This is a genomic window from Actinoplanes utahensis, from assembly GCF_016862455.1.
Lineage (GTDB): Bacteria > Actinomycetota > Actinomycetes > Mycobacteriales > Micromonosporaceae > Actinoplanes > Actinoplanes utahensis.
This window is the reverse complement of the sequence record NZ_BOMZ01000026.1, coordinates 169280-225382: the sequence shown is the minus strand read 5'-3', so window position 1 is coordinate 225382 and position 56103 is coordinate 169280. Positions and strand designations below refer to the sequence as shown.

Below are 56103 nucleotides of genomic sequence, written 5' to 3'. Positions count from 1 at the left end.
AGCAGCCACCACGGCTCGCGGTGACCCGGGGCGAGTGGCAGCGCCGCCCCCTCGGCATCCACCAGGAGACCGTCGGCGGTGGGGACGACGGCGGAGAGGAGCATGGGCGCGTCGAACCGCCAGGGCTCGGCGGAGAGGAGCCGGGACCACTCGGCGAGAGCCGCGCGGATCGTGCCCGCGCCGTCCGGCGAGCCGAACGGCGCGGCCGCGGAGGCGCGCTCGGCGACGAGCGCCCGCAGCGGCGCCGCACCCGGATGGAAGCAGAGGTCGCCGCGGAACTCGGTGCCCGGCACGAGGTCGGCGGGCAGCGGCTGGCCGGGCGCCGCGAACGACAGCACCAGCGCGAACCGGCCGCCCGAGCTGCCGCGCAGCCAGGTGCGCCGGCTGGTCAGCGTGCCGTCGTCGGCGTCCACCTGGCCGAGGACCTGCCATCGGTCGGTCACCTGGGGACCGGCCAGGACCTCCTCGGTCGGCATCGGGAAGCCGATGCGGGAACGGACGGTGGCGGCGAGCGCCGGATCCAGGGTGTCGAGCCGGGCATGACCGGCGACGAGCAGTCGCAGCAGGGCCAGCTCGCCGAGGAGCCGGTCGGCCCAGTGCGGCCCGACCCCGGCGATGCCGCCGAGCCGCCGCACGGCACCGGCGGCGGCGGGGGCCTGCGCGTCGACGAGCCGGGCCGCCATCGTCTCGAACGTCCGCGGCCCGGACCGGCCCGCCGCGGCCAGCCCCTGCTCGATCTGGTCGTCGAGCCATCGGCGCAGCTCGGCCATGCCGCCGGCGACCCGCTCGGTGCGGCCCTGCGCGCGTTTCGCCGCGGCCACCGGATCGGGCGGCGACGTCCTCGCCCTGGCGCGCGTGGCCTGGGCCGTCTGCCACTCGATGACATGGGCCGGGGCGGGGGAGTCGCCGACGCCGGCCGACGACCAGGCCAGCAGCAGGCCGATCGCGTGCTTGCAGGGGATCTTGCGGCTGGGGCAGGAGCACCTGAACGCCGGGCCGGCCAGGTCGACCGCCACTCGATAGCCCCGGCAGAGTCCCCACAGGACGTCGCCGGCCAGACCGGTGTCGGAGAACTGGCCGGTGACACCGCGCGCGGCGCGCAGCGAGGCGGGATCGGGCGCGAGCGCCTCGACCTGGGCGGTGGACCATCTCTCAACGGGCACGCACCGACCCTAGGCCCGGGGTACGACGTTTTTCCGCCCCCGCGGACGGCACACTGGAGAGATGCGGGTGATCGTGTTCGGGGCGACCGGGATGGTCGGTCAGGGTGTGCTGCGGGAGTGCCTGATCGCCCCGGATGTGACAGGTGTCCTGGTGGTGACGCGCACACCGACCGGCGTGCGGCACCCGAGACTGCGCGAGGTCACTCTCGCCGATTTCGCCGACCTCACGCCGATCGAGGGGGAGCTGACCGGTTACGACGCCTGTTTCTACTGTCTGGGCGTCTCATCGGTGGGGATGGACGAGGCCGCTTACACCAGGGTCTCCTACGACTATCCGATGGCGGCCGCCCATGCCCTCGCCCGGATCGACCCGGAGATGACGTTCGTCTACGTCTCCGGCGAGGGCACCGACGCGGACAGCCGGCTGATGTGGTCGCGCGTCAAGGCCCGGACCGAGCGGGAGGTCATGGAGCTGTTCCGCAACGGGTTCGCGTTCCGTCCCGGTTTCATCCAGCCGATGCACGGCGTCCGCTCGAAGACCGGCTGGTACAACGCCGTCTACACCGCGATCGCGCCGCTCGTCCCGGTGCTCCGCAGGATCGCGCCACGGTACGTCACCACCACCGACGCGGTCGGGCGGGCCATGCTGCGGGCGGCCCGCGGCGGTTTCGAGAGCCGGGTGGTGACCACGGCGGACATGCGCTGACTGTCCCCCGACGACGGCGCCGAAGGCGAGAGCCATGCCGGCCAGCTGCACCGGCGTCAGCGACTGGCCCAGCGCCGCCCAGCCGACCAGGGTGGCGGTCAGTGGAGCGAGCAGGTTGAGCAGCGAGACCCGGGTCGCGGGCAGCATCTCCAGCCCGCGGAACCAGAGCGTGTAGGCCAGCGCCGTGCCGATCAGCGACAGGTAGGCGTACCCCGCGAGGTTTGCCCCGGACAGCGGCGGAGGCGGGCCCTCCGCCAGGAGGGCGACCGGGACCAGCAGCGATCCGCCCGCCGTGAGCTGCCAGCCGGTGACGGTGAGCATCGAGACGCCGGGGCGGCCCCAGCGTTTGGTGAGGACCAGGCCGACGGCCATGGACGCGGCTCCGGCCAGGCCGGCGGCGATGCCGGCGGGGTCGAGGCGGGCGGCGGCGGTCAGCACGGCGAGGGCGACGCCCAGGGCGCCGATCAGACCCGCCAGCACGGTACGCGAGGAGACGCGCTCACCCAGCCACAGCACGCTGAGCCCGGCCACCAGCAACGGCTGCACCGCCCCGAGCACCGCCGCCATCCCGCCGGGCAGCCGGTAGGCGGTCACGAAGAGCAGCGGGAAGAAGATCCCGATGTTGAGCGCCCCGAGCACCGCGGACCGCCACCACCAGGATCCACGGGGCAGTTCGCGGGTGAGCGCGAGCAGCACCAGCCCGGCCGGCAGCGCCCGCAGCATGCCGCTGAGCAGTGGCCGGCCGGGGGGCAGGAACTCGGTGGTGACCGCGTACGTCGTCCCCCACAGCACGGGTGTCGCCGCCGTGATCAGCACAAGCCGCATCGCACCCACATCCCTCGACATCAAGTATCTCGACGTAAAGATAAACTTTGTCGAGAAGCTCGTCATCAAGAAAATGGGGAATGTGACCGACGCTATCGACCGGATCCTCGGCCAGTGGGCCCGCGAACGCCCCGACCTCGACACCGAGGCCATGGGGGTCTTCGGCCGGATCTTCCGCCTCGCCAAGCTGGCCGGCGACGCCACCGAGCGGGCCTACGCCGCCCACGGCATCGGCCGGGCCGAGTTCGACGTGCTCGCCGCGCTGCGCCGGGCCGGCGAGCCGTTCCAGCTCTCGCCCGGCGCGCTGGCCGCGTCCATGATGCTCAGCACCGGCGGCACCACCGCCCGCCTGGATCGCCTGGAGAAGGCCGGTCTCGTCGCCCGCTCACCCGATCCCAACGACCGCCGCGGCATCCTGGTCCGCCTCACCCCGCACGGCCACACCATCGCCGACCGGGCCGTGGCCGCGGGCCTCGCCGAGCAGCAGCGGCTTCTCGCCACGCTCACCCCGGAGCAGGCCGGCCAGCTGACCGGCCTGCTCCGGACCCTGCTGAACGGGCTTTAGGCGCCTCGCTCCCGCGGGGTCCACCACACGGCGCCTAGGACAGCGGGCGCGGGGGCGTGCCGTCGCCGAACGGCCGGCCGCCCAGCTCCTCGCGCCCATGCGGGGTCAGCCAGCCGCGGGGATCCGGGCCGAGCGGCACGATCCCGCTCGGGTTGATGTCGCGGTGCACCTCGTAGTAGTGCCGCTTGATGTGGTCGAAGTCGATCGTGTCCCCGAAGCCGGGCGTCTGGAAGAGGTCCCGCGCGTACGCCCACAGCACCGGCATCTCGGTCAGTTTGCTCCGGTTGCACTTGAAGTGGCCGTGGTAGACGGCGTCGAACCGGGCCAGCGTCGTGAACAGCCGGACGTCCGCCTCGGTGATCGTGTCGCCGACCAGATAGCGCTGCCGCTCCAGCCGGGCCGACAGCTGGTCGAGACGCTCGAACAACCGCGCGTACGCCTTCTCGTAGGCCTCCTGCGTGCCCGCGAACCCGGCCCGATAGACTCCGTTGTTCACATCCCGGAAGACGACCTCGTTCACCTCGTCGATCTCCTCCCGCAGATGGGCGGGATAGAGACGGGGTGCTCCCGGCCGGTGCAGCGACGTCCACTCCAGCGACAGGTCGATGGTGATCTGCGCGAAGTCGTTGGTGACCACCTCCCCGGTCGGCACGTCCACGATCGCGGGAACGGTGATCCCCTTGTCGTAGTCGGGGTACCGCGCGAGGAACGCCTCCTGGAGCCGCTCGATGCCGAGGACCGGATCCCGTCCGCCCGGATCCAGGTCGAACGTCCAGCTCCGCTCGTCGTGTGTCGGCCCGGCCACGCCCATCGAGAGGGCGTTCTCCAGTCCGAGCAGCCGCCGCACGATGATCGCCCGGTTCGCCCAGGGGCACGCGCGGCTCACGACGAGCCGGTAACGCCCGGGCTCCACCGGGAAACCGTCCCGCCCGTCCGCGGTGATCCGGGTTCCGATATAGCGCTGATCACGGGTGAACTCGCCCGTCGGATTCACATAGGCCATGTGATGACACGTTCCCGGCCCGGACGGCGGCACACCCCTTCCCGGGTACGCCGTGCGCCGCGAAGCCCGGCCGGCCGCCCCCGTGGCGGCCGGCCGTCGCATCGGGCGGGCGAGGCATCCCCCCGTGTGCGATGCCTCGCCCGGCGCCTTTATAGCACGGCGGGAAAGCGCTTCCCGTCCGATTTTGGGAGCGTGCCCAGAAGTGATCGGACGCTGGTCAGCCGCGTATGCCGGCCCCTGTCGCACAACGGAGTGCGACACGTACCCGTCACCCGGTCGGGTCGCCGGCCGGCCGGTGGCCCGACCGGGTCATCGCCGGCGCGGCGGCCGGACCCGGCTCACTGCAGAAAGCCGCCGAACGGCGACAGCAACAGTTTGCCGAGGCCGGTGGCGGTGTTGTCGAGCCGTCGCCGTTCCTTGTCGAGCGCGGCCATGTCATGGCGCAGCGCCCAGATCCGCTGCGCGTTGCGCCAGGCGACGTTGCGGGTGTACTCCACCATCTCGCCCTGCCACCAGTCGTCCAGGTCGCCGTTCATCGTGTCGATGAGCAGCTGCCAGCGATCCAGGTAGCCGCGCCGCAGGCCCGGGATCTCCTCGGCGAAGATGTCGTTGACCTGCAGATAGTCGTGGTGCTGATCGCTACCGTCGACGGGATCGCTGCCCAGGTGGTCGAACGTGGTGACCAGGGCGAACGGCAGGTCGAAGTTGATGTGCGCGTTGACTCCGGCCACGGCCGACGGCAGCGGGCGCGCGTCGGGGCCGGGAATCCGGGTGAACAGGCCGGCCCACACTCCCGGACAGGCCGGGCTGGCCTCGGTCCAGTAGCGCAGCGCGTCGAAGTAGCGGGCCGCGAACTCGACGTCGAGTCGTGCGAGGAACGCGGGATCCTTGAACTTGCCGGCGTAGAGACGGTCGAGCACGTTCTCCGTGATGGTCAGGTACAGCTTGTTGAAGTCGGCCAGCGGATTGCCGTGCAGCAGCGGTGGGATGCGGCACAGGACTTCCTGGAGTCTCGTCAGCTGGTCGACAACTCCGGGCACGTCGTCGGGGTGCCGTTGCAGGATATCGGACATCTCCTGCTGAACGGGGCCCCAGGTGGGCTGGGTCATCGGATCCTCCGTGGGTGATGCAAAGGCAGCGGAGGGCCCCCAGCACCGCCCGGCGAAGCAGGTCGCCGGGCGGTGCTCCCCCGTGGCGACCACATTTCCACGGGTGTCCGGTGAGGGGATCGGTAGAACGACGTATTCCGCATACGTATGTCACGCTCGGATAACGATTGCCTGGTCAGGCGGCTGTCAGATAGACCCGGCTGGCTTGGACGCGGCTGCGTACCTGCAGCTTGTCGAAGATATGCCCGAGATGTACGCCGACCGTGCGCTCGCTGATGAACAGCAACTCACCGATCTCCCGGTTGGTCAAGCCCTCGGCCACGGCGGCGAGCACCTCCCGCTCCCGCCCGGTCAGGGTGGACAACTCGTCGGCGGCCCGCTCCGGACCGGCGGGCAGGCTCTGCGCGTCCTCGCCGAGCGTCACCCGGTACCGCTGGGCCACGGCGATGATCTCGTCGGCCAGCGGGCGGGCCCCCATCGCGGTGGCGGTCTCGTACGCCGCACGCAGGCCCTTGATCGCCGCCGTCCGCCGGACCCGGCGATGCAGGGCGGCCTCGGCGTGCCGGAGCCGGGAGTACGCCGCGGGGTACGGCTGCTGGCGCCGGTCCCAGATCGCGGCCGCCCGCGCCCACGGCTCGGGATCGTGCCGGTCCTCGACCCGGCTGATCTCGGCGGTGCACAGGTCGAGATAGCCGTCGACCACCGCGCGGACCGCCGGTGGCGCGTCCACCGTGCCCTTGACCAGGCGATCCATCACCGACCGGAGGCGGCGCATGGCGCCCGGGTCAGCCGGATGCCCGGCCGCGTGCGCGTACGCCTCCGCCCGCAGCCCGTGCCAGGCCAGCACGCCCAACAGAACCAGATCGTCGGAACGGGTCTCGGTGACCGCACGCTGCACCGCCGCGCGGGCGTCGGCGTGCTCGCCCTGCCAGATCGCCAGCCCGGCCCGCAGCGTCAGCATCGGCAGCACGTGCCGGGCGCCGCCACCGGCCAGCAGGGTCGCCACACCGTCCAGATCCCGGCGGGCGTTGGCGAACTCACCGAAGTTCACCAGCAGCTGGAGGCGGCCGAGCAGCAGCTCCACCGCGTCGGCGCCGGACGGGCGGTTGCTCATCGCGGTCTCGATGACCGTGTACGCCTCCGTCCACTGGCCGATCCGGAACAGCCCCTTCGCGGCGATCGCCAGCAGCCGGGTCTGGTAGGTGCGCCCGGCGCCGCGGTCGGCGAGCCGCTCGGCGCCCCGCCGGGCCACCAGGATGCCCTCCTCGATGCTGTTCAGCGGGCCGGTCAGCAGCTCGGCCAGATGCAGGTAGGCCACACCCAGGTCGTCCGGGTGCCCGGACCGCTCGGCGATCTCCACGGCGTGCCGGATGACGGCGAGACCGGCGTCCGGGTCCTCGCGGAAGGCGGCGCTGAAGCCCAGCGCGGCGCTCGCCCGGACCAGGTCGGTGGTCGCCCCGTTGACGGCGGCCAGCTCCAGGGCCTCCCGCGCGTGCTGGTTGGCGTCCGCGTACCGGCCCAGGTGTAGCAGCAGCTCGGCCAGGTAGGCGGCGGCCGAGGCGCGCCGGCGCGGGGTGCAGTCCGGCGCCTCCAGAGCGCGCTGGTACTCGATCTCGGCGGTCGCCGACCGGCCCGCCGCCGCCAGGTACCGGGCACGGCGCAGGTGCAGGTCGGAGCGGCCCGGCGCGTCCGGGCGGCCGGCCAGTTCCTCGAGGCGGGCCAGGGCCAGCAGGTTCTCGCCGCAGTGGTGTGCCGACTCGGCGGCGTTGCCCAGCAGATCGGTGCGGCGGGGATCGGTCTCGGCGGACAGGTGCAGCGCGATCGTCCAGTAGCGGTGCGCCTCGGCGAACCCGTACATCCGTTCGGCGGCGTGGGCCGCGGCCACCACCGGGGCCAGCGCCCGGTCCGGCTCGCCGGCCCGCTGCCAGTGGTGGGCCAGCCGGGCGTTGTCCGGCTCGCCCTCGAACGCCTCCAGGGCCTCGGCGTACCGCCGGTGCAGGGAGGCGGCCTCGGCCGGCAGCACCTCCTGTTCGAGCACCTCGGCCACCAGCCGGTGCCGCAGCTTGTAACCGTCGCCGTCGCTGGCCACGAACCGGTGCGTGACCGCAGCCCGGATCGCCTCGATCAGCTGATCCTCCGGCAGCGGCACCACCCGGGCCAGCACCGAGTGGTGGATCGGCTCGACCCCGGCGGCGATCGCGTGCACCACGGTGTGCGCGTTCGGCGGCAGCTCGTCCACCCGGGACAGGAAGATCTCGCGCAGCGTGTCGGACAGCTCGATCCGGCCGTCGCGCAGATCGCGGGCCAGCTCCTCGGCGATGAACGGGTTGCCGCCGCTGCGCTTGTAGACCCGGTCGGCGTCCTCGGACGCCACCGTGCCGCCGACGATCGCGCCGACCAGCTCGTGGGTCTGCTCCTGGCTGAGCGGGGCCAGATCGACGACCCGGACCGACCGCAGGCGGCGCAACTCGGCCAGCACCCGGCGCAGCGGGTGGGTGCCGTGCAGCGCCTCCGCGCGGATCGCGGCGAGCACCGACACCCGCACGTCACCGAGGCCGGCGAGCAGGTAGAGCAGCAGCTGGCGGGTGCTCCGGTCGGCCCACTGCAGATCGTCGAGCACGAGCAGCAGCCGCTGGTCGCCGGCGATCGCGCGCAGATCCCGCGACACCCGTTCGAGCAGGGCGCCGGCGTCGTCGGCGGGCGTGGCCGGGCCGCTGTCCTCGCGCCGGCGCAGCGCCTGCAGCACCGGGTGCAACGGCGAGGCGTCACCGATGTCCAGGCAGGTGCCGAAGAGGACGGCGAAGCCGTGCGTCCTCATCGCGGCGGTCGTCTCACGCAGCAGCCGGCTCTTGCCGACGCCGCTCTCCCCGGTCACGAACACGGCGGCGGTCCCGCCCGGTCCGACGTCACGCAGGTAGGACTGAACATCGGCCAGCGTGCCGGTACGCCCGACAAGCGGCCCTTCGTCCCCCAGGCTGGCCATGTCCGGCAGCCTAATCCGTATCCGCCTATCACTATGTCGTCGGTTCGGACTGTTCTGCGTCACAAAAACGACGGAATTCGATGCTGTCAGAGATACGTCGTTCTGCGGATCCGCCGGTTGTCGCGGGCTGGCACCGTACTCCCGGTCAACGCAGAGATCTGGGGGAGCGTGAGACATGACCACCGTCACCAATGCCGTTCAGGAGCGGCGTCAGACCGTGACCGTGCTGTTCATCGACATCGTCGGCTTCACCTCGCTGGTGGACCGGCTGGACTGTGCGGACGTGCGCGCGCTGCAGCGGGACTACTTCTCGGCGGTCGCCGGGGTGGTCCGCGAGTGCGGCGGCATCGTCGAGAAGTACGTCGGCGACGCGGTGATGGCGGTCTTCGGGGCCGCGGAGGGCGGATTCGGGCCGGGGGCGGCCGCATCCGCGGTGTGGGCGGGCCTGTCGGTCCAGGAGACGTTGAGGGGGCGACTCCTGGCCGGCAGGTTCCCCGTCCGGACCCGTGTCGGTCTGGCCACCGGGGAGGTGATCGTCGACCCGCTCGCGGCGTTCGACGGTGGATACGGGATGATCAGTGGCAGCGTGGTGAGCACGGCGGCACGTCTACAGGCGTACGCGCCGCACGACACCGTGGTGGTCTGCTCGGCCACCCGGGACGTGACCGACGAGCTCATCGCCTACCAGGAGCTGCCACCGGTGTCCGTTCCGGGTAAGCCTTACCCGCTGGACCTCTTCCGAGCCCTTCAGCCGCAGGCAGCACCGCTGGCCATCGTGTCGTAGGCCACATTTTACGGTGGTTCATCCCGATTTTGGCCACGGTGTGGTCTAGACCTGCCTCGCCTGGGGCAGAAGTGTCGGAGGGTCCGGGTAGGCTCGCGCCGTCCTTGACCACCATGGCCGATCGGGAGTGCCGCCTCGTGACCGCGCAACCAGAGACCTTGTACGGGGCCGACGACCTCACGCACCTCGAAGGGCTGGACGCTGTCCGGAAACGCCCGGGCATGTACATCGGCTCCACCGACAGCCGGGGCATCAACCACCTGGCCAACGAGATCATCGACAACTGCACCGACGAGGGTGTCGCCGGGCACGCCACCCGCATCGCGGTGACCCTGCACAGCGACGGCTCGGTCCAGGTCGACGACGACGGCCGGGGCATCCCGGTCGACGTGCACGCCAAGTCCGGTCTGAGCGGCGTCGAGCTGGTGCTGACCCGGCTGCACGCCGGCGGCAAGTTCGGCGGCTCCGGCTACAAGACCTCCGGTGGTCTGCACGGCGTCGGAGCCTCCGCCGTCAACGCCCTGTCGCACCGCTTCGACGTCACCGTCAAGCGGGACGGCAAGGTTCACGAGATCTCGTTCCAGCGCGGCGTCCCCGGCGTCTTCGACGGCCCCGGGCCGGAGGCCGCGTTCACCCGCCAGGCCGGTCTGCGGGTGGTCCGCCGGATGAAACGGGGCGAGCTCAGCGGCACCTCGATCCGGTACTGGTACGACGCCCGCTACTTCGAGACCGGCGCCCGGCTCGACGTCGACAACGTCCGCACCAAGCTGCGCAACACCGCGTTCCTGGTCCCCGGCGTGCAATATTCGCTGTTCGACGCCACCGCCGAAGAGCCCGCCACCGAGACGTTCCACTATCCCAACGGCCTGGCCGACATGGTGGAGTTCCTGACCCCGGCCGCCGACAAGCCGGTGTCCGGCATGCTGCTGGTCACCGGCGAGGGCACCTACAAGGAGAACGCCGCCGACGCCAACGGCGTCATGCAGTCGAACGTCGTGCGCACCGCCCAGATCGAGGTCGCCTTCCGCTGGGGCACCGGCTACGAGCGCACCGTCGAGTGCTTCACCAACACCATCCGCAACATGCACGGCGGCACCCACCGCAAGGGCTTCGAACGCGCCCTCGTGCGAGCGCTCACCGAGGCCATCCGCAACGCCCGCGGCCTGCTCAAGCCCAAGGAGGAGCCGCCCGTCCTGGACGACTTCCTGGAGGGCATGACCGCCGTCATCCACGTCCGGGTCCCGGAGCCGCAGTTCACCTCCCAGACCAAGGACGAGCTGTCCACCGCGGGTGTCGCCCGGGTCATGCAGAGCCTGGTCGAGGCGTACCTGAAGGAGTGGATCGACGGCCGTCGCACCAAGACCGAGGCCCGCACCGTCCTGCAGAAGGTGGTCGACGCCGCCCGCGTCCGCCTCACCCAGAAGCAGCAGAAGGACGCCGCCCGCCGCAAGACCGCCCTCGAGGGCGCGTCGATGCCGGCGAAACTGGTCGACTGCCGGGCCATCGGTATCGACCGCTCCGAGTTGTTCATCGTCGAGGGCGACTCGGCGCTCGGTACCGCCCGGATGGCCCGCTCCTCGGAGTACCAGGCGCTCCTGCCGATCCGCGGCAAGATCCTCAACGTGCAGAAGGCGAGCCTGCAGCAGGTTCTGGACAACGCCGAGTGCTCGGCGATCGTCCAGGTCCTCGGCGCCGGCTCCGGCCGCACCTTCGACATCGGCCAGATGCGGTACGGCCGGGTCATGATCATGGCGGACGCCGACGTCGACGGCTCGCACATCCGGACCCTGCTGATCACCCTCTTCGCCAAGTACATGCGGCCGGTCATCGAGAACGGGCGGCTCTTCGCCGCGATGCCGCCGCTGCACAAGGTGGTCATCAAGGGCCGCAACTCCGAGACCCTCTACACCTACACCCAGCAGGAGATGGAGAGCACCGTCTCCCGGCTCGAACGCGGCGGCAGGCAGGTGCAGAAACCGGTGCCACGGTTCAAGGGCCTCGGCGAGATGGACGCCGACGAACTATGGGACACCACGATGAACCCGGCCGAGCGCACCGTCCGGCGGATCACCATCGAGGACGCCGAGCGCGCTGAGGCGACCCTCGAACTGCTGATGGGTGAGCGGGTCGAGCCCCGGAAGAACTGGTTGATCGAGGCCGCGGGCCGGATCGACCAAGAGACCATCGACGCCTGAGAGGGTCGCTGACAATGGCACGCCGCAAAACCGAGAAACGTGTCGACCTTTCCGCGTTCGACCAGGCCGGCGCCCGGGTCATCGACAACCCGCTGGTCACCGAGGTGGAGGACTCCTACCTGGAGTACGCGTACTCGGTCATCCACTCCCGGGCCCTCCCGGACGCCCGGGACGGCCTGAAACCGGTGCACCGCCGGATCCTCTGGTCGATGTCCGAGCAGGGCCAGCGCCCCGACCGGCCGTACGTGAAGTCGGCCCGCGTCGTCGGCGACGTGATGGGTAAGTACCACCCGCACGGCGACGTCGCGATCTACGACGCCCTCGTCCGGCTCGCCCAGGACTTCTCGCTCAACACCCCGCTCATCGACGGGCACGGCAACTTCGGCTCACCCGACGACGGCCCCGCCGCCGCGCGGTACACCGAGGCACGCATGTCCCGCGAGGCGATGCTGCTCGTCGGCGAGCTCGGCGAGGGCACCGTCGACTTCAAGCCCACCTACGACGGCTCCGAGCAGGAGCCCAAGGTGCTCCCCGCCGCCTTCCCGAACCTGCTGGTCAACGGCACGTCCGGGATCGCCGTCGGGATGGCGACGAACATGATCCCGCACAACCTCGGCGAGGTCGTGGCCGCCGCCCGGCACCTGATCAAGAAACCGGAGGCGAGCCTCGACGAGCTGATGCGCTTCGTCCCCGGTCCCGACCTGCCCACCGGCGGCCAGCTGCTCGGCCTCGACGAGGTGCGCCGGGCGTACGAGACCGGCCGTGGCGTGGTCCGCGTCCGGGCCCGCGCGCAGACCGGCCCCCTCGAAGGCGGCCGCGGCCGGCAGGCCATCACCGTCACCGAGCTGCCCTACGGCATCGGCACCGAGAAGATCATCGAAGCGATCACCGACGAGGTGAAAGGCAAGATGATCACCTCCGGCCCGCGGCGCGGCCAGCGCCAGGCCGCCCGCCTGGTCGGCATCGCGGACGTCAAGGACCTCACCGACCGCGAGCACGGCACCCGCCTCGTCATCGAGTGCAAGGTCGGCGTCAACCCGCAGGCGCTGCTCGCCGACCTCTACCGGCTCACCCCCCTGGAGAGCTCGTTCGGCATCAACAACCTGGTGCTCGTCGACGGGCAACCCCGCACGCTCGGGCTCAAGGAGCTCCTCGAAGTCTTCGTCCAGCACCGCTACGAGGTCGTCACCCGGCGTACGACGTACCGGCGCACCAAGCGCGAGGACCGCCTGCACCTGGTCGACGGCCTGCTCATCGCCCTGATCGACATCGACCGGGTGGTCGCGCTGATCCGCGCCAGCGACGACGCGGCCGCCGCCAAGGCCGGGCTGATGGACTCCTTCGGGCTCTCCGACATCCAGGCCACCTACATCCTCGACACACCGTTGCGGCGGCTCACCCGCTTCGACCGGATCGAGCTCGAAGCCGAACAGGACCGGCTCCGCAACGAGATCGCCGAGCTGTCCCGCATCCTCGACGACGAGACCGTGCTGAAGAAGGTCGTCTCCGACGAGCTCGCCGCCGTCGCCAAGGAGTTCGGTGCCGCCCGGCGGACCACACTCATCGACGGCGACCTCAAAGAGGTGCTCGCCGCGTCGGTGCCGGCCGGGCCGCTCGAGGTCGCCGACGACCCCTGCCAGGTGATCCTCTCCGCCACCGGGCTGATCGCCCGGACCGCGGCCGAGAGCGAGGAGTCCACCGAGGCGCGCAGCCGCAGCGGCCGGGTCAAACACGACGCCGTCCGCGCGGTGATCCACTCCACGGCGCGCGGCCGCATCCTGCTCATCACCAACCGGGGGCGGGCGTTCAAGACCGACGTGCTGCCGCTGCCGGTCCTCCCCGAACAAGCCGGGACGGTCTCGCTGCGCGGCGGCATGTCCGCGTCCGAGCTGGTCCCGTTGCAGGCCGGGGAGAAGGTCGTCGGGCTGGCGCCGCTCGTTCCGGGAGACTCGCCGGGCATCGCCCTCGGTACGCGACTGGGCATCGTCAAGGTGTGCGCGCCGGAATGGCCGGTCCGGTCCGACGAGTTCGAGGTGATCACCCTCAAGGAGGGTGACGAGGTCCTGCAGGCGACCTGGCTCACCGACGGCGCGGAATCGCTGGTGTTCGTCACCTCCGACGCGAACCTGCTGCGCTTCCCGGCCAAACTCGTGCGGCCACAGGGCCTCAAGGGCGGCGGCATGGCAGGCGTCAACCTGACCGCGGACGCCGAGGCGATCTCGTTCAACGCGGTCCCGACATCGGACCACGAGCACGGCGAGCCGATGGTGGTCACGTCGACCGGGACGCAGGTCAAGATGTCGCCGTTCGCGTCGTACCCCGCGAAGGGCCGTGCCACCGGCGGTGTCCGGGTGCAGCGGTTCCTCAAGGGAGAGACGCGGCTGGTGGTCGCATGGGTCGGGCCGCGGCCCGTCGGCGCCTCGAACACCGGGGACCCGGTGGAACTGCCCGAGCCGGATGCCCGCCGGGACGGGTCGGGGAACCCGGTCATCATGGGCCCTCAGCTGATCGGCCACCTCATCGAGAGGGATTGATCCTCTTACGGTAGGACGTTTCGCGGCCGTCGACGGCCCACGGAGGGCGCTCAAGCGTGATCCCTCCGTGGGCCACCGCCGGCCCCGAACTGCAAGACCCTCTTCCGGTACGGGTGAGGCTGTTCTCCGCCGAAGTCCGGCCGTCCCCGAGAGACGGGTGACGGGTGGGCGGTGGCTGCGGCCGAAGCGCAGGCTGCGGGCCGTATGCGATGGTCACGGTTACGGCGTGCGGGTGCGTGGTGCCGGCCCGCCGGATCGGGGTGTGCAGGACCAACTGGTCCAGGTGGCCGCGGCCCAGACGGGTGAGGCTGGCGTGCAGGCCGCGGCGGATGTGGGCGGCGAGGTCCTCGACGTCGTCCGGGATCTGGATCTTGCTAGTGATCATGACCTCGGCGTGGCGGCCGCGGAGGGCGTCGGCGGTGGCGACCTCCGACGATCGCCGGGCCGATCGCCGGGCCGATCGCCGGGCCGATCGCCGGGCGGAACGCCGGGCCAGACGTCCGGAACCCGTGGGAGGCGGCCGGAATCGAGTGAGGCGCCGGCGCGCGACGAGCCGGCCCCACATCGATGCGGCGACGACGGCGACGGCGAACAGCGCGACGCTCCCCACGATGTCGAGAACGAAATGGTTGCCGGTGGTCAGCACGATCGCCGCGCCTGGGCGTGGGTGTCGGCGGCCGCCAGGTCGGTGCCCGTGGCGGCGTGGAGGCGCGTGAAGAGAAGGAACCAGAGGATCAGCAGGGTCGGTTCGACGAGCACGCCGGGCCGTCGGCCGGCGCCCTGGAAGAGCGCCCGGACGGCGGGCATGGGTTTCGTCGGCCCGGGTGCCGGCCGGGAGATCGAGGGCTGCCGTCCGGCGTCGTGACCACGCGGTGGCCATATCGCGCCGGAGACGACAGTCCACGGTGGACGAGCGCGGATCGGCGCCCGGGTGGGAAGGCGGTTACTTGCTGGGCTCCGGGACGTCGCACTTGATCTTGGGGTTGACGCCCATCCAGTTGAGCGGTCCGGCGACGGTGGTGACGATGACCGTGCCGGCTTTCGCGCAGCTGGCGTCGTCGGCGTCGGAGAAGTAGCCGCGCTCGTAAGCGGCGATGGCGCCGAGTACGAGCCAGAGGACGATGATGACCGCACCTATACGCATGAGAGCCTCCAAACCGGGGATGTGCGGCAGGTACCCCGGCGGAGGCGATCACTAAACAGGCATGCGAGACGAGCAGGCCCTAGGCGGGCTTGCGGGCCTGCAGCGTGTACGTGTGCGGCAGCCGCGCGGGACGCTCGGTGAGCTGCCATTCGCCGTCGGGCAGCCGCCGCATCCGGCCGGGCAGCGCGTCCCACGGCACGCTCTGGTGTTCTTCGAGCCCGGTCAGAACGAGCCCGGCTTCCAGGACCGCGGTGACGATCTCGCCGATCCCATGGTTCCATTCGTGCGTGACGGTGTGCTGGAACCGGTGGTCGGTGTCCACATAGGTGCCGGGCTCGTCGTAGATCTGCGGTTCGGACTGCTCGAAGTACGGCTCGGCGAGCGCGATCACGCCGTCGGTCCGGTCGTAGTCGAGCGCCCACAGCACCGGATGTCCTTCACGGATGAACAGCCGCCCGCCCGGCGCGAGCAGCGATGCCACGGTCTGCGCCCAGCGTTTGACGTCGGGCAGCCAGCAGAGTGCCCCGATCCCGGTGTAGACCAGGTCGAATTCACCGTCGAGGGCTTCCCGGGCGGAGTAGACGTCACTCTGCACGAAGTCGATCTCGCAGGAGGCGGACGCCGCGATGGCCCGGGCTTCGGCCAGGGACGCGCCGGAGAAGTCCAGCCCGGTCATCGTCGCGCCGAGCCGGGCCAGGGAGATGGTGTCGGTGCCGATGTGGCATTGCAGGTGCACGCCGCGGAGTCCGGTGATGTCGCCGAGCCGGGGCCGGTCGAAGCTGACGACCTGGCTCAGGTGGGCCGGGTCGCCGGCGAACAGGGCGGCTCGATAACCGGGCGACTCGGCGTGCGGCTTGGCCCGCTCGTCCCAGATCGCCCGGTTGATCTCGAGGTAGTCGGTCATGGAGCGGACGTTAGGCGATCGGCGAACCACAGCGCACTGCGTTTCGGCGTACGCCGCTGGGTTCGGTAATCGACGTGGACCAGGCCGAACCGCTTCGCGTAACCCTCCGCCCACTCGAAGTTGTCCATGAGTGACCAGGCGAAATAGCCGCGCACGTCGGCTCCCAGGGCCCGGGCGGCGCCGACGGCGTCGATGTGGGCGGCGAGGTACGCCGTCCGCTCGGTGTCCTCGACGAAACCGCCGGCGTCCGGATGGTCCTCGAACACCGCCCCGTTCTCGGTCACCACCAGCGGGTACCCGTAGTCGCGGTGCAGCCGCAGCAGCAGCGTGGTGAACCGGTCGGGGGTGATCGGCCAGCCCAGGTCGGTCTGTGGCACGTCCGGTTTGATCTCCCGCACCACCGGCCGCCCGGCCGCGTCGACGGTGTTGCCGTCCAGGTCGCGGCCGGCGAAGTCCTGCCCGAAGTAGAAGTTGACCCCGAGCATGTCGATCGGCGCCGCGATGATCTCCATGTCTCCGGGGCGGACCGGCAGCCGGTGGCCGCGCGCCGCGAGATCCTCGACCACGTCGGCCGGGTAGCGGCCGTGCCTGATCGGGTCCAGGAAGATCCGTGCCACGTTGCCGTCGGCCCGCCACGCCGCCGCGACGTCGAGCGGATCGTCCGACGCGGGGGTGGCCGTGCCGATGTTGAGCGGGATGCTCACGGAGTTGCCGGGGGTCTTGACCAGCCGGGCGGCCAGCCCGTGGGCGAGCAGCAGGTGGTGGGTGGCCGCGACGGCCGCCGCGGGGTCGCGCCGGCCGGGAGCGAAGACGCCGTGCTCGTACCCCAGATAGGCCACGCACCACGGCTCGTTGACCGTCCCCCAGTTGCGGACCCGGTCCTGGAGACGGTCGAAGACGAGGGCGGAGTAGTCGGCGAACCGGTACGCGGTGTCCCGCGCCGTCCAGCCGCCGGCGTCCTCCAGTTCCTGTGGCAGATCCCAGTGGTAGAGGGTCAGCCACGGCTCGATCCCGTTGGCCAGCAGTTCGTCCACCAGCCGGTCGTAGAAGGCCAGCCCGGCCGGGTTCCCCGGGCCGCGCCCGTTCGGCTGCACCCGCGTCCAGGACGTCGAGAACCGGTAGGCGCCCACGCCCAGCTTCTTGATCAGCCGCACGTCCTCGGGCATCCGGTGGTAGTGGTCGCAGGCCACGTCACCGGTCTCGCCGACGACCTCCCGGCTGAAGGTGTCCCAGATCGACGGGGTCCGCCCGTCCTCGGCGGCCGCGCCCTCGATCTGATAGGCCGAGGTGGCCACGCCCCAGGTGAAGTCCATCAGCCCACCGGCTCCGCGGTCGGGTGCAGCCAGCACGCCACCGACCGGGCGCCGCCGTCCGGTGTTGCGGGCCGTCCCAGCACCGGGATGTTCGCGCCGCACGGGTCGAACGCCTTCGGGCACCGCGGGTGGAACGAGCACCCGGCCGGCATGCCTTTCAGGTCGGGCGGTGATCCGGGGATGCCGCTCAGCTCACGGCGCGGCCCGCGCAGGGCCGGGAAGGACCCGAGAAGACCTTGGGAGTACGGGTGGAGCGCGTCCCGGTAGATCGAGGCGGCGGGCGCCTCCTCCACGATCCGGCCCCCGTACATGATCGCGATCCGGTTGGAGAACTCCACCAGCAGCGACAGGTCGTGGGTGATGAAGATGACCGAGAAGCCGAGCCGTTCCCGCAGCTCGATGAGCTGGCCGAGGATCTGTCGCTGCATCACCACGTCGAGCGCCGTGGTCGGCTCGTCCATGATGACCACCTGCGGTTGCAGGATCAGCGCCATGCCGATCATGACGCGCTGGCGCATGCCGCCGGAGAGCTGGTGCGGGTAGGCGTCCATCCGGTCCGGTGCGATGCCGACCAGTTTCAGCATCTCCCGGGCCCGGGCGAGGCGGCTGCTCTCGCTCATCCTCGGCTCGTGGGCCTCGAGCACGTCGGTGAGCTGGGTGGAGATCTTGTGCACCGGGTTGAGCGAGTTCATCGCGCCCTGGAAGACGATCGCCGTCTCCGCCCACCGGAACCTGCGGAGCCCGGCGTCGGACAGTTCCAGCACGTCGTACGGGTCACCCTGCTCGGGGTGGTAGATCACCTGGCCGCCGGAGATCACACCGGGTGGCGCGAGCAGCCGGGTCATCCCGTACGCCAGGGTGGATTTGCCGGAGCCGCTCTCGCCGGCCAGGCCGAGCACCTCGCCCCGGTGCAGGGTCAGGTTGACGTCCCGGACCGCGCGGACCGCCTGGTCGCCGAGCCCGTACTCGACGTTGAGGTTGCGGATCTCCAGTACCGGCTCGGTCATGAGGTTGCTTCCTTCCGGACGACCGGGGTGGCGCCGTTCGGGTCGATGAGCGGGATCGGCGACGCCCGGGTGATCGGCTCCGGCGAGTTGCTGAGAACCGGGGTGAAGCCGATGCGCATCCGGACCGTACGTCCCGAACTGGTTTTGATCTTTGTCTTGCCGGCGCTGCGCAGGCGCGGGCTGACGAACTCGTCGATCGCGAAGTTGATCAGCGAGAGGGCGGTGCCCAGGATCGCGATGGCCAGGCCCGCCGGGACGAACCACCACCAGGCCGACCGGGCCAGCGCCTGCTGGCCCTGCGCCCAGAACAGGATGGTGCCCCAGTTCCAGGTGTTGCTGGAGGTGATGCCGATGAACGCGAGGGTGATCTCGGAGAGCACCGCGAAGATGACCGTGCCGACGAAGCCGGAGGCGATCACCGCGGTGAGGTTAGGCAGCAGCTCGAACAGGATGATGCGCCGGCTGCGCTCGCCGGTGGCCCGGGCCGCCTCGACGTAGTCACGGCGGCGCAGCGAGAGGGTCTGCGCCCGCAGCACCCGCGCGTTCCACGACCACGAGGTGAAGCCGATGACCAGCGCGACCACCCACTCGCCGGCGTTCTCCAGGATCGAGGTGACGATGATGATCAGCGGCAGCGCCGGGATCACCAGGAAGACGTTGGTGAGCACCGACAGCGCCTCGTCGGTCCGGCCGCCGGCATAGCCGGAGGTGACCCCGATGATCACCGACAGTGTGGTCGCCACGATGCCGGCCACGAACCCGACCATGATCACGCTGCGGGTGCCGACCAGCAGTTGGCTCCAGACGTCCTGGCCCAGGTGGGTGGTGCCCATCCAGTGCTCGCCGGACGGCGGCTGCATCAGGTCGTCGCCGCGGGCGCCCGGGTCGAACGGCGCGATCCACGGGCCGATCACCGCCAGCAGCAGGTAGACCGCGAGGATGATCAGGCCGGCGGTGGCCTTGCGGTTGCTCAGGAACCGGAACCGCTGCCGCTTGGCCTTGGCCGGCCTGCCGCTCTCCGGCTGCGCCATCGAACCCTGGACCGGGATGACCTGCTCGATGCTCGAGGTGGGAATCGTCATGGCTGTGCTCCCTTGGCGATGCCCTCCTGGCCCTCACGCGCGAGGTCTCCGGCTGGCTTACGAGGCTGCCGTTCGGTGCGGTCGGTCATCGCTGTGCTCCCTTGGCGATGCCCTCCTGGCCCTCACGCGCGAGGTCTCCGGCTGGCTTACGCGGCTGCCGTTCGGTGCGGTCGGTCATCGCGTCAGCCCTCCTTGCGGGTACGCGGGTCGAGAAGCAGGTAGGCGATGTCCGCCAGCAGGTTCGCCACCAGCACCGAGATGGTGATGATCAGGAAGATGCCCTGCATCAGCGGATAGTCGTTGGCGCCGAGCGCCTGGAAGAGCTGGAAACCGATTCCCGGGTACGAGAAGACGATCTCCACGAGGAACGTGCCGCCGACGATGAACCCGAGCGACAGCGCGAACCCGGAGACGTTGGGCAGCAGCGCGTTGCGGGCCGCGTAGCTCAGCGCCACCCGGCGTTCCGGCAGGCCCTTGGCGTGCGCCACGGTGATGTAGTCCTCGCTGGCCACCGTCACCATCATGTTGCGCATGCTCAGGATCCAGCCGCTGACCGAGGACACCAGGATGGTCAGCGCGGGCAGCAGGCTGTGCTGGATGGCGCTCGGGATGAAGTAGACGTCCCACGCCGGGACCAGCCCGACCTCGGCGCCGCCACCCGACGGGAAGAAGCTGTCCGGCCCGGTGAACAGGTAGATCGCGATGATGCCGAGCCAGAAGTACGGCACCGACGACAGGAACGTGGTGACCGGCAGCAGCCCGTCCGTCCACGAACCGCGCCGCCAGCCGGCCAGCACGCCCAGCCCGGTGCCGATCGCGAAGCTGAGGATGGTGGTGACACCGACCAGCATCAGCGTCCACAGGATGCTGTCGCCCAGCACCTCGGAGACCGGCGTCGGGAAGAACGCGAAGGACAGCCCGAGGTCACCGCCGAACAGCTGCTTCCAGTAGTCGACGTAGTCCGACCAGAGACTGCCGTTCTCGTCCAGGCCGAACAGCACGTACAGCGACTCGATCGCCTGGCTGCTGAGCTGGCCCTGGTACTTGGTGATCAGCGCCTGCACCGGGTCGCCCGGGATCAGCCGGGGGATGAAGAAGTTCAGGGTGATCGCGGCCCACGCGGTGAACACGTAGAACCCGAGGCGCTGCAGGAAGTACTTCACGACGGGACCTTCCTGACCTCGGTGCCGCTGGTGTCGTACAGCCAGCAGGCGGCCCAGTGCCCGGGGCGGTCGCCGATCTCCAGGGGGACCGGGAGGTCGGTGCTGCAGCGGGGCATCGCCACCGGGCAGCGCGGGTGGAAACGGCAGCCGGACGGCGGGCGGATCAGGCTCGGCGGCTCGCCGTCGCCACGGTCCTCCTCCAGCACGTCGGTGTCGCCGGCCAGCCGGTCCGGGTCGGGCGCGGAGCCGATCAGGAGCCGGGTGTACGGGTGCGCCGGCGACTGGGTGACGGTCTCGCTGTCGCCGCCCTCGACCATGCGCCCGGCGTACATCACCAGGGTCTGATCGGCGAAATAGCGGGCCGAGGCGATGTCGTGGGTGATGTAGAGGATCGCCAGGTCGAGGCGTTCCTTCAGGTCGCGCAGCAGGTTCAGGATGCCCAGCCGGATCGACACGTCGAGCATGGACACCGGCTCGTCGGCGAGCAGGGCCTCGGGCTCGGCGCCGAGCGCGCGGGCGATCGCGACCCGCTGCCGCTGGCCGCCGGACAGCTCGTGCGGGAACTTGTCCAGGTAGCGCTCGGCCGGCGTGAGGTGGACCCGGCCGAGCAGCTCGTGCAGGGCGTTCTCGAGGTCCTCGGCGGTCCGGCCGGCGTGGCCGTGGATCTTCAGGGACCGGGTCAGGTGGTACCGGATGGTGTGCACCGGGTTCAGCGACGCGAACGGGTCCTGGAAGATCATCTGCACGCGGGCGCAGTACCGGCGGAAGGCCGCGCCGGACTTCACCGCGGTGGACTCCCCGTGCAGGCGGATGTCCCCGCCGGTGCGGGGATAGAGCTGGGCGAGCAGGCGGGCGACCGTGGACTTGCCCGAGCCGGACTCGCCGACCAGTGCCGTGACCTGGCCGCGGCGCAGGGTCAGGTGCACGTCGTCGACGGCGTGGACCGCGTCGTGCCGCTGGGAGAACAGGTCGCGCAGGCGCCGCCGGACCGGGAAGTGCTTGGTCAGGCCGATCGCCTCAAGCACCACCTCGCCGGCCGGCGCCTTCGCGTCGGGTGTCGACGTCATGGAGTTCCTTCGTGCGCAGGAGGTGTGGGTGGGCGCCCCGGGACGGCCGGGGCGCCCACCGCGATCAGGAGCCGGCGGGCTTGAGGTTCAGGACCACCATCAGGGCGCCGGCCTGGGTGGGCTGGCCGGGAGCGTAGGAGTCCTCGGCGGTGGGCCAGCCGACCCACTTCTTGGTGCTGTACGCGGCGCCGACGTTGTCCGCGCCGACCGGCAGCATCGGGGCCTGCTCCACGAAGATCTTCTGCAGCGTGGCGAGCGCGGTCTTGCGGGCCGCGTCGTCGGTCGCGTTCGAGTACGCCTTCAGCGCCGCGGTCGCCTCCGGGCTCTGGAACCGGCCGAAGTTGCCCTGCTGGGCGGTGGTGCCGATCGGCTTGTAGAGGTCGCCGTCCATCGCGGTCTGGTAGATGTCGAACGGGGTCGAGCCACCGTTGGTCCACCGCATCGTGGCGTCGAAGTCGCCCTTCTGCACGTTGGTGTCCCAGACGTTCTGGTTCGGCTTCTCCACCGTCGCCGCGATGCCGATCTTGGCGAAGTTGTCCTTGATGATCTCCAGCGAGGTCTGATAGTCCGACCACGGCGCCGGGGCGGTCAGCTTGATCGTGACCGGCTTGCCGGTCTTGTCCTTCAGCACGTCGCCCTCGAGCTTGTAGCCCGCACCGGTCAGCAGGGTCTTCGCGCCCTCGACGTCGACCGAGAAGGTCTTGCCCTTGTACTCGTCGGTGATGTACGGGTCACCCGCGCCGTCCGGTAGGCCGGTGACGCTCTTGATCTCCGGGTGGAAGTAGCCGGCCTCGGCCTGCTTGAAGATGTCCGCCCGGTTGACGACCATGTTCATGGCCTGGCGCAGCTTGGGGTCGTCGAACGGCTTGCGGGTGGTGTTGATGTACAGGCCGTGGATGCCCAGCACGCCCGGCGCCGTGACCTTGTGGTTGGCCGGGTCCTTGGCGATGAAGGTCTGCTCGTAGTCCGGGATGAAGACGAAGCTCCACTCGGCCTGGCCGCTGGCCAGTGCGGTCAGCGTGGTGTCGTTGCCGGAGTACGAGGTGTACCGCAGTTCCTTGACCTTCGGCAGCTCCTGCCAGTACCCGCTGTCCCGGGCCTCCAGGATGATGCCGGTCTGGCTCCAGGTCTTCAGCTTGTACGGGCCGCTGCCGACCGGGGTCTTGATGGTGTCGGTGGCCGGGTCGGCGATCGTCGACCAGATGTGCTTCGGCACCGTCGGGGTCTGCCCGATGAGCTTGTGGTGCGTGGTGAACTGCGACGACTTGAAGGTCATCTTGACCTTGTTGCCCTCGGCGGTGATCTGGTCGTACGGGATGGCGTAGATGTTGAGCGCGCCGTCCTTGCTGTCCCGGATCATCGTGTGGGTGAACACGACGTCCTCGGCGGTCACCGGCTTGCCGTCGGACCAGGTCGCGCCGTCGCGGATGGTGAGGTCCACCGTCTTCCAGTCGGCCGACCACGTGATCTCGCTGGCCAGCCACGGCTTCAGCGGCTGGTCCGGCTTGGTGTTGTTCCACTGGCCGAGGGGCTCGTAGATCATCCAGCGGTAACCGAGGTTCGTCGCCGAGGACGAGCCGATGAACGGGTTGTTGTTCTCGGTCTGGGTGCTGTTCGGCATGCCGATCGACAGGAAGCCGGAGGCCGCGCCGTTCTCCGCGTTGCTCTTGTTCTGAGCGTTGGGTGAGTCGCTGCACGCGGTCAGGCCGCCGCCGGCGAGCACGCCCGCCACGGCGAGCGCGAGAAGATTTCGTCGCTGCATCGGAAATGACTCCTAAGGAAGTGATCACTGAGAGGGCGTGCGGCATCGCGCGGCCGGATGTCGTCCGGTCGCGGGCACCATGGATCCCCGGTCGCCTACCGGCGGCCGGTTCTCGTCCGGGTCAGGGGGTTCTCGTGGGGATCAGGCGGTCGAGTCGCGGACGGTGAAGGTCGCCGGGATGATCGTCGGCCGGTTGGGCAGCGGGGTGCCCTCGAAGTGCGCGAGCAGGGTACGGGCCGCGGACTCGCCCATCTCTCGCATGGGCTGGTGGACCGTGGTGAGCGGCGGCTGGGTGTGTGCCGCCATCGGTATGTCGTCGAAACCGACGACCGCGACGTCCTCCGGGATTCGCCGGCCGGCCGCCTGCAGCGCCTGCATGGCGCCGGCCGCGGAGATGTCGTTGTGGCAGAAGACGGCGTCGAACTCGACGCCCGCGCCGATCGCCCGCTGGACCGCCTCCGCGCCGCAGCCGAAGGTGAAGTCGCCCAGCAGGACCCGGTCGTCGGTGACCGGGTGGCCGGCCTCGGCGTAGGCCGCGGCGAAGCCGTCCCGGCGCTGCTGGGTGCAGCCGAACTGGGCCGGTCCGGTGATCATGAGCGGCCGCTGCCGCCCGATCTCCAGCAGGTGTCGGGCGGCCGCTCCGGCGCCGGTGTGGTTGGTCGTGCCCACGCTGGGGATCCGCTGACCGGACATCTGGTCCCGGTCGTCGATCAGGACCATCGGCAGGCCCCGCGCGTGCAGGTTGGCGATGTAGTCGAGGGTGCCCTCCGGCTCGATCACCAGCAGCCCGTCGAAGGACTTCGCCGCCACCTGCGCGGCGAACTGGCGCATCGAGTCCGTACCGCGGTTGCAGGTGAAGAGCAGCAGCCCGTACTCCTCGGCCTCGAGCACGTCGACCGCGCCCTGCACCACCTCACCCATCCACGGCCAGGTGAGCGAGGGCACGAGCATGGCGACCACCCGGGTTCGGCCGCGGGCCAGGTTGACCGCCCGGGCGCTCGGCACGTAGCCGAGCTCGTCGATGACCGCACGCACCCGCGCGGCGGTCGACTCGTCCAGCTCACCCTTGCCGTTGAGGACCCGGGACACGGTGGTCTTGCTGACCTTGGCCCGGGCCGCCACGTCGGCGATGGTGATGGGCATGGGCACTCCTCGTTGTTACCAATGGTGTTCCAAGGCGTTTCGGAACCGGTTTCGGTACCGGTTCCGGCAGTCAACCCCAGTGAGGGTCATCACGTCAATGCGTGCCCGGTTCCGGAACCGGAATCGGCTTCGCGAGGTGCGGCAGCACGATGCCCAGCGGAGCGTCGACGACCAGGTCGGCGTACGGTTCGCCGCGTGTCACGCCCCGGTTGACGATCGCCACCCGGATGCCGTCGCGCGCCGCCCGCAGCACGAACCGACGGCCCGACATGACGGTCAGCGACGACCCCAGGACCAGCAGCGTACGAGCGCTCGCGACCAGCCCGAACGCCCGCGACACCCGGTCCGGTGGCACGGTCTCGCCGAAATAGACCACGTCCGGCTTGAGCAGCCCGCCGCAGGACAGGCAGTCCACCACCGTGAAGCCGGCCACCTCGGCGTCGTCCAGCTCCACGTCACCGTCCGGGTTGACGGTCGTGGCCACCGCGGCGAACCCGGGATTGGCCGCGGTCAGCCGATCCTCCAGCTCCGCGCGGCCGGAGAGCTCGCCACAGCCCAGACAGACCACCCGGGCCAGGTTGCCGTGCAGCTCGATCACGTCCCGGGCGCCGGCCGCCTGGTGCAGCCCGTCCACGTTCTGCGTGACCACCCCGGCGAGCAGGCCCTGCTCCTGCAACCGGGCCACCGCCCGGTGTCCGTCGTTGGGGCGGGCGGCGCCGATCGTCCGCCAGCCGAGATGGCTGCGCGCCCAGTACCGCCGCCGGGCGATCGGATCGCCGGTGAAGGTCTGATAGGTCATCGGCTGGGTGCGGCGTGCCGAACCCGACGGGCCTCGATAGTCCGGGATCCCCGAGTCGGTCGAGAGGCCCGCGCCGCTGAGCACGGCCACGCCACCCTCGGCGACCCACTCGTCCAGCCGCGCGACCTGCTCCACCACCTGAAGGTCCATGAACACATGGTCCCTCGCCCGGGTGACCGGCGGAGAACCACGTACGGGTGGCGCGGCCGCGTTCGCCGGGTGCGGGGGATGGGGCCTACGAGTAAGTTGACAAACGTGATCGCGGTCGCGCAGCCGGTAACCCGCCCCTGGGACGGGCAGCGGTTTCTGCGTTTCCTGACCGTGCTGGCGCTTCTCGCGCTGGCGGTCACCCTGCGCCTGCCCGCCCCCGCCGAACCCGTTACGGTGTCGCCCGTCACAGCGGCCTCCTCCGCCGTGGCCGGCACGGTGTCCCCGGCCGGCGCGACCGCACCGGCGGCGCAGCCCGAACCGGCCGTGGTCGTCGCGGCCGCGCCGGCGCCGGCGCCCCGCACGATCGACCTCCCCGCCGGTGAGACACCGCGCGCCCACGGCTCCCGGGCGCCCCCGGTCCGCTGAGGTTCCACCTCGCCCGACCGTAGATCCACTTTTTGGGGGTGCTCCATGGAATCCGTTGTTCAGACTCTGCTCGGCGCGGTGCCGCAAGCCACCGCGATCTGGCTGTCCCTCCTGCTGATCCTCGCCGTCGCGGTGGCCGTCGCCGCGGTGCCCAAGGGCATCGACACGGCGCCCGTCGTGCCCGCCGAGGAGAACCGGTTCGCGGCCGAACTCGAGGCCGCCGCCGACGAGGCCGCCGAGGCCGCCGTCCGGCGCCGGGCCGAATGGGTGACCGCGCAGGAGACGGTCGACGCCGCCTGGGCCGCGTACGAGGAGGCCTCCGAAACCGCCCGCCGGATCTCCGCGGCCACCGCGTTCCCGCTGATGAGCCGCCGCCGCAAACCGGGCGAGAACATCGACCGGCAGCGCTACCTGCACCGTGTCGCCTCCGAGCTGTGCCGCTCCCAGAACCTGTCGATCGCCCAGCTCAACGACGTGTTCGCGCACCGCGGCTGGAACCCGCGGCTGCACCCGGTCCAGCAGGAGGCGGTGCTGCGCAACGCGGTCCGTGAGCACCGCTTCGCGGCGTACCGGAAGGCGTTCGAGTGCGAGCAGGCCGCCTGGCGCAGCGCCGAGGCGGCCGCCGAGACCCTGCGGACCCTGCGCGCCGAGGCCGCCGCCGCCCGGCTGGCCGGCCCGGCCGCCGAGCCGGCCGATCAGCAGTGGTGGGCCGACCAGTGGACGCCGGCGGAACTGCCCGCCGCCGCCTGACGTCCACCTCGGAGCACCCCACCGTTCTCAGCGAACCCTGACGACCGCCCGGTAACCTGGCTCCCGGGCCACGGCGGCGGTTCTCTTTCGCTAGGGAGGCGATGGTGACGGTAACCCCTGCAGGATCCGGATCCGCATCGATGGTCCGGGTCCACCGGGCTGCCTTGATCGAGGACGCCGTGCACGAGATCGTCGAACGGCGTCTGCGCGGCCGCGGCTGGAAGCCGTACATCACCGCCTACACCGGGTACGGCGCCCCCGGCTGGGCCCGTGTGATGGGCCGGGTGCTGCTGGCGCCACCCCGCCCGATCCGGCGGAAGCGGGAGAAGATCCGCGGCTGGCGCAGCTTCACCACCACCCCGGTGAGCAGCGCCCTGGTGCGCGTCGAGCTCGGCGGCACCGTCACCGAGGCCCGCACCGACCGCAGCGGCTACCTGGACGTCCTGGTCAAGGGCGATCTGGATCCCGGCTGGGGCTGCGCGCGGCTCTCCACCGAGGGCACCGACCCGATCGAGGCGCCGATCCGGGTGATCGATCCGTCGGTGAAGTTCGGGGTGATCTCCGACATCGACGACACGGTGATGGTCACCACCCTGCCGCGGCCCCTGCTCGCCGCGTGGAACACGTTCGTCCTCGACGAGCACGCCCGCGCCGCCGTCCCCGGCATGGCGGTCCTCTACGAGCGGCTGGTCCACGCCAACCCCGGCACCCCGGTCATCTACCTCTCCACCGGCGCGTGGAACGTCGCGCCCGCCCTCACCCGCTTCCTCAGCCGGCACCTCTACCCCGCGGGCCCGATCCTGTTGACCGACTGGGGTCCCACGCCGGACCGCTGGTTCCGCAGTGGCCAGGAACACAAGCGCAAGTCGCTGCACCGCCTCGCCGAGGAGTTCCCGGACGTCAAGTGGCTGCTCATCGGCGACGACGGTCAGCACGACCAGGAGATCTACTCCGAGTTCGCCCGGGAGCATCCGGACAACGTCGCGGCCGTGGCGATCCGCCGGCTCTCCCCGGCCCAGGCGGTGCTGGCCGGCGCCATCCCCGGCCCGTCGGAGACCGCCGAGGTCGTGCCGTCCGGTGGCAAGACCTGGTTCTCGGCCCCCGACGGCGCCGGTCTCTGGTCGCTTCTGCGCGACACCGACCTGGTGACCAAAAAGGACTAGGCTTCGTCGGGCTCCGGGCGGGTGGCCGAGTCGGCCACCCGCTCGTGCAGCCGGCTCCGGATCTCCTCCGGAGTGTAGGCACGGCGCTTGCGCTCCGCCCGGGCGATCACCGCCCCGGTCGCCGCGACTCCCGCCAGCCCCGCCAGTCCCGCTATCTTCCACCACCGCATGAGCTGAGAATAGACACGTGGGAGCAGAACTCAGCCTCGACGAGGCCATCGACCTGACCCGTACGGGCGACATCTGGATCTTCCGTGGCCGCTCCGGCCCGGACCGTGCGATCCAGACCCTCACCAACAGCCCCGTGAACCACGTCGGTATGTCGCTCGTCATCGAGGACATGCCACCGCTGATGTGGCACGCCGAACTCGGGAAATCACTTCCGGACATGTGGTCCGGCAGTTTCCAGCGCGGCGTCCAGCTGCACGATCTGCGCGACGCGGTCACCGTCTGGGCCCGGCGCTACGGTCAGCGCGGCTGGCTGCGGCAACTCGACCCCGGCGCCAACCGCGCCATGGAGGACAAGGCGCTCAAGACGGTCGCCCGCCTGGACGGCACGCCGTTCCCGTCGACGTCCCAGCTGGCCTGGCGGTGGGCCCGCGGCCGGGTGCCGCAGATCCGGCTGCCCTGGAGCCGGGGAGAGGTCAGCGACGCGACGCTGGAGAAGGCGTACTGCGCCGAGGTGGTCGCGGTGACCTACGAGGACATGGGACTGCTGCCGAGCGGCCGCAAGGCCAACTGGTACGACCCGGGCCGCTTCTGGAGCGGCGACGAGCTGGAGCTCTGCCCGGGCTACAGCCTCGGCGAGGAGATCGCGGTCAACGTCCCTGCCGCCTGACGGATCGCGGCCTTGCGGTTTGGACTGCGGCTGGTCGTGGGTGCTGTCTCAGCCGTGCTGAGACAGCCGTGCGAGCCAGCCGGTTCGCGGTTGGCCCCGGTTGGTCCGCATGGCTGTCTCTGGCGTGCTGAGACAGCCGTGCGAGCCAGCCGGTTCGCGGTTGACCCCGGCCGGCTCTCATGGCTGTCTCAGCCGTGCCGAGACAGCCGTGCGAGCCGGCCGGTTCGGGGTTGGCCTCGGCCGGTCGTGGGTGCTGTCTCGGGCGTGCCGAGACAGCGGTGCGAGCCGGCCGGGGGTGGAGCGAGCGGTCAGCGGGTGGAGCGGCGGCCGCCGGACCGGGCGGAGAAGGCGGCCGCGCCGCCGCCCCCGGAGGTGCTGCCGGTCGTGGTGGCGCGCTGCTGCGGCGTACCGGAGCGGGGGTTGGAAGCCGCACCCCGCGTCTGCCCGGAGGCGCGGCCCTGTGCGGCATTGCGGCCCTGGCCGGCGGCTCCACGCCCGCGGCCGGAAGCCTGCCCGCCACCGGACTGGCCCTCGCCCTGTGCCCGCCCGCCGCGGCGAGCCCCGGCGTCGGCCGTGCCGGAGGCCGAGGCCGAAGTCCGGGCCGAAGCCGTGGCCGTGCCGGAGACACCGGCGGAGGCGCCGGCCGCTCCGGTGCCGCGGCCGCTCCCGCGGCGGGACCGGCGGGACCGGCCGCCCGCGCCGCCGTCGCCCGGGGACTCCGGGGAGGCCGGCCGGGAGGAGGCCGCCGGGCGCGAGGCCGGGGCCGGAGGAGCGGGCGTCACGAACGTGCGCTCGCCGGGGGCGAGCTGGCTGAGCAGCGCGTCGCCCGGCCGGGTGCGGGTGGTGACCGGGCGGATGCCGGCTCTGCGGGCCAGGTCGCGCACGTCGGCCTGCTGCTCGTCGGTCATCAGGGTGATCACCGTGCCGCGGGCGCCGGCGCGGGCGGTCCGGCCGGAGCGGTGCAGGTACGCCTTGTGCTCCACCGGCGGGTCGGCGTGGATGACCAGCGTCACGTCGTCCACGTGGATGCCGCGGGCGGCGATGTCGGTGGCGACCAGGGTGCCCGCGGTCCCGTCGGAGAACGCCGACAGGTTGCGGTTACGGGCGTTCTGCGCGAGGTTGCCGTGCAGCTCGACGGCGGGCACCCCGGCCGTGTTGAGCTGCCGGGTCAGCACCTTGGCACGCCGCTTGGTGCGGGTGAACACCACCGACCGGCCGGGTGCCGACAGCAGCTCGACGAGGATGCCGAGCCGGTCGTCCTCGCGGACGTGCAGCACGTGGTGATCCATCTCGACGGGCGCCTGCGCGGCCGAGTCGACGTGGTGCGTGACCGGCTTGCGCATGAATTTCTGCACCAGCACGTCCACCCCGTTGTCCAGGGTGGCGGAGAAGAGCAGCCGCTGCCCGCCGGCCGGGGTCTGCGACATCAGCCGCCGCACCACCGGCAGGAAGCCGAGGTCGGCCATGTGGTCGGCCTCGTCGAGCACGGTGATCTCGATCGCGTCGAGGGAGGCGTGCCCGCTGCGGATGTGGTCGTCGAGCCGGCCGGGGCAGGCCACCAGCACGTCGACACCCGCTTTCAGGGCTTTGATCTGCGGGTTCGGCCCGACGCCGCCGAAGACCACGAGGGTCCGCAGCCCGGCCGCGTCGGCCAGGGGCCGCAGGGTCGCCTCGATCTGGGTGGCCAGTTCGCGGGTGGGCGCCAGGATCAGCGCGCGTGGACGGCTCGGCTGGGCTTTCCGCTTGGCGGCGAGCAGCCGGGCGACCAGCGGGATCACGAACGCGTACGTCTTGCCGGATCCGGTGCGCCCCCGTCCCAGCACGTCGCGGCCGGCCAGCGAGTCGGGCAGGGTGGCCGCCTGGATGGGGAACGGGGCGGTGATCCCGAGCCCGGTGAGTGCCGTGGTGAGGACGGCGGGCACGCCGAGCTCGGTGAAGGTCGTCATGAAGGTGGGAACTCCCGATTGATTGAGGTCGGCCGGCCCGGCGGTGACGCGCGGCGGCCGATTCGATCATTTTAGCCGGGAACACTCCGCTACCGGCCTGCACCCGAAGGTGAACCGCACCGCACTCAGCGCCCCGGATCTTTCTCATCAGCGCCGGACACCCCACCCGGCCTGGTATTGAGGAGACCCCCTGATGAGCGGTGAAGCACCTTTCACCGAGCGGCGTGGCGAGGACATCGTCCGGGCGAACATGCCGCTCGTCGGGCACCTGGTCCGCGAGATGCTGGCCCGGGTTCCCTCACACGTCAACCGTGACGATCTGTTGTCGGCCGGGTACGCCGCGCTGGTGGCGGCGGCCCGGGGGTTCGACCCGGAGCGCGGTGTGCCCTTCCCCCGGTTCGCCGCGGCCCGGGTCCGCGGCGCCCTGCTCGACGAGCTGCGCGGCCTGGACTGGGCGAGTCGGTCGGTACGGCAGCGGGCGCGGCGCACCGACGCGGCCCGTGAGGAGCTGATGGCCGAGCTGGGCCGGACGCCGACCGTGCAGGAGATCGCGGACAAGCTCGGCTGTTCGGTCGAGGACATCGAGAACAGCGCGGACGACGTGCACCGCGCGACCGTCTTCAGCCTCCAGGGCTTCGCGACCGCGACGGCCGACGACATCGTCACCGAGCCGGGCGCCGGCCCGGAGGAGATGCTGTTGCGCCGGGAGCGGTTCGGCTATCTGCGGCACGCCGTGGACGCGCTGCCGGAGCGGCTGCGCGTGGTGGTGCAGGGCTACTTCTTCGACGAGCGGCCGATGTCGCGGATCGCCGCCGATCTGGGCGTCAGCGAGTCGCGGGTGTCGCAGCTGCGTGCCGAGGCGCTGGTCCTGCTCCGGGACGGGATGAACGCCCACCTGGACCCGGCCCTGGCGGCGCAGAACCCGCCGAAGGAGGGCTGTGTGGCCCGGCGCCGGGCCGCGTACTACGACAAGATCGCGAGCCGGGGGACCCTGCGTACCCGGCTGGCGATGACCGGCCCGGACGGCCTGCCGGTGGTGGCGGCCTGAGACTTCCCCGGTGGTGAGGGGCCCGCCGCGGTTCGCGGCGGGCCTTTCCACACTCACGCGTTGGCGCAGGTGCCGGCCTTCTTCTGGGCGGCGATCGCCTTGTCGGCGCCCATCTTGTAGAGGGCCAGGCCCTCCTTGGCCGGCTCCAGCTTCCAGGCGCCGTTCTCGTAGACCATGGTGTACGACTGGGCCGCGACCAGCTGCTTCGCGATCACCACGGCCTTGTCGGTGCCCTCCATCCGGGCGCTGGTGAGCTGGATCGCCAGGCCCTTGCGGGAGCAGACGGTGTTCAGCTTCACGTAGTCGGCCTTGCTGATCGACTGCTTGCCGGCCGAGGTGTACATCTCCCACGCGCCGGCGAAGTCGCCGCCGCTGAACCGGTCGAACACCGTCTGGGCGGCCTGCTTGGCGCCTTCCAGGGTCTGCTGCTCGGGGCCTGCGCCGGCGGCCGCGGCGGCGTCGCCGGCCGGTTCCGGGGTCTCCTCGGAGCAGGCGCCCGCGAAGGCGAGGGTGGCGGCAGCGGCGAGCGTCAGTGCGGTCAGACGGCGAATCGGGTGGCGTGTGTCCATGTCTCGGTTAATGAGCCGCGCCGGGCGGGCGTAACGGCCCCGGCGTGTCGAGACGGCTTCCGGACACTTGTGCCCGCGGCCGTAACCCGTCGCCGCTGGGCTATTCTGGTCGTTTGCCGAATGCTTTCCGGCAAACAAAAAAGCAGCCATATGAATGGCTGCAGAACGCCGGAATGATAGCACGAAAAGGGGCGACTTTGTCAAGCTCGAGCGCCGAGATCGATTCCGAGCAGGCGTACTTGACCACGCTCTACCAGCGACTGGATCAATTGCGTGAGCAGGCCGACAGCCGCCTGCGCGGCATCCTCCTCGAAGCCGGCGGCACCCCGCAGGGCCGCACCCAGCGGGAGGCCACCCGCGCCCACTATGCCGAGCAATTGGCCCAGTTCAACTCCGTGGAGAACGGGCTCTGCTTCGGCCGGCTGGACTTCTCCGCCGGCAATCCCCGCTACATCGGCCGGATCGGGCTGTTCGCCGAGGACCGGGACTCCGACCCTCTTCTGGTGGACTGGCGGGCCCCCGCCGCGCGGCCCTTCTACCTGGCCACCGCGGTCAGCCCGGAGGGCGTGACCCGGCGCCGGCACCTGCGCACCCGGGGCCGGGTGCTCACCGGCATCGACGACGAGACCCTGGACATCGAGGCCGGCGACGGCACCGGCCGGGAGGACGTGACCGGGGAGGCGGCGCTGCTGTCGGCGCTGACCGCCAACCGGACCGGCCGGATGCGCGACATCGTCGAGACCATCCAGGCCGAGCAGGACGAGGTGATCCGGTCCGGGCTGCCCGGCGTGCTGGTGGTCCAGGGCGGGCCGGGCACCGGCAAGACCGCGGTGGCGCTGCACCGGGCGGCGTACCTGCTGTACACGTACCGCGAGCAGTTGACCCGTACCGGTGTGCTGATCCTCGGCCCGAACACGACCTTCCTGCGGTACATCTCCCAGGTTCTGCCATCGCTGGCGGAGACCGGGGTGCTGCTGGCCACCCTCGGCGACATGTTCCCCGGGGTGCGTGCGCACGCCACCGAGCCGCCGGCGGTCGCCGCGTTCAAGGGCGGTCTGGGCATGCTCGACGCGCTGGAGAACGCGGTCGCCGACCGGCAGACGCTGCCGGACGACTTCGTCGAGGTCGACCACGACGGCTACCCGCTGCGCATCGAGCGGGAGGTGCTGCTGGCGGCACGGACCGCGGCCCGCCGGTCGGAGAAACCGCACAACGTGGCCCGGCAGATCTTCGTGACCGAGGCCATCCATCAGCTGTCGCGGCAGATCGCCGAGCGGATCGGCGCGGACCCGCTCGGCGGGGAGAACCTGCTCTCCGAGGCGGATCTCGCCGAGACCCGGCGGGAACTGCGCGAGGACATCGACGTGCAGCAGGTGCTGTTCGACTTCTGGCCGGTGCTCACCCCGCGCCAGGTCTTGCGGGACCTGCTCAGCGACGCCGACCGGCTGGAGTCGGCGGGACTGCCGCGGACGCTGCTGCGGGACCGGTCGGCCGGCTGGACCCCGGCCGACGTGCCGCTCCTGGACGAGCTCGCCGAACTGCTCGGCGTCGACGACACGCTCGCGGTCCGCGAGAAGCAGAAGCAGAGGAGAGCCGCGATCGAGTACGCCGAGGGCGTCCTGGAGATCGTCGAGGGTTCCCGCTCGCTGGACTTCGAGGACGAGGGCGCCGAACGTGACGAGGTGCTGTCCGCCCTGGACGTGGTCGACGCGGGCGCCTTCGTCGAGCGGCACGAGGTGATCGACACCCGGACCGCGGCCGAGCGGGCCGCCGCCGACCGGACCTGGGTGTTCGGCCATGTGATCGTCGACGAGGCGCAGGAGCTGTCGCCGATGGCCTGGCGGCTGCTGATGCGCCGCTGCCCGAGCCGGTCGGTGACCGCGGTCGGTGACGTCGCGCAGACCTCCGAGCTGGCCGGCACCACCACCTGGGAGCAGGTCTTCGAGCCGTGGGTGGCGCAGCGCTGGCGGCTGGTCGAGCTGAGCGTGAACTACCGCACCCCGGCAGAGGTGATGGCGGTCGCGGCGGACGTGCTGGCCGCGGTCGATCCGGCGCTGCGGCCGCCGCGGTCGGTGCGGTCGTCCGGCGTGGCCCCGTGGGCGCGCCGGGTGGATCCGCCGGCTGTCGCCGAGGAGCTCATCGCCGAGGTACGCAAGGAGGCCGCCCTGATCGAGGAGGGCCGTCTCGGTGTGCTCGTGCCGGAGAGCCTGGAGCCGGCCCTCGGTGCCGAGCTGGTCGCCGCGGTTCCCGGCGCGGCCGTGGGGGAGCAGCCCGACCTGCTCAACCATGTGGTCCTGATGACCGTCCGGCAGGCGAAGGGCCTGGAGTTCGACTCGGTGCTGGTGGTCGCCCCGGACGAGATCATCGCCGAGTCGCCGCGCGGGCTGTCCGACCTCTACGTGGCGGTCACCCGGGCGACCCGCCGGCTGGGCGTTCTGCACACCGCCGACCTGCCGAAGGTCCTGTCCTCCCTCGGGTAGAGCCGACGGCCGGCCGGGGGTGATCCGGACGGGCATGCATGAGTGGCACCGGGGGACGGCCGGGAGGGAACGCCTGGCGCAGCCGCCGCGAGTCACGGCGGCTGTGCGTGGCCCGTACCGGGGAAAGGTCTTGAAAAGGGGTGGGCCCGGCGCTGGGAGAGCGCCGGGCCCGGATGGATCAGGCGGCCACGAACGGCATGTTGCCGCGGCCGATCGAGGTGTGGCCGTGCGCGTTGGTCAGCGAGAGACGGGTGCGCATCGTCGTGTTGCTGGCGATGTTGGCGTAGTAGTTGGCACGGCGACGGGCGGTGATGCTCTCCGGGTTGTCCGGGACCGGGGCCATCTCCGGGTTGAGGTGCGTGTTGAGGCCGTCCTTGAGCAGCGACAGCGCCTCGGCGCGCAGCTGCGACACCCGCGACTCGGTGACGCCGAGGTCCGCGGCGATGTCCGCCATCGGGCGCTCGTGCAGGAAGTACTCGGTGACGACGGTCTGCAGGCGCTCCGGCAGCGAGCCGATCGCGTGGTGCAGGTAGCCGATCTGCTCGCGGCGCAGCAGCATCTCCTCCGGGCCGGGCTCGCGCTCGGTCACCAGGTCGTCGGCGCTGCTGGTGGTGAAGCCCTGCAGTGACAGGACGGTGGCGCGCTGCACGTCGGTGTCGGTCTGGTGCAGGTCGGTGGTGGTGGTGCCGAGGGCCTGGGCCAGCTCCTCCGGGGTGGGCGTACGGCCCAGCGAGGTGGTGAGCGCCTGACGGGTGGTGTCGGTGTTGCGGGCCTTGGACCGCACCGAGCGGGTCGCCCAGTCCAGCGCGCGCAGCTCGTCGAGGAGCGCGCCGCGGATCCGGGTGCCGGCGAACCGGTTGAACGGGACGCCGCGCTGCGGGTCCCAGCCGCGCGCCGCGGTGACCAGGGCGTGCAGGCCGGCGCTGGTCAGGTCGTCGCGGTGGATGTGGTTGGGGATGCGGCTCAGCATGTCCCGCACCAGGTGACCGACGAGCGGCATGTGCGTGCGGATCAGTTCCTCCTGCTCCGCGGTGGAGAGCACGGCAGTGGCGGAAGCGGTGTCGAAGAGGTTGTCGGCAGCGGTCGTCACGGTGCTCGTCATCTGTTTCCCCCGGTTGCTCGTCGGCGCCCTGGCTGGTGGCACCGGCTGACAAGAGAAACTTTCCGGTGCGCAGGGTGCAGGCTCCGGTGACGGACAGTTGCGGACGGGTTGCTTCAACCCGGCGCTCTTCGCGATGGCCTTCCATCGGCGGGCACGGGTTCCGGTTGAGGGTTCTCGGGAGGTGCGGCAAGGTGTGCCGCATGGACCTGAGCGACACCGGTACGACCGTCACCGTCATCTCCGGCCTGGTGATCCTGACCGGGGTGGTGGGGGTGCTGGTGCCGGTGCTTCCCGGACTGCTGCTGACCTGGGCGGGCGCGCTGCTCTGGGCGATCCTCGGGGAGGGTTCCGGCGGCGCGCGGACCTTCGTCGCGGTGTTGGCCACGGTGCTCGCCGGCGCCGGACTGGTGATCAAGTTCCTGTGGCCGGGCAAGAAGCTGAAGAGCACCGTGCCCACGTCGGCGCTGCTGCTCGGCGGGGTGCTCGGCCTGATCGGGTTCTTCGTGGTGCCGATCGTCGGCCTGGTGCTCGGCTTCGTGCTGGGCGTGTGGCTGGTGGAGCTGAACCGTCTGGGCATGGAGCGCGCCTGGCCGTCGACCCGCTCGGCGATCGCCGCGGTCGGGCTGTCCCTGCTGGTGGAACTGGCCGCCGCCCTGATGATCGCGGTGACCTGGCTGTTCGGACTGGCCTTCGCCTGAGCCTTCGCCGCGCCGGGCCTGGCGGGGCCGGCCCGAACGCCGAGTGTGCCGAGTCAGGACGCGAACAGCGGCCGACCGTCACACACCGGATTCCAGGCGGCGCCGCCGGCGGCGCTGGGTCAGCAGCAGGAGCAGCGGTGTGGCGGTCAGGATCCCCGCGACCGCCACCGCCGCGGCCACGGTGAACCCGGTCGGGCCACCGGGATGTGCCGGTTCGGCCTGGGCCGGCGCGGCCGCGCCCGACGGCGTCCTCTCCACGGCCTCGGCGGAGGCGGCCGCGGCCACCTCCGCCGGGGTGACCAGCTTGCCGACCGACGAGCCGGCCGGCAGCGAGAAACCCCAGTCGAGCAGCGCGGCGCCCTGCTGCCAGCCGCGCAGCGGGCGCGCCTCGGCGCCGAGCAGGGTGGCGACCAGGGTCCGGCCGTTGCGGGTGGCCGCGCCCACGTAGCTGTGCCGGGCCAGGGTGGTGAACCCGGTCTTGCCGCCCAGCGCGCCGGGGTAGTTGTAGATCAGCTTGTTCTCGTTCTGGAACTGGAAGCCGCCGACCTTCTTCGGCCGGGTCTGGGCGGGCATCTGCCCGATCCGGGTCAGCGCGTACCGGCGGAAGTCGTCGCTGGCGAAGCACACCCGGGCGATGAGCGCCAGATCGTACGCGCTGGTGAACTGGCCCTTGCCGTCCAGCCCGGACGGGGTGACCGCGTGCGTCTGCCGGGCGCCGAGCGAGGCCGCCAGGTCGTTCATCGCCGCCACCGTCTTCGCCTGCCCGTCCGGGCCGCCGCCACCGGCGGTGCGGGCCAGGGCGTTCGCCGCGTCGTTGCCCGAGTTCAGCAGCAGGCCCAGCCAGAGCGTGGACACCGGGTAGGTGCCGCCGACCACGACACCGACCGCCGAGCTGTTCGGCTCGATCCTCAGGTCGCCCTCGGTGATCGTCACCTTCTGCGCCGGGTCGAGCTTCTCGATCGCCGTCGCGGCCAGCAGCATCTTCTGCACGCTGGCCGGGGTCTGGTGCACGTGCGGGCCGCAGGCGCCGAGGACCTCGCCGGTGTCCAGGTCGGAGACCATCCAGGTGGTCGCGGTGAGCGCGGGCGGCGCGGGACTGCCGTCCGGGACGACCAGGCCGTGGGTGGCCAGTCGCGCGCCGCCGAGCGCCATGTCCTCGGCGACGTCGGCGGGCGGGACCGGCCGGGGCGGCATGCTGGGCTTGACGACCGGCGGCTTCGGGCAGGGGATCTCGGCGGCGGCCTGCGCGGCCTGCGCGGCCTGCGCGGCCTGCGCGGGGGTGGTCAGCAAGGAACCGGTGAGGACGGTGACGGCCAGGGCGGCCACGAGCGCTTTCACGGCCAGCGGTCTCCGGCGGTCAGACGGCGTTCCAAGAGGGTCTGCAGCGGGATCGGGTCGCCGTCGCCGCCGCCCGCGCCGACGATCATCCGGGCCGTGCTGGGCGACAGGTCGGCGCCGGCGAACCGGGCGCGCAGCGACGGGGCGACGGTGAGCACGTAATACTCCCCGTCCTCGCCGACGGCCACCGAACGGTCGGACTTCAGGTACCACCCGCGGACGTTGGTGCGGTAGGTCGAGCGGCCGTCGAGGCTGCGCGCGGAGAGCGTGTGCGGCGCCAGCCCACGCTCGGCGGCGCGGCGCACGAAGTCGTCGAGCAGCGCCTCGGCCCGGCGTGCCTCCGCTGCCCGGTCCGCCTCCAGAGCGGCGGCTCGCACGGCCACGGCGTGTCGCTGTTGCTCGCGCCAGGCGGCCTGTTCGTCCCGCATGGCGCCGACCCTAACGTGAGAGGCCGGGTCGCGGTCAACCGGGCTTTCCGGGATTGGGGCTGCAATTCCCCTGGTTCCATTCCGATAACAAGGAGCGAAAGAATTGCCGGATCGCGGGCGGGAGTTGCGCCGCGGACCGGTCGCGCGCGAGACTGAGGCTTATTCGCGACCTCGTCGGTCGACCACGGCCTCCGCCGTCGTGAATAGGCATCACTGGGCGCGGCGGAATCATTCTTCTCGGGAGTCGTTATGGCGCGGCAGGTAATCACCACCCTGATCGACGATCTGGACGGCCAGAAGGCGGATCGGACGGTCGAGTTCAGCCTCGACGGTGTCAGCTACACGATCGACCTCTCCGAGTCCAACGCCGGAAAGCTGCGCAAGGCTCTGGACCCGTTCATCAGCGCCGGGACCCGTCTCGGCCGCACCACGTCGGGACGCATCCCGTCGCGGGCGGCGGCGCCGGCCCGGACCGCAGGCTCGCGTGACGAGAACCGACTGATCCGCGAGTGGGCGATCCGTAACGGGCACAAAATCTCCGAGCGGGGCCGCATTCCGCAGGAGGTCAGCAACGCCTACCGGGCGGCGCACGGCCGCTGATTCACGCGGTTTGCTCACCGTGGGCGGTGCATGGTCACCGGTGCGGTGGGCACCGGCCGCCGACAGCGGGTTGATCCCGCTCTGTCGTGCGGCCGATAACCGTCGGTAAACCACGCCGTCGAATTGGCCGTAAAGGGCCTTTACCGAAGACTCAACGAAGGCGCGGCAGTTCCGCCGCGACCTCGGTCAACACTTTCTCGTCCCCGGCGTACCAGCTCGACTCGCGCGGCCAGTGCGTGATCACATCGGTGAAGCCCAGTTCCCGGGCACGGCCGACGGCGTCGGTGAAGGCGCCGACGCTGCTCATCGAGAACACCGGCGACGAGTCCAGATTCAGGTAACGATCGATCGAGTCGAGCGGCCGCCCGGCGTCCGCCAGCGTCGTCTCGAACCGGTCCCGGATCTCCGTCACCGCCCGCCACCACTCGTCCGCGGTCTCCGCCTGCGGCCCGGTGGTCACCCAGCCGTCGCCGTACCGCGCGGCCAGCCGCAGGGCCCGCGGACCGTTCGCCGCCACCACGAACGGTGGCCGCGGCTGCTGGACCGGCCCCGGGATGCTACGGGCGTCGACGGCCGAGAACCACTCACCGGACCAGGTGGTGGACGGCTGCCGCAGGATCGTGTCGAACAGCTCGAGGAACTCGGCGAACCGGTCCACCCGCCGGCGCGGGGTCAGCTCCGGCTGCCCGAGCACGGCGGAGTCGAAACCGATGCCGCCGGCGCCCAGCCCGAGGATCAGCCGGCCACCGGAGATGTCGTCCAGGGCGGTGGCCTCACGGGCGAAGTGCACCGGGTGACGGAAGTTGGGCGAGGCGACGTAGGTGCCCAGCCGGATCCGGGAGGTGACGGTCGCGGCCGCGGTCAGGGTCGGCACCGCGTCGAACCAGGGGCCGGTGATCAGGTCCCGCCAGCCCAGGTGGTCGTAGGTCCAGGCGTGGTCGAAGCCGTACTCCTCGGCGAGCCGCCACCGCCGGCTCGCGTCGGCCCACCGCTGGTCAGGAAGAATCACGATGCCGATGCGCACGAGCCGAGCCTACTCACGCGGTCTGGCGGCCGGTCTCCTCGGTCGCGCCGGTGGCGGCCTCGAACGCCTGCAGGGCGCGCAGCAGGTCCTGCCGAGCGGCGGCCGGCATCCGCTCCAGGACCTCGGAGAGCGCGGCCTGCCGCCGCTCCCGCAGGTCGGTCAGCAGCCGCCGGGAGGCCGGGGTGAGCAGCAGCCGCACCTCGCGGCGGTCCCGCGGGTCGGCGACCCGGCGCAGCAGGCCGGTGGCCTCCAGGCGGTCACAGAGGCGGCTCGCCGACGACGGGACCACGTCGAGCGCCTCGGCCAGGCGGCTCATGTTGGTGTGCCGGTTGGCGGCGACGATCGTCAGCACCCGCAGCTGCGCGGGCGGGATGGCCGGCTGCTGAGCGACGCGGGCCCGTTCGAGGACGGCCACCAGCGACTCGACCGACGACTCGACAGCCGCGGCGACTTCGGTGGCGCGATCCATCCCGTTTCCCCGTCGTCATCGCCAGAGGCGGACCCGTGAACCTGAACGCTTACCCGAACCGTGGCGTTTCAAACTCACCGCCGCCAATCCAGGCAGACCATGACCGCGTCGTCCTCCGGCTCGGCGCCGGCGTGATATTCGCGAAGGCCCCGCATCACGGTACCCACCGCCTCGGTGGCGGGCTGCAGCCGCGTCCGGCGCAGAGCCGTGAACAGGGCGGACTCGCCGTAGGCCGGGCGGCCGGGCGGGGTGGCGGTGTGCACGCCGTCGCTGACCACCAGCATCCGGTCGCCGGGCTCGAGCTGGAAACGCTGGATCTCGTAGTGCGCCTCGCCGAACATGCCGAGCGGCAGCTGCTGTTCCAGGGGCACGCGCTCGGTGTCGCCGCCGCGGGCCAGCAGGCAGTGCGGGGAGCCGGCGTCGACCGCGGCCACCCCGCCGCCGACCAGGTCGACCTCCAGGAGCAGGGTGGCGGCGTGGGCGGCTCCGCCGTACCGGGAGTGGACGGCGTCGGAGGCGAGCTCGGCCTGTTCCACGATGTCGGCGCCGCAGCGGCGGGCGTTGCGCATGGCGTTGACGGCCAGCGAGGTCAGGATCGCGGCTTCGAGGCCGTCGCCGTGGCCGTTGAGCACGGTGATGGTCAGCCGGTCGCCGTCGAGGGCCCAGTCGAAGTGGTCGCCGTGCACGGCGTACGCCGGCTCGAGCTGCCCGGCGATCAGGAACCGGTCGTCGCCGAGCGAGCGGCCGGGCAGCAGTTCCCATTGCAGCTCGGCGGCCATGGTGAGCCGGGCCCGCCGCTGGGCCCGCCGGTACCGGTCGGTGGTGCCGGTGGCCGCCCGCAGCGCGGTGGCCAGGTCGTCGACGTCGGCGGCGAGCCGTTCGGCCTGGTCGCCATCGGGTGCGGCGGGCAGGGCCAGGTGGAGGACGCCGAGCCGTTCACCCCAGCAGGTCAGCGGCAGGTTGAGCCGGACCGGGCCGGCCGGGTGGCGGGCGGTGTCGGGCCGCTGGCTGGCGAAGCACCGCATCACCGGCGATTCGGGGATGTCCGGTCCGTGGCCGAGCAACGGGCGCAGCCGGGTGCCGGTCAGATCGGGCACGAGGACCTCGACCAACTCGGCGGCGTAGTGGCGGCGCAGATGGTCCGCGGCGGCTTCGGGCAGCCGGTCGGGTGGTGTGGCTCGCAGCAGGGAGCCGAGGGGCGCCGGTTGATCGGACATGACGGACTCCTCTCGCGAACGACGACCTCCGCAGACATTTGTTATACGGCAAGCAATTCGCGCCGGTGCGGACCCCCTGGGGCCACACCGGCGCGAACACCCTCAGGCGAACGACTTCTCGAAATGGATCAGGCTCCCGGTACGAGGGCTGGAATGCATGCGCACGTTCTCGCCCAGCGCCCTGATCAGGAAGAGTCCGCGTCCCCGTTCGCTGGTGGCCTCGGGGGACGTCCCGCCGTCGGGGTCGAAACCGGCCCCGTCGTCCACCACGTCGATGGAACAGCGGTCCTCGGCGACGTCGAGGCGAACCTCGAACTTCTCCGCACCGGCGGCGTGCTTCACCACGTTGGCGCACGCCTCGGTGAGGGCGATCTCCAGATCAGTGCCGGCCTGACGGTCCACTCGCAGGATCGTCAGGGCACATCGCAACAGCCGTCGCACGGCGGGCACGCTGTCCACCTCGAGGGGCAGATTCAGCCGGACCGACATGCGCATGCCGATCCTGTGCCCGATCCATCGTTCGGCTAACCGCGACCGGGTGATCGTGTCCCCGTTTCGTGTTATCCATGTCCCCGCGGTCCGTCTCCCTTCCAGCGCGGACATCCGCGAGGCGAAGGAGGCTCGGCGACATGGTGGAACAACCCGGCACCGCGACCGTGGCGGCGGCCCGCGCCGGCGATCCGGTGGCGATCGACCGGCTGGTGGCCGGTTACCTGCCGCTGGTCTACACGATCGTCGGCCGGGCTCTGGAAGGGCACGCCGACGTCGACGACGTGGTCCAGGAGGTCATGCTCCGAGTCCTGCGCAACCTCGGTGAGCTGCGCGATCCGGCGGCCTTCCGGTCCTGGCTGGTGGCGATCACGGTGCGGCAGGTGCGGGAGCGGTTCCGCGGGCGGCCCCCGGCGGCGCCGCTGGACTTCGATCTGCGCGACCCCGGCGCCGACTTCACCGATCTGGCCATCACCCGCCTGGAGCTCAGCGGTCAGCGCCGGGAGACCGCCGAGGCGACCCGCTGGCTGGACGAGGAGAACCGGGAGCTGCTCGCGCTCTGGTGGCTGGAGGCGTCCGGCGAGCTCACCCGAGACGAGATCGTCGACGCGACAGGCCTCGGCCGCCAGCACGCCGCGGTCCGCGTCCAGCGGATGAAGGCCCAGCTGGAGACGGCCCGCGCGGTGGTCCGGGCGCTGCGGGCGCCGCGGTGCCCCCAGTTGGCCGCGCTGCTCACCGGCTGGGACGGGCAGCCCGGTGCGCTCTGGCGCAAGCGCATCGCCCGGCACACCCGCGACTGCCGCGACTGCGCCCCGGTCTGGCAGGACATGGTCGAGGCGGAACGGCTGCTGGCCGGGATGGCGCTGGTCCCGCTGCCACCGGGCGCGGCCTTCTGGAAGTTCCCGACCCTTCCGGGTACGGCCACCGGCGCCGCCACCACCGCGCCGGCCGTTCCCAGCGGCGCCGGGGCCGGGGCGACAGCCGGCTGGAAGGTGCTGGCCGCCGCGATCGCCACGGCCGCGGTCGCCGGCGCGGGAGCGGTCGTCATGTCGTACCGCGAGACGGCGGAGCCGCCGGCCGGCGCCGCGGCCGTCGTCGCGCCGCAACCCTCGCCGACCGCGGTGATCCCCTCGCGGGCGCCCGCCCGGTCCGTGCCACCCTCCGTGCCGCCGTCCGTCCCGCCCTCGCGCCGGGCGACGGTCTCGCCGCCGGCGAGCCGCGCCGCCACCCCGCCCGCCGCCACCCGCTCGGCGAAGAAGGGCGCCGCGGTCTGGAGGTTCGCCGGCGCGAAGGCGGCGCTGAAGGACGTCGGCGCGGCCTGGTACTACGGCTGGGCGCCGAACGACGACGAGGTGCCGGGACCGGCGGGTGTCGAGTTCGTGCCGATGATCTGGGGCGCCGCCGACGTCGACGACGCCACCCTGAAGCAGGTCAGGACCGAGGGCGACGTGCTGCTCGGGTTCAACGAGCCGGACCTCGCCGAGCAGTCGAACATGACCGTCGAGGCCGCCCTGGCCGCCTGGCCGAGACTGGAGGCCACCGGGATGCGGCTGGTCAGCCCGGCCGTCGCCTTCGGCGGGGACACCCCGGGCGGCTGGCTGGACCGGTTCATGGCCGGGGCCGCGGCTCGCGGGGCACGGGTCGACGCGATCGCCCTGCACTGGTACGGCTCCGATTTCAGCGCCGCCGCCGTGAACCAGTTCCTCGGCTACGTCGACGCCGTCCATGAGCGGTACGGCAAACCGATCTGGATCACCGAGTTCGGCCTGATCGACTTCGGGGGTTCGCCGAAGTACCCGAGCGACGCCGAGAAGGTCCGGTTCATCAAGGGCGCCACCGCCGGCCTGGAGAAGCGGGCCCACGTCGAGCGGTACGCCTGGTTCGGGCTGCCGGCGGTCGGCGACAGCGTGGATTTCGGGCTCTACCGTGACGGAGACAGCCCCACCGAGGCGGGTAAGGCGTACCGGGACGCGGGCTAGGCTTCGGTCATGATTCGGTTCGGGTACAAGGCGTCGGCCGAGCAGTTCGCGCCGGCTGAGCTGCTCAAATACGGCATTCTGGCGGAGGAGCTGGGCTTCGACTCGGTCTTCGTCAGCGATCACCTGCAACCGTGGCGGCATGACGGCGGTCACGCTCCGGCCGCGTTGCCGTGGCTGGGGGCGCTCGCCGCGCGTACCGAGAAGGTGCTGATCGGCACCAGCGTGCTGACGCCGACCTTCCGCTACCACCCCGCCGTCGTCGCGCAGGCGTTCGCGACCCTCGGCTGCCTCGCGCCGGGTCGCGCCATCCTCGGCGTCGGCTCCGGCGAGTCGCTGAACGAGGTGCTGCTCGGCACCCGGTGGCCGGACGGCAAGGAGCGGTTCGCCCGGCTCAAGGAGGCGGTGCTGCTGATCAAGCAGCTCTGGGCCGAGGACCGGGTCACCCACGAGGGGCAGTTCTACTCCACTGAGAACGCCACCATCTACGACAAGCCCGAGCAGCCGGTCCCGATCTACATCGGCGCCTCCGGCCCGGCCGCGACCCGGCTGGCCGGCCGGATCGCCGACGGGTTCATCACCACCAGCGGCAAGGGCCACGAGCTCTACACCGACACCCTCCTGCCGGCCGTGACCGAGGGCGCCGAGAAGGCCGGTCGCAAGATCGACGACCTGGATCTGCTGATCGAGGTCAAGGTGTCGTTCGACGACGACATCGAGCGCGCCCGCAACGACACCCACTACTGGGGCGCGCTCGCGCTGTCGCCGGAGGAGAAGACCGGCGTCGAGGACCCGATCGAGATGCAGCGGCTCGCCGACGCCCTCTCGGTCGAGCGGACCGCGACCCGGTGGATCGTCTCGTCCGACCCGGCCGAGCACGCCGCCAAGGTCGCGGAATACCTGGACATGGGCTTCAAGCACCTGGTCTTCCACGCGCCCGGCCCGGACCAGGAGCGCTTCCTGCGGCTCTACTCCGAGCAGATCCTGCCCCAGCTGCGTTCCCGTTCCTGAGAACCCCGGCCGGCTCTCAGTGCTGTCTCACGACCGGTGAGACAGCACTGACGACCAGCCCAAGGGGGGTCACAGGGGGCGGAGGTGGCCCCGGGAGCCGCCGGAGCCGCCGCCCTCGCCGTTGATCACCCGGAGGTCGGGGCGCCCCTGGGTGCGGGGCCGCCCGTTGTCCGGCATGCCGCGGTTGTCCCGCCAGCGCCGCCGGTTCAGGTGATCGCCGCTCTGCAGCCCGGAGCCCCGGCGGTCGGGCCCGGTGTCGGTGCGGCGGTCCGGGCCGCGGCGCTCACGCTGCCGCCGGTCCGGGTACCCGAGGCCGGAGCTGTTCGGCAGGTCGAGCCGGGCGGCGGCCGGTTCGTTCACCGGCGGCCAGCGGCGCGGGCCGTGATCGGCGGCGGGATGCCGGTCCGGCAGGGGGCCGCCGGTCATCACCACGATGCTCTCCGGCGCGGGTACGGGCCGGCCGTCCCGGCGCCGCCGGCGGTACTCGCTGATCACCGCACCCAGGCCGGTGAGCAGCGGGACGCCGCCGCGGCGGGGCGAGACGACCGGGACCTCGGCGACGGTCAGGCCCGCCGTCCGGGCCCGGACGGTGATCAGGGTGTCGCCGTCCGCCCCGTCGCCGGGGGCGGGTTCGGTGCCGGCGACGCGGGGCAGGCCGAGCCGGGCCGCCTCGTCACGCCAGAACGCCCGGTAACCCGGGCCGGGGTGGGCCGGGCGGCAGCCGAGCAGCACGCTCATGAACCAGAGCAGGATCAGATCGCCGTACCGTTTCACCGGGACCGCCTCGGCCATGTCGGCGCCGCGGCGCAGAGCCGTCACCAGCCGCGGGACGTCGGCGGGGTCGTGGGCGGCGGGCAGGGTGACGATGATGTCGCCGGTCGCCGCAGCCACCCCGCAGGCGAGGGCGTTGCCCGCGCCGGAGCGGGTCTGCCGGACCACCCGGGCGCCCGGTGGCAGGGCGGCGCCGGGCTCGTCACCCGGCCCGGTCACCACGATCACCTCGGCTGCCGGTGGGACCACCCCGACGGCGCCGACGACAACCACACTCACGGACGGTGACTGCGGGCGTCGTCCGGGTCGATTCGGAACTGGCATCAGGAACGGCTCCCCGGTTCGGCGGCGTTGCTGCGCCCGAAGCTACCGGCCAGCAACCTCCCGGCACCCCGGCCTATCGGCTGATGCTGATCACCTGCCCGGACCGAACCGGGGACGGTGATCACCCTGCGTACGGATCGGTGCGGGGTAGGGTGATCGCTGTGAAGCACATTGAGGCGATCGTCTTCGATCTGGACGGCGTGATCATCGACACCGAGGAGGTCTGGGAGGAGGTGCGGCGCGGCTATGTGGCCGAGCACGGCCGCGAGTTCCTGCCGGACAGCCAGGACCGGATGATGGGCATGAGCACCGGCGAGTGGTCGGCGCACCTGGCCGACGAGGTGGGTGTGCCGCGGACCGCCGAGCAGGTCGCCGCGGACGTGCTCGGCCGGATGGCGGAGCGGTACCGGCAGGCGCTGCCGCTGATCGACGGCTCGGTGGCGACGGTCCGCGCGCTCGCCGAGCGGTACCGGCTGGCCCTGGCCAGCTCGTCGGCGCGGATCCTGATCGACCAGGTGCTGGCGACGGCCGGGCTGACCGACGTCTTCGAGGTCACCCTCTCCACCGAGGAGGTGCCGCGCGGCAAGCCGGCGCCGGACGTCTATCTGTCCGCGGTCGCGAAACTGGGCCTGACGCCGGCGGTCTGCGCCGCGGTCGAGGACTCCAGCAACGGTCTGCGGTCGGCTGCCGCGGCCGGTCTGACCGTGATCGCGGTCCCGCACGGCGTCTATCCGCCGGCCCCGGACGCGCTGGCCGGAGCCGCCCTCGTCGTCGATGCGATAACCCAGGTCACGCCGGAGGCGATTGCCTCCCTGTGAAAAGGGTGTGAAAAATCTTCGATCCGGGTAGGACGCGGGCCACATTCGCAGGAGGTGGTCCGTGTCCGGACTCCGGCTCGACGTGGGTTTCGTCGACTATCTGATTCTGGCGATCTATTTCGTCACCGTGCTCGGGGTCGGATTCGCGGCCCGCCGGGCGATCAAGAGCAGCGCGGACTTCTTCCTGTCCGGGCGCTCGATGCCGGCCTGGGTGACCGGGCTGGCCTTCATCTCCGCCAACCTGGGCGCCCTCGAGATCGTCGGCATGGCCGCGAACGGGGCCCAGTACGGCCTGATGACCCTGCACTACTACTGGATCGGCGCGATCCCGGCCATGGTGTTCCTCGGCATCGTGATGATGCCGTTCTACTACGGCTCCAAGGTCCGCAGCGTCCCCGAGTTCCTCCGACTGCGGTTCAACCGGCCGACCCACCTGTTCAACGCGGTCAGTTTCGCGGTGGCGCAGGTGCTGATCGCCGGTGTCAACCTGTACGCCCTGGCCCTCATCCTGCAGGCCCTGCTCGGCTGGCAGCTCTGGACCTCGATCGTGGTCGGCGCGGTGATCGTGCTCTCCTACATCGTCCTGGGCGGCCTGTCGGCGGCGATCTACAACGAGGTCCTGCAGTTCTTCGTGATCGTGGCCGGTCTGCTGCCGATCACCATCATCGGCCTGGTGAAGGTCGGCGGCATCGACGGCCTGTTCGAGAAGGTGCGGCAGACCCCGCTCGGCGAGGCCGGCCTGCACACCTGGGCGGACACCGGCGGCACCGACAACCCGCTCGGCGCGAGCTGGATCGGCATCGTCTTCGGCCTCGGCTTCGTGCTGTCGTTCGGGTACTGGACCACGAACTTCGCCGAGGTGCAGCGGGCCCTGAGCGCCAAGGACATGAGCGCGGCCCGGCGCACCCCGATCATCGGCGCCTTCCCGAAGCTGCTGATCCCGGCCGTCACCGTGATCCCGGGCCTGATCGCCCTGGTCACCGTGCAGGGTCTGGGTGCTCCGGACGGCGACATGACCTACAACAACGCGATCCCGCTGCTGATGCGCGACCTGCTGCCGAACGGTGTGCTCGGGGTGGCGGTGACCGGTCTGGTGGCGTCGTTCATGGCCGGCATGGCGGCGAACGTGAGCGGCTTCAACACCGTCTTCACCTATGACATCTGGCAGACCTACATCCGCAAGGACCGCGACGACGCCTACTACGTGCGGGTGGGCCGGATCGCCACGGTCGCCGGGATCATCGTCGGTATCGGCACGGCGTTCATCGCGGCCGGGTTCGACAACATCATGAACTACATCCAGGCGCTGTTCTCGCTGTTCAACGCGCCGCTGTTCGCCACCTTCATCGTCGGCATGTTCTGGAAGCGGATGTCGGCGTGGGCCGGGTTCTGGTCGCTGTTCCTCGGCTTCCTGGCCGCGTTCACGCTCTACATCCTGCACCTGACCGAGGTGCTGAAGTTCAACTCGGACCTGGAGCAGAGCTTCTGGGGCGCGGGCCTGGCGTTCGTGACGGCGGTCGTGGTGGCCGCGATCATCACCCCGTTCACTCCGCGCAAGACCGACGAGGAACTGCGCGGGCTGGTCTACGGCTCGGGCGACGCCCTGGTCGCGGACCGGGTGTGGTGGCGCAACCCGGTGCTGCTCGGTGTGATCGCCGTGGTCCTTGCCTTCCTTCTGTACATCCCCGTCTGGTGAGGGGCCGAATGATGTCTGGACATCCCCGTCCGGTGAGGAGCTGACTGATGGCGCAGCGCAAACTCGCGCGGCTGTTCGACGTGCGGCGGGTGATCGGCGGCCTGTTCGTGGTGTACGGCGTGATCGTCACCCTGATCGGCTTCTTCGACGACTCCGCCGAACTGGAGAAGGCGCAGGGCGTACGCATCAATCTCTGGATGGGCCTGGGCATGCTCGCCCTCGGCCTGCTGATGCTGCTCTGGCTGCGGCTGAACCCGCCGCCCGAGCCGCCGGAGGAGGACGCTGAGGTCCGGCCGGGTGCGCCTGAGTAGCGATGGTGGTGCCGAGGGCCCGCGAATCGTCAACTCGGGCCCTCACGCGACCGATGGGGCGGGCATGAACCCCCTCACCGCTCTCAGCGGCCTCACCGGCGGCGCCTCCCGCCGCCCGGTGGGCTGGCAGATGCAACTACGTGTCGACCACGTCGTCAACCAGGTGATGCAGACCCATCGCGGCCGCCCGGAGGACGACATCAAACTGGAGATCCAGGACCAGCTGCGGGTGTACGGCGTGGTGCCGAACAAACGCCAGATCGCGCAGTACGCGTCCGCCATCTCCGCATTGCCCCCGGGCCGCTGACGGGCCGGGGGAGGGTCGCCGTGGCAACGGCGCCACGGCGACCCTCACATACCGTCATGTGACCTAAATGCGGAAAATGCCACCGTTCACCGGATTCTTCCGGTGAAGGCGGCCCAAGATGAGGCCGATGCGAGCTCTGGCACGGCCGGTCATGGCCGCGATCTTCACCTGTACGACCCTTCTCGGGTACGCGCCACAACCGGCCCTGGCCGACCGGGCTCTGGGCACGCCGCCCCGGGTCCTGCGCCACGAGGCCGCCGCCGGCCCGATCCGCTGGAAGCCCTGCCCCGAGGACGACAAGGTCCAGTGCGGCACGATGAGCGTCCCGGTCGACTGGACCGCCCCGCTCGGCGAGCACTTCGACCTGCATCTGGCCCGGAGCCCCGCCACCGACCCGAAGGCCCGCCTCGGCGTCCTGATGGTCAACCCGGGCGGCCCCGGTGTCTCGGCTCTCAACATGGCTCTCGACCACGAGTTCTTCCACTCCGAGGTGCGCCGCCGGTTCGACATCGTCGGCATCGACCCGCGCGGTGTCGGCCGCAGCGCCCCGATCCTGTGCGATCAGGACCTGGTCGACGCGAAACCCGAGCCGCTGTTCACCACCGAGGACCAGTTCCGCCGCGCCGAGGACCACAACCGGCGCCTGGCCGCGGACTGCGCCGGCCGCAGCGGCCTGATCTACGACCACGCGGACACGCTCAGTGTGGTCCGGGACATGGAGGCGGTCCGGATCGCTCTCGGCGAGCCGCGGGTCAGCTTCTACGGCGCGTCCTACGGAACCCTGATCGGGCAGCTCTACGCCGAGCGCTACCCGGACCGGCTGCGGGCCCTGGTGCTGGACAGCGTGATGGACCACAGCGCCGGGGTGGACGCGTTCCTGACCCAGACCGCGGAGGCGGTGCAGAACGCGTTCGACCAGTTCGTGGCGTGGTGCGCCCGGGACAGCCGGTGTGTGCTGCGCGGCCGCGACATCAAGGCGATCTGGGCCGAGCTGATGAAGCGGGCGGCGGCCGGGAAGCTGATCAGCCCGTACGACCCGCCGGACCGGCTCAGCGCCTGGGATCTGGTGTCGGCGGCGTTCAGCGCGTTCTACGACCCGCAGTGGTACTCGTTCGCGTACTACCTCAAGGAGGCGTACGAGCCGGCCGCCACCCCGGTGGCCCGGGCCGCCCGGAGCCGGGCCGAGGATCTCACCCCGCACAGCTTCCCGGCGGTCATCTGCCAGGACTGGGCGCTGCCGGCCGGCGGCTTCGGCGGGTTCCGGGACAAGCTGCGGGCGATGGCCGCCCGCGCCCCGCAGATGCGCGCCTCCCCGCTCGCGCTGACCGCCGTCTCCGGCTGTCTCGGCCGCCGGGAGGCCCCGGTCAACCCGCAGCGCCCGATCCCGGCCGCGGCCGGGCCGGTGCTGCTGGTCAACGCCCGGTACGACCCGGCCACCGCCTACCCCTGGGCGCAGCGGGTGGCCCGCCAGCTCGGCCCGTCCGCCCGGCTGCTCACCTACCAGGGCTGGGGGCACGTCGCGTACAGCCACAGCGACTGCGTGAGCGCCGCCGTGGACCGTTACCTCACCGACCTGACCCTGCCGGCGGCGGACGCCACCTGCCCGGCGATCGAACCGAAGCCGTTCGGCGTCGGTTGAGAGGTTGTGTCCCTGTCCGATCACCGGTAGGCAGGGATGGACGACCGACATTGTCCAACCTGGAGGGCTGATGCGGCTCCTGCCCGCGCTGACAGCGCTGTCCCTGACCACCCTGGGTGTCGCGGTCGCGTCCCCACCGGCCCATGCGGGAGGTCACACCGCCCCGCCGAAGGTCCCCACCGCCACCGGCTACGGCGGGGCCGTGTCCACCGTCGACGCCGACGCCACCGCCATCGGCCTCGACGTGCTGCGGCGTGGCGGCAACGCGGTGGACGCGGCCGTCGCCGCCGCCGCGGCCATCGGGGTCACCGAGCCGTTCTCGGCCGGCATCGGTGGTGGCGGCTTCTTCGTCTACTACGACGCCCGGTCCCGGACGGTCTCCACCATCGACGGGCGGGAGACGGCGCCCGCCGCGGCCACCGAGAAGTACTTCATCGACCCGGCGGACGGCTTGCCGTACGACTTCAACGAGGCCCGCGTCAGCGGCCTCTCCGCCGGGGTCCCCGGCACACCCGCCACCTGGGAGACCGCGCTGAAGAGGTGGGGCACCCGGTCGCTGGGCGCCGCGCTGGAGCCGGCCGCCCGGCTCGCCGAGCGCGGGTTCGTCGTCGACGCCACGTTCCGCCAGCAGATCGCCGACATCGCCGGCGCGTTCGGTCAGTTCGAGTCGACGAAGAAGCTGTACCTGCCGGGCGGGCAGCCGCCGGCGGTCGGCTCGATCCAGCGCAACCCGGACATGGCGGCCACCTACCGCCTCCTCGGCAAGCGAGGCGCCGGCGCCTTCTATCGCGGGGCGCTCGCCGAGGACATCGTCGAGACCGTGCAGCGCCCGCCACTGGCCGCCGAGCCGGTCGGCACGTGGGCGTACCCGATCCGGCCCGGTGTCCTGACCGAGGCCGACCTGGCGGCGTACCGCCTGCGGTTCCCGGCGCCGACCCGCTCCGACTACCGCGGCCTCACCCTCTACGGCATGTCCACGCCGTCCAGCGGCGGCACCGCGGTCGGCGAGGCGCTGAACATCATCGAGGCGGGGCTGCCGAAGTCCGCGACCACCGCCGACAAGCTGCACTACTACCTCGAATCGTCGGCCCTGGCCTTCGCCGACCGGAATCGGTACGTGGGGGCGTACACCGAGAAGGAGGTCCTCAAGAAGTTGATCTCGGATCGGTGGGCCGCGCAGCGGGCCTGCGAGATCAGCCGCACCACCGCGCTCACCAAGCCGGTCCCGCCCGGCGACCTGAACGGGTCCGGATGCGCCACCGCCACCACCGGCGGCAAGGTCGAGGAGGGCCAGAGCACCAGCAACCTGACCGTCGCCGACCGCTGGGGCAACGTCGTCGAGTACACCTTCACCCTGGAGGCCACCGGCGGCAACGCGATGGTCGTGCCGGGCCGCGGCTTCCTCCTCAACAACGAGCTGACCGACTTCAACTTCGCGCCGACCCAGGGCGCCGCGCCCGACCCCAACCTGCCGGGCCCCGGCAAGCGGCCGCGCAGCTCGATGTCGCCGACCATCGTGCTCAAGGGCGGCAAGCCGTTCCTGGCGCTCGGCTCGCCCGGCGGCGCCAGCATCATCACCACCGTCCTGCAGGTGCTGGTCAACCGGATCGACCTGGGCATGACCCTGCCGCAGGCGATGGCCGCGCCGCGCGCCTCACAGCGCAACAGCGCCGGGATCCAGGCCGAACCGGCGTTCCGCACCACCTACGGGCCGCAGCTGACCGCCCGCGGCCACACCTTCGGCCCGGACGTCGCCGAACTCGGCGCGGCCACCGCCATCGAGTTCACCCGCGGCGGCGGCTTCATCGCCACCGCCGAACCGGTCCGCCGTGGTGGCGGCGCGGCGGCCGTGGTGCACCCCACCCGCTGAGATTCGTCGTTCCCCGGTCGATCGGCGACAATGTCCCGATCGACCGGGGAGGACTCATGAGCTACGAGAACCTGCCGCCGCACGAGGGCAACCTGGAGCAGTTCGCCCTGGCGACCCGCCGGGTGATCCGGTTCAGCATCGGCTTCCTGCTGGTCTCCCTGGCGGCGGCGCTGTTCGTGGTGGCCGTGCTGGGGAGCGGCGCCGATCCGGCCACACCCGGCACCCAGAGCGGCGTCCTGATCGGCATGATGGCGCTCGGGCTGGTGACCTGGGTCTGTGTCATCGGCCTGCTGATCTCCACGATCGTCTGGATCATCAGCGCGCACCGGGTGTCACCCAGTGGCCCCGGCCTCGCCGGATACGGCGGCCTCTTCGTGACCCTGCTGCTGATCAGCCTGAGCTACCTGCTGGCGCTGCCCGGAGTGGTCCTGGCCGGGCTGCGCCTCGCCGGCTGGCTGGCACTGATCGCCGGGGTGGTCGCCACCCGGACCCGGGTGCGCCGCGAAACCGGCCGGGCCGACCTCGGCGGCAGTAGCCGGTCGATCGTCACCAGCGAGGACTGGGACGCCTCCAAGTGGGACCCGGAGGTCCACCGCGACATCGAACGGCGTGGCCGGCCCACCTCCGACTGAGCGGTCAGCGCACCTCCAGCGGCAGCCGGACCAGCACCGTCGTCCCGGAGTCGCCGCCGGTCAGCTCGATGCTGCCCTGATGCCTCTCCACCACCGCCCGGCTCAGGGTCAGGCCCAGCCCGCTGCCCGGCAGGGTCCGGTCGTGGCCGCGCGCCGTCCGGAAATGGCCGGTGAACATCTGCTCCCGCTCGGCCCACGGCACGTCGGCGGCCGCGTCCGAGACGGCCAGCTCGGCGGCCCGTCCCGTGCTGCGCAGCGACACCCCGACCCGGCCGCCGTCCGGGCTGAACCGGACCGCGCTGCCCAGCAGGTTCTCCACGATGTGCCGCAGCCGGTCCCGGTCACCCGGCACGATCAGCTCGCCCGGCAGATCCGCGTCGATGATCACCGGGGCGCCGTCGATCGCGTCACGGGTACGGTCCACCACGTCCCGGACCACGGCGGCGAGATCCATCGGGGTACGCCGTACGTCCGCGTGCCCCGCGTCCAGCGCCGACAGCTCCAGCAACTCGTTGATGATCTCCCGCAGCTGATTGGTGTTCCGTTCGATCACCTTGATCAGCCGGGGCCCGTCCCGGACCAGGGTCGCCTCGTCCGCCTCCCGCAGCAGCTCGGTGTAGGCGCTGATCGACGTGAGCGGGGTCCGCAGCTCGTGACCGATCAGCCCCAGGTACTCGTTCTTGCTCCGGGTCAGCTGCCGTTGCAGATCCTCCACCCGGCGCCGCTCCACGAACTGCCCCAGATGCGCGGCGATCCCCGACATCAGCGCGAGCAGCTCGTCCTCCGGATCCTCGACCGAGTCCGCGAAGACGGTCAGCACCCCGATCGTCCCCGTGCCGTCGTGCACCGGAACCGCCAGGGCGGTGTGCAGCAGATCCGCCGAGGTGTCCGGCGAGATCAGGCTCTGCGGGCGGCCCACGTCCCGGATCCACAGCGGCTTGTCCACCTGCCAGGCCCGCCCGGCCAGACCCTGCCCGTACGCCAGGCGCTCCGGCACCGGAACCCCCGACGGCCGGCCCGGGGCGCTCCACCGCGCCGCCGCCCGGATCGTCCCGTCGTCGACCGTCCACAGCTCGGCGTGCACCCAGTCCAGGGTCGCGACCACCGCCGCCAGCACCCGCGGGCCCGCCGCCTCGATGCTCGGCGCCTCCGCCAGCGCCGTCGTCACCGCCAGCTCACAGCTGCGGAACCGTTCCGCGCGCCGCTGCCGGGTCACGTCCTGCACCGCCTGCACCGCGCCGACCACCCGGCCGTCCGGCCCGTGGATCGGCTGCGCGTCCATCAGGAAGAACCGGGTCCGCCGCCCGTGATGCGCCGCGATCGGCGTGTCGCGAACCTGCTCGCCGCGCAACGCCCGGAACAGCCCCAGCTCCTGCTCCGGCAACGGCAACCCGGACGCGTCGGTCAGCCCCGTCACGTCGTGCACCGGCAGGTCGCCCCAGAGCTTGCGCATCCGCTCGTTGACGAACACCACCTGCCCGTCGGCGTCGCACGCGCTCACCCCGTCGTGCAGGCTGTCCAGCACCGCGTCCAGGAACCGGTGCTGCTGTTCCAGCTCGTGCCGGGCCAGTTGCTCGCCGATCAGCAGCATCGCCACGTCGGCCGCCTCCGCCACCGCCGCGACCTGCTCCGGCGTCCACTCCCGGGGCCGATGGTCGTAGGCGCAGCACACGCCGAGCACCAGACCCATCCGGTCGTGCACCGGAACCCCCAGGTAGGCGCCACCGTCCCGGCGCAGCACCCCGTCCGGAACCCGGTCGTCGTCACCGGCGTCCCGGATCAGCAGCGCCTGCCCGGAACGCATCACGATGCCGCCGAGCGAGTCGTCCAGACCGGTCTCGGTCACCTCGTCCCAGTCGGCGGCGACACCCCAGCTGCCGTACAGCCGCAGCCGGTCACCCTCGGCGAACTGGATGCAGGCGCTCGGCGCCCCCGTCGCCCGGGCCGTCAGCGCCGCGAGCTGATCCGCGGAACCGCTGGTCAGGACCCCACGGTGCAGGGCGGGACCGAAGAGTTCGGTGGCGGCCGCCGGCAAGCGCGGGTGCTCGTCGACGGCCGTCCCCCCGTAAGGCGCGGCCGCGCGTGCGAATGCCGCAGGTGTCCTTCCGGACCGTCCGGCATCGCCGGGGACATCTCGCAGCATGGCCGACCTCCACCTCCAGCGTAGAGGCGCGAATCGGCTGAAACCGGCAAATCGCCGCCGCTTCGATGGCGGCTTCGGTTCCGGGCGCACCAGCCGCCCGGGTGATCCGTCACATCCGGCGTACCAGCAGCCCAGACGATCCTTCACTCCGGGCGTACCTGGCCCGGGTGGTCCTTCACTTCCGGGCGTACCTGGGCCGGGTGATCCTTTACCTCCGGGTGTACCTCAGGTCGGTGATCGGTCGTCCCGCCGCCGCCCCGCGCCGCTCGAACTTCGTCTCCGGCCGCCCGTGCGGTCCCTCCGGCAGCCGCCGCAGCCCCGGATCCGCGTCGAGGGTTTCGGTCATCGCCACCCCGTACTCCGGCCAGTCGGTGGCACAGTGCAGCACCCCACCCGGGCGCAGCCGCTCCCGCAGCACCGCGACGTTCCCCGGCTGGATCAGACGCCGCTTGTGATGCCGCGCCTTCGGCCACGGATCCGGGAAGAACACGTGCACCGCGTCCAGGCTCCCCGGCCCGATCCGATGCACCAGCTGCATGGCGTCCCCGCAGGCCACCCGCACATTGGTGAGCCCGAGCTCACCGACCATCGCCAGCAGGTTGCCGATCCCCGGCGTGTG

The 56103-nt window shown here is 71.6% G+C and carries 49 protein-coding genes and 2 pseudogenes (2 of these 51 only partly in view); 22 read left to right on the top strand and 29 right to left on the bottom strand.

The window, feature by feature from the left end:
* A protein-coding gene (locus tag Aut01nite_RS08675; protein WP_043529339.1) for an SWIM zinc finger family protein crosses the window boundary here: on the bottom strand, window positions 1-1163 show its 5' portion. Its footprint begins 1774 nt before the window's first position; only the first 1163 of its 2937 coding nucleotides appear in the window; it begins with the start codon at window positions 1161-1163; its stop codon lies off the left edge, out of view.
* 61 nt (window positions 1164-1224) lie between these two features.
* Here Aut01nite_RS08675 and Aut01nite_RS44765 point away from each other — a divergent pair.
* Window positions 1225-1500, top strand: a pseudogene (locus tag Aut01nite_RS44765) (NAD-dependent epimerase/dehydratase family protein); the annotation flags it as partial.
* On the opposite strand, the gene Aut01nite_RS08670 reads toward Aut01nite_RS44765, so the two are convergent.
* Window positions 1447-2694, bottom strand: a complete 1248-nt coding sequence (locus tag Aut01nite_RS08670; RefSeq protein WP_201775588.1) for a DMT family transporter — start codon at window positions 2692-2694, stop codon at window positions 1447-1449. The pseudogene Aut01nite_RS44765 and the gene Aut01nite_RS08670 overlap by 54 nt on opposite strands.
* A gap of 73 nt (window positions 2695-2767) precedes the next feature.
* On the opposite strand from Aut01nite_RS08670, the gene Aut01nite_RS08665 reads away from it, so the two are divergent.
* Complete coding sequence (locus Aut01nite_RS08665; RefSeq protein ID WP_043529399.1) at window positions 2768-3259, top strand: MarR family winged helix-turn-helix transcriptional regulator; 492 nt, start codon at window positions 2768-2770, stop codon at window positions 3257-3259.
* Window positions 3260-3293: 34 nt separating this feature from the next.
* Here Aut01nite_RS08665 and Aut01nite_RS08660 read toward each other — a convergent pair whose 3' ends face one another.
* The 3 genes from Aut01nite_RS08660 to Aut01nite_RS08650 all read right to left on the bottom strand — a co-directional run bounded on the left by Aut01nite_RS08660 (window position 3294) and on the right by Aut01nite_RS08650 (window position 8354).
* Window positions 3294-4262: a glutathione S-transferase family protein gene (locus tag Aut01nite_RS08660; protein ID WP_043529333.1), complete on the bottom strand. Its 969-nt coding sequence runs from the start codon at window positions 4260-4262 to the stop codon at window positions 3294-3296.
* Between the two features lie 338 nt (window positions 4263-4600).
* Entirely contained in the window at window positions 4601-5371 is a 771-nt protein-coding gene (locus Aut01nite_RS08655) for a DUF5995 family protein (RefSeq protein WP_043529330.1), read from the bottom strand.
* A gap of 175 nt (window positions 5372-5546) precedes the next feature.
* Window positions 5547-8354, bottom strand: coding sequence for a helix-turn-helix transcriptional regulator (locus Aut01nite_RS08650; RefSeq protein WP_043529328.1), 2808 nt, complete (start codon window positions 8352-8354; stop codon window positions 5547-5549).
* 175 nt (window positions 8355-8529) lie between these two features.
* Here Aut01nite_RS08650 and Aut01nite_RS08645 point away from each other — a divergent pair, with 175 nt between their 5' ends.
* From Aut01nite_RS08645 to Aut01nite_RS08635, 3 genes are all read left to right on the top strand, one after another.
* Window positions 8530-9138, top strand: coding sequence for an adenylate/guanylate cyclase domain-containing protein (locus tag Aut01nite_RS08645; protein ID WP_043529326.1), 609 nt, complete (start codon window positions 8530-8532; stop codon window positions 9136-9138).
* Between the two features lie 113 nt (window positions 9139-9251).
* Window positions 9252-11333, top strand: a complete 2082-nt coding sequence (locus Aut01nite_RS08640; RefSeq protein WP_173476720.1) for a DNA gyrase/topoisomerase IV subunit B — start codon at window positions 9252-9254, stop codon at window positions 11331-11333.
* Window positions 11334-11347: 14 nt separating this feature from the next.
* On the top strand, window positions 11348-13867 hold the full coding sequence (locus Aut01nite_RS08635; protein ID WP_043529324.1) for a DNA gyrase/topoisomerase IV subunit A: 2520 nt from the start codon (window positions 11348-11350) through the stop codon (window positions 13865-13867).
* Between the two features lie 639 nt (window positions 13868-14506).
* Here the strand turns inward: Aut01nite_RS08635 and Aut01nite_RS08630 are convergent.
* The 11 genes from Aut01nite_RS08630 to Aut01nite_RS08580 all read right to left on the bottom strand — a co-directional run bounded on the left by Aut01nite_RS08630 (window position 14507) and on the right by Aut01nite_RS08580 (window position 25401).
* Entirely contained in the window at window positions 14507-14674 is a 168-nt protein-coding gene (locus Aut01nite_RS08630) for a hypothetical protein (protein WP_161790710.1), read from the bottom strand.
* Between the two features lie 136 nt (window positions 14675-14810).
* On the bottom strand, window positions 14811-15011 hold the full coding sequence (locus Aut01nite_RS08625; protein WP_043529320.1) for a hypothetical protein: 201 nt from the start codon (window positions 15009-15011) through the stop codon (window positions 14811-14813).
* A 79-nt stretch (window positions 15012-15090) separates the two neighbouring features.
* Window positions 15091-15915 carry a class I SAM-dependent methyltransferase gene (locus Aut01nite_RS08620; RefSeq protein ID WP_043529318.1) on the bottom strand — a complete coding sequence of 275 codons (825 nt, stop codon included), beginning with the start codon at window positions 15913-15915 and terminating at the stop codon, window positions 15091-15093.
* The gene (locus tag Aut01nite_RS08615) at window positions 15912-17228 is read right to left on the bottom strand and encodes a GH1 family beta-glucosidase (protein WP_052164241.1); all 1317 of its coding nucleotides are present in this window, start codon (window positions 17226-17228) and stop codon (window positions 15912-15914) included. Before Aut01nite_RS08615 ends, Aut01nite_RS08620 begins: the two co-directional genes overlap by 4 nt.
* Window positions 17228-18235: an ABC transporter ATP-binding protein gene (locus tag Aut01nite_RS08610; RefSeq protein ID WP_043529314.1), complete on the bottom strand. Its 1008-nt coding sequence runs from the start codon at window positions 18233-18235 to the stop codon at window positions 17228-17230. Before Aut01nite_RS08610 ends, Aut01nite_RS08615 begins: the two co-directional genes overlap by 1 nt.
* Window positions 18232-19317, bottom strand: coding sequence for an ABC transporter permease (locus Aut01nite_RS08605; protein WP_063958829.1), 1086 nt, complete (start codon window positions 19315-19317; stop codon window positions 18232-18234). Before Aut01nite_RS08605 ends, Aut01nite_RS08610 begins: the two co-directional genes overlap by 4 nt.
* Before the next feature lie 182 nt (window positions 19318-19499).
* On the bottom strand, window positions 19500-20480 hold the full coding sequence (locus tag Aut01nite_RS08600; RefSeq protein WP_043526090.1) for an ABC transporter permease: 981 nt from the start codon (window positions 20478-20480) through the stop codon (window positions 19500-19502).
* Window positions 20477-21547, bottom strand: coding sequence for an ABC transporter ATP-binding protein (locus Aut01nite_RS08595; RefSeq protein ID WP_043526088.1), 1071 nt, complete (start codon window positions 21545-21547; stop codon window positions 20477-20479). The genes Aut01nite_RS08600 and Aut01nite_RS08595 overlap by 4 nt, the downstream gene beginning before the upstream one ends.
* Before the next feature lie 64 nt (window positions 21548-21611).
* Window positions 21612-23309 carry an ABC transporter substrate-binding protein gene (locus Aut01nite_RS08590; RefSeq protein ID WP_043526086.1) on the bottom strand — a complete coding sequence of 566 codons (1698 nt, stop codon included), beginning with the start codon at window positions 23307-23309 and terminating at the stop codon, window positions 21612-21614.
* Between the two features lie 141 nt (window positions 23310-23450).
* On the bottom strand, window positions 23451-24452 hold the full coding sequence (locus Aut01nite_RS08585; RefSeq protein ID WP_043526085.1) for a LacI family DNA-binding transcriptional regulator: 1002 nt from the start codon (window positions 24450-24452) through the stop codon (window positions 23451-23453).
* A gap of 94 nt (window positions 24453-24546) precedes the next feature.
* On the bottom strand, window positions 24547-25401 hold the full coding sequence (locus Aut01nite_RS08580; protein ID WP_043526140.1) for an NAD-dependent protein deacetylase: 855 nt from the start codon (window positions 25399-25401) through the stop codon (window positions 24547-24549).
* A gap of 105 nt (window positions 25402-25506) precedes the next feature.
* Here Aut01nite_RS08580 and Aut01nite_RS08575 point away from each other — a divergent pair, with 105 nt between their 5' ends.
* From Aut01nite_RS08575 to Aut01nite_RS08565, 3 genes are all read left to right on the top strand, one after another.
* Window positions 25507-25827: a hypothetical protein gene (locus Aut01nite_RS08575; protein ID WP_043526083.1), complete on the top strand. Its 321-nt coding sequence runs from the start codon at window positions 25507-25509 to the stop codon at window positions 25825-25827.
* Between the two features lie 45 nt (window positions 25828-25872).
* Window positions 25873-26577 (top strand): hypothetical protein, encoded by a 705-nt coding sequence (locus Aut01nite_RS08570; RefSeq protein WP_043526082.1) that lies wholly within the window; start codon window positions 25873-25875, stop codon window positions 26575-26577.
* Window positions 26578-26678: 101 nt separating this feature from the next.
* Window positions 26679-27740, top strand: coding sequence for an App1 family protein phosphatidate phosphatase (locus tag Aut01nite_RS08565; RefSeq protein WP_043526080.1), 1062 nt, complete (start codon window positions 26679-26681; stop codon window positions 27738-27740).
* Here Aut01nite_RS08565 and Aut01nite_RS08560 read toward each other — a convergent pair.
* Complete coding sequence (locus tag Aut01nite_RS08560) at window positions 27737-27910, bottom strand: hypothetical protein (RefSeq protein WP_173476692.1); 174 nt, start codon at window positions 27908-27910, stop codon at window positions 27737-27739. The genes Aut01nite_RS08565 and Aut01nite_RS08560 overlap by 4 nt on opposite strands.
* A gap of 17 nt (window positions 27911-27927) precedes the next feature.
* Between Aut01nite_RS08560 and Aut01nite_RS08555 the strand changes: the two genes are divergently transcribed.
* Complete coding sequence (locus Aut01nite_RS08555) at window positions 27928-28578, top strand: hypothetical protein (RefSeq protein WP_043526078.1); 651 nt, start codon at window positions 27928-27930, stop codon at window positions 28576-28578.
* A gap of 542 nt (window positions 28579-29120) precedes the next feature.
* On the opposite strand, the pseudogene Aut01nite_RS08550 reads toward Aut01nite_RS08555, so the two are convergent.
* Window positions 29121-30524, bottom strand: a pseudogene (locus Aut01nite_RS08550) (DEAD/DEAH box helicase); the annotation flags it as partial.
* Window positions 30525-30717: 193 nt separating this feature from the next.
* On the opposite strand from Aut01nite_RS08550, the gene Aut01nite_RS08545 reads away from it, so the two are divergent.
* Entirely contained in the window at window positions 30718-31572 is an 855-nt protein-coding gene (locus tag Aut01nite_RS08545; protein ID WP_043526075.1) for a sigma-70 family RNA polymerase sigma factor, read from the top strand.
* A gap of 53 nt (window positions 31573-31625) precedes the next feature.
* Here the strand turns inward: Aut01nite_RS08545 and Aut01nite_RS08540 are convergent, their stop codons facing one another.
* A complete protein-coding gene (locus tag Aut01nite_RS08540) occupies window positions 31626-32141 on the bottom strand; it encodes a hypothetical protein (RefSeq protein ID WP_043526073.1) in 516 nt (171 codons plus the stop codon).
* 173 nt (window positions 32142-32314) lie between these two features.
* Between Aut01nite_RS08540 and Aut01nite_RS08535 the strand changes: the two genes are divergently transcribed.
* A complete protein-coding gene (locus Aut01nite_RS08535; RefSeq protein ID WP_052163850.1) occupies window positions 32315-34621 on the top strand; it encodes a HelD family protein in 2307 nt (768 codons plus the stop codon).
* Between the two features lie 178 nt (window positions 34622-34799).
* Here Aut01nite_RS08535 and Aut01nite_RS08530 read toward each other — a convergent pair whose 3' ends face one another.
* Complete coding sequence (locus Aut01nite_RS08530) at window positions 34800-35723, bottom strand: sigma-70 family RNA polymerase sigma factor (protein ID WP_043526071.1); 924 nt, start codon at window positions 35721-35723, stop codon at window positions 34800-34802.
* Between the two features lie 200 nt (window positions 35724-35923).
* Here Aut01nite_RS08530 and Aut01nite_RS08525 point away from each other — a divergent pair, with 200 nt between their 5' ends.
* Entirely contained in the window at window positions 35924-36421 is a 498-nt protein-coding gene (locus Aut01nite_RS08525) for a DUF456 domain-containing protein (protein WP_043526069.1), read from the top strand.
* 78 nt (window positions 36422-36499) lie between these two features.
* Here the strand turns inward: Aut01nite_RS08525 and Aut01nite_RS08520 are convergent, their stop codons facing one another.
* Both Aut01nite_RS08520 and Aut01nite_RS08515 read right to left on the bottom strand, forming a co-directional pair.
* Window positions 36500-37765, bottom strand: coding sequence for a D-alanyl-D-alanine carboxypeptidase family protein (locus Aut01nite_RS08520; protein ID WP_043526137.1), 1266 nt, complete (start codon window positions 37763-37765; stop codon window positions 36500-36502).
* Window positions 37756-38187 carry a hypothetical protein gene (locus Aut01nite_RS08515; RefSeq protein WP_043526135.1) on the bottom strand — a complete coding sequence of 144 codons (432 nt, stop codon included), beginning with the start codon at window positions 38185-38187 and terminating at the stop codon, window positions 37756-37758. The genes Aut01nite_RS08520 and Aut01nite_RS08515 overlap by 10 nt, the downstream gene beginning before the upstream one ends.
* A gap of 249 nt (window positions 38188-38436) precedes the next feature.
* Here Aut01nite_RS08515 and Aut01nite_RS08510 point away from each other — a divergent pair, with 249 nt between their 5' ends.
* Complete coding sequence (locus Aut01nite_RS08510; RefSeq protein WP_043526068.1) at window positions 38437-38787, top strand: histone-like nucleoid-structuring protein Lsr2; 351 nt, start codon at window positions 38437-38439, stop codon at window positions 38785-38787.
* Window positions 38788-38938: 151 nt separating this feature from the next.
* Here the strand turns inward: Aut01nite_RS08510 and Aut01nite_RS08505 are convergent, their stop codons facing one another.
* The 4 genes from Aut01nite_RS08505 to Aut01nite_RS08490 all read right to left on the bottom strand — a co-directional run bounded on the left by Aut01nite_RS08505 (window position 38939) and on the right by Aut01nite_RS08490 (window position 41992).
* Entirely contained in the window at window positions 38939-39811 is an 873-nt protein-coding gene (locus Aut01nite_RS08505; RefSeq protein WP_043526066.1) for an LLM class flavin-dependent oxidoreductase, read from the bottom strand.
* Window positions 39812-39824: 13 nt separating this feature from the next.
* A complete protein-coding gene (locus tag Aut01nite_RS08500; protein ID WP_043526065.1) occupies window positions 39825-40280 on the bottom strand; it encodes a MarR family winged helix-turn-helix transcriptional regulator in 456 nt (151 codons plus the stop codon).
* Window positions 40281-40354: 74 nt separating this feature from the next.
* The gene (locus tag Aut01nite_RS08495) at window positions 40355-41497 is read right to left on the bottom strand and encodes a PP2C family protein-serine/threonine phosphatase (RefSeq protein WP_043526063.1); all 1143 of its coding nucleotides are present in this window, start codon (window positions 41495-41497) and stop codon (window positions 40355-40357) included.
* Between the two features lie 102 nt (window positions 41498-41599).
* Complete coding sequence (locus tag Aut01nite_RS08490; RefSeq protein WP_043526061.1) at window positions 41600-41992, bottom strand: ATP-binding protein; 393 nt, start codon at window positions 41990-41992, stop codon at window positions 41600-41602.
* Between the two features lie 134 nt (window positions 41993-42126).
* On the opposite strand from Aut01nite_RS08490, the gene Aut01nite_RS08485 reads away from it, so the two are divergent.
* Window positions 42127-43965, top strand: coding sequence for a sigma-70 family RNA polymerase sigma factor (locus Aut01nite_RS08485; RefSeq protein ID WP_043526060.1), 1839 nt, complete (start codon window positions 42127-42129; stop codon window positions 43963-43965).
* A 9-nt stretch (window positions 43966-43974) separates the two neighbouring features.
* Window positions 43975-44973 carry a glucose-6-phosphate dehydrogenase (coenzyme-F420) gene (fgd, locus tag Aut01nite_RS08480; protein WP_043526059.1) on the top strand — a complete coding sequence of 333 codons (999 nt, stop codon included), beginning with the start codon at window positions 43975-43977 and terminating at the stop codon, window positions 44971-44973.
* 69 nt (window positions 44974-45042) lie between these two features.
* Here the strand turns inward: fgd and Aut01nite_RS08475 are convergent, their stop codons facing one another.
* Window positions 45043-46023 carry a glycosyltransferase family 2 protein gene (locus tag Aut01nite_RS08475; RefSeq protein WP_161790652.1) on the bottom strand — a complete coding sequence of 327 codons (981 nt, stop codon included), beginning with the start codon at window positions 46021-46023 and terminating at the stop codon, window positions 45043-45045.
* A 206-nt stretch (window positions 46024-46229) separates the two neighbouring features.
* Here Aut01nite_RS08475 and Aut01nite_RS08470 point away from each other — a divergent pair, with 206 nt between their 5' ends.
* From Aut01nite_RS08470 to Aut01nite_RS08440, 7 genes are all read left to right on the top strand, one after another.
* Entirely contained in the window at window positions 46230-46886 is a 657-nt protein-coding gene (locus Aut01nite_RS08470) for an HAD family hydrolase (protein ID WP_043526131.1), read from the top strand.
* Between the two features lie 61 nt (window positions 46887-46947).
* Window positions 46948-48582 carry a sodium:solute symporter family protein gene (locus Aut01nite_RS08465; protein ID WP_043526057.1) on the top strand — a complete coding sequence of 545 codons (1635 nt, stop codon included), beginning with the start codon at window positions 46948-46950 and terminating at the stop codon, window positions 48580-48582.
* 47 nt (window positions 48583-48629) lie between these two features.
* Window positions 48630-48893, top strand: a complete 264-nt coding sequence (locus Aut01nite_RS08460; protein ID WP_052163847.1) for a hypothetical protein — start codon at window positions 48630-48632, stop codon at window positions 48891-48893.
* 64 nt (window positions 48894-48957) lie between these two features.
* Window positions 48958-49200: a hypothetical protein gene (locus tag Aut01nite_RS08455; RefSeq protein ID WP_043526054.1), complete on the top strand. Its 243-nt coding sequence runs from the start codon at window positions 48958-48960 to the stop codon at window positions 49198-49200.
* Between the two features lie 127 nt (window positions 49201-49327).
* On the top strand, window positions 49328-50839 hold the full coding sequence (locus Aut01nite_RS08450; RefSeq protein WP_043526052.1) for an alpha/beta hydrolase: 1512 nt from the start codon (window positions 49328-49330) through the stop codon (window positions 50837-50839).
* Window positions 50840-50909: 70 nt separating this feature from the next.
* Window positions 50910-52709, top strand: a complete 1800-nt coding sequence (gene ggt, locus Aut01nite_RS08445) for a gamma-glutamyltransferase (RefSeq protein ID WP_043526051.1) — start codon at window positions 50910-50912, stop codon at window positions 52707-52709.
* A 56-nt stretch (window positions 52710-52765) separates the two neighbouring features.
* The gene (locus Aut01nite_RS08440) at window positions 52766-53341 is read left to right on the top strand and encodes a hypothetical protein (RefSeq protein ID WP_043526049.1); all 576 of its coding nucleotides are present in this window, start codon (window positions 52766-52768) and stop codon (window positions 53339-53341) included.
* A 4-nt stretch (window positions 53342-53345) separates the two neighbouring features.
* Here the strand turns inward: Aut01nite_RS08440 and Aut01nite_RS08435 are convergent, their stop codons facing one another.
* Entirely contained in the window at window positions 53346-55376 is a 2031-nt protein-coding gene (locus Aut01nite_RS08435) for a sensor histidine kinase (RefSeq protein WP_236642753.1), read from the bottom strand.
* A 316-nt stretch (window positions 55377-55692) separates the two neighbouring features.
* A protein-coding gene (trmB, locus tag Aut01nite_RS08430; RefSeq protein WP_043526046.1) for a tRNA (guanosine(46)-N7)-methyltransferase TrmB crosses the window boundary here: on the bottom strand, window positions 55693-56103 show its 3' portion. It continues 270 nt past the right edge of the window; only the last 411 of its 681 coding nucleotides appear in the window; its start codon lies off the right edge, out of view; it ends in the stop codon at window positions 55693-55695.

What these genes read in the sequence shown, in the direction of transcription:
- Aut01nite_RS08670 (WP_201775588.1), bottom strand. Translation starts at nt 2,694, where the DNA reads ATGCGGCTTGTGCTGATCACGGCGGCGACACCCGTGCTGTGGGGGACG.
- Aut01nite_RS08665 (WP_043529399.1), top strand. Translation starts at nt 2,768, where the DNA reads ATGGGGAATGTGACCGACGCTATCGACCGGATCCTCGGCCAGTGGGCC.
- Aut01nite_RS08660 (WP_043529333.1), bottom strand. Translation starts at nt 4,262, where the DNA reads ATGGCCTATGTGAATCCGACGGGCGAGTTCACCCGTGATCAGCGCTAT.
- Aut01nite_RS08655 (WP_043529330.1), bottom strand. Translation starts at nt 5,371, where the DNA reads ATGACCCAGCCCACCTGGGGCCCCGTTCAGCAGGAGATGTCCGATATC.
- Aut01nite_RS08650 (WP_043529328.1), bottom strand. Translation starts at nt 8,354, where the DNA reads ATGGCCAGCCTGGGGGACGAAGGGCCGCTTGTCGGGCGTACCGGCACG.
- Aut01nite_RS08645 (WP_043529326.1), top strand. Translation starts at nt 8,530, where the DNA reads ATGACCACCGTCACCAATGCCGTTCAGGAGCGGCGTCAGACCGTGACC.
- Aut01nite_RS08640 (WP_173476720.1), top strand. Translation starts at nt 9,252, where the DNA reads ATGGCCGATCGGGAGTGCCGCCTCGTGACCGCGCAACCAGAGACCTTG.
- Aut01nite_RS08635 (WP_043529324.1), top strand. Translation starts at nt 11,348, where the DNA reads ATGGCACGCCGCAAAACCGAGAAACGTGTCGACCTTTCCGCGTTCGAC.
- Aut01nite_RS08630 (WP_161790710.1), bottom strand. Translation starts at nt 14,674, where the DNA reads ATGCCCGCCGTCCGGGCGCTCTTCCAGGGCGCCGGCCGACGGCCCGGC.
- Aut01nite_RS08625 (WP_043529320.1), bottom strand. Translation starts at nt 15,011, where the DNA reads ATGCGTATAGGTGCGGTCATCATCGTCCTCTGGCTCGTACTCGGCGCC.
- Aut01nite_RS08620 (WP_043529318.1), bottom strand. Translation starts at nt 15,915, where the DNA reads ATGACCGACTACCTCGAGATCAACCGGGCGATCTGGGACGAGCGGGCC.
- Aut01nite_RS08615 (WP_052164241.1), bottom strand. Translation starts at nt 17,228, where the DNA reads ATGGACTTCACCTGGGGCGTGGCCACCTCGGCCTATCAGATCGAGGGC.
- Aut01nite_RS08610 (WP_043529314.1), bottom strand. Translation starts at nt 18,235, where the DNA reads ATGACCGAGCCGGTACTGGAGATCCGCAACCTCAACGTCGAGTACGGG.
- Aut01nite_RS08605 (WP_063958829.1), bottom strand. Translation starts at nt 19,317, where the DNA reads ATGACGATTCCCACCTCGAGCATCGAGCAGGTCATCCCGGTCCAGGGT.
- Aut01nite_RS08595 (WP_043526088.1), bottom strand. Translation starts at nt 21,547, where the DNA reads ATGACGTCGACACCCGACGCGAAGGCGCCGGCCGGCGAGGTGGTGCTT.
- Aut01nite_RS08590 (WP_043526086.1), bottom strand. Translation starts at nt 23,309, where the DNA reads ATGCAGCGACGAAATCTTCTCGCGCTCGCCGTGGCGGGCGTGCTCGCC.
- Aut01nite_RS08585 (WP_043526085.1), bottom strand. Translation starts at nt 24,452, where the DNA reads ATGCCCATCACCATCGCCGACGTGGCGGCCCGGGCCAAGGTCAGCAAG.
- Aut01nite_RS08580 (WP_043526140.1), bottom strand. Translation starts at nt 25,401, where the DNA reads ATGGACCTTCAGGTGGTGGAGCAGGTCGCGCGGCTGGACGAGTGGGTC.
- Aut01nite_RS08570 (WP_043526082.1), top strand. Translation starts at nt 25,873, where the DNA reads ATGGAATCCGTTGTTCAGACTCTGCTCGGCGCGGTGCCGCAAGCCACC.
- Aut01nite_RS08565 (WP_043526080.1), top strand. Translation starts at nt 26,679, where the DNA reads ATGGTGACGGTAACCCCTGCAGGATCCGGATCCGCATCGATGGTCCGG.
- Aut01nite_RS08560 (WP_173476692.1), bottom strand. Translation starts at nt 27,910, where the DNA reads ATGCGGTGGTGGAAGATAGCGGGACTGGCGGGGCTGGCGGGAGTCGCG.
- Aut01nite_RS08545 (WP_043526075.1), top strand. Translation starts at nt 30,718, where the DNA reads ATGAGCGGTGAAGCACCTTTCACCGAGCGGCGTGGCGAGGACATCGTC.
- Aut01nite_RS08540 (WP_043526073.1), bottom strand. Translation starts at nt 32,141, where the DNA reads ATGGACACACGCCACCCGATTCGCCGTCTGACCGCACTGACGCTCGCC.
- Aut01nite_RS08535 (WP_052163850.1), top strand. Translation starts at nt 32,315, where the DNA reads ATGATAGCACGAAAAGGGGCGACTTTGTCAAGCTCGAGCGCCGAGATC.
- Aut01nite_RS08530 (WP_043526071.1), bottom strand. Translation starts at nt 35,723, where the DNA reads ATGACGAGCACCGTGACGACCGCTGCCGACAACCTCTTCGACACCGCT.
- Aut01nite_RS08525 (WP_043526069.1), top strand. Translation starts at nt 35,924, where the DNA reads ATGGACCTGAGCGACACCGGTACGACCGTCACCGTCATCTCCGGCCTG.
- Aut01nite_RS08515 (WP_043526135.1), bottom strand. Translation starts at nt 38,187, where the DNA reads ATGCGGGACGAACAGGCCGCCTGGCGCGAGCAACAGCGACACGCCGTG.
- Aut01nite_RS08510 (WP_043526068.1), top strand. Translation starts at nt 38,437, where the DNA reads ATGGCGCGGCAGGTAATCACCACCCTGATCGACGATCTGGACGGCCAG.
- Aut01nite_RS08500 (WP_043526065.1), bottom strand. Translation starts at nt 40,280, where the DNA reads ATGGATCGCGCCACCGAAGTCGCCGCGGCTGTCGAGTCGTCGGTCGAG.
- Aut01nite_RS08495 (WP_043526063.1), bottom strand. Translation starts at nt 41,497, where the DNA reads ATGTCCGATCAACCGGCGCCCCTCGGCTCCCTGCTGCGAGCCACACCA.
- Aut01nite_RS08490 (WP_043526061.1), bottom strand. Translation starts at nt 41,992, where the DNA reads ATGCGCATGTCGGTCCGGCTGAATCTGCCCCTCGAGGTGGACAGCGTG.
- Aut01nite_RS08485 (WP_043526060.1), top strand. Translation starts at nt 42,127, where the DNA reads ATGGTGGAACAACCCGGCACCGCGACCGTGGCGGCGGCCCGCGCCGGC.
- fgd (WP_043526059.1), top strand. Translation starts at nt 43,975, where the DNA reads ATGATTCGGTTCGGGTACAAGGCGTCGGCCGAGCAGTTCGCGCCGGCT.
- Aut01nite_RS08460 (WP_052163847.1), top strand. Translation starts at nt 48,630, where the DNA reads ATGGCGCAGCGCAAACTCGCGCGGCTGTTCGACGTGCGGCGGGTGATC.
- Aut01nite_RS08455 (WP_043526054.1), top strand. Translation starts at nt 48,958, where the DNA reads ATGAACCCCCTCACCGCTCTCAGCGGCCTCACCGGCGGCGCCTCCCGC.
- Aut01nite_RS08450 (WP_043526052.1), top strand. Translation starts at nt 49,328, where the DNA reads ATGCGAGCTCTGGCACGGCCGGTCATGGCCGCGATCTTCACCTGTACG.
- ggt (WP_043526051.1), top strand. Translation starts at nt 50,910, where the DNA reads ATGCGGCTCCTGCCCGCGCTGACAGCGCTGTCCCTGACCACCCTGGGT.
- Aut01nite_RS08440 (WP_043526049.1), top strand. Translation starts at nt 52,766, where the DNA reads ATGAGCTACGAGAACCTGCCGCCGCACGAGGGCAACCTGGAGCAGTTC.